General features: G+C 71.9%; 45 protein-coding genes (1 of these 45 running past the window's edge). 28 read left to right on the top strand and 17 right to left on the bottom strand.

The window, feature by feature from the left end:
* The 10 genes from AAH979_RS29275 to AAH979_RS29230 form a co-directional block, all read left to right on the top strand.
* Positions 1-130, top strand: partial view of an SIS domain-containing protein gene (locus AAH979_RS29275; RefSeq protein WP_346261353.1) — the 3' end only. 581 nt of this gene lie to the left of the window's left edge; the window shows 130 of its 711 coding nt (coding positions 582-711); its start codon lies off the left edge, out of view; its stop codon occupies positions 128-130.
* Positions 111-1,172, top strand: coding sequence for a putative sugar O-methyltransferase (locus AAH979_RS29270; protein WP_346261352.1), 1,062 nt, complete (start codon positions 111-113; stop codon positions 1,170-1,172). Before AAH979_RS29275 ends, AAH979_RS29270 begins: the two co-directional genes overlap by 20 nt.
* Positions 1,169-2,638: a condensation domain-containing protein gene (locus AAH979_RS29265; RefSeq protein ID WP_346261351.1), complete on the top strand. Its 1,470-nt coding sequence runs from the start codon at positions 1,169-1,171 to the stop codon at positions 2,636-2,638. The genes AAH979_RS29270 and AAH979_RS29265 overlap by 4 nt, the downstream gene beginning before the upstream one ends.
* A 10-nt stretch (positions 2,639-2,648) precedes the next feature.
* Positions 2,649-4,025, top strand: a complete 1,377-nt coding sequence (locus AAH979_RS29260; RefSeq protein WP_346261350.1) for a glycosyltransferase family 2 protein — start codon at positions 2,649-2,651, stop codon at positions 4,023-4,025.
* Entirely contained in the window at positions 4,022-4,768 is a 747-nt protein-coding gene (locus AAH979_RS29255; RefSeq protein ID WP_346261349.1) for an HAD family phosphatase, read from the top strand. Before AAH979_RS29260 ends, AAH979_RS29255 begins: the two co-directional genes overlap by 4 nt.
* An 84-nt stretch (positions 4,769-4,852) precedes the next feature.
* Positions 4,853-7,939 carry a condensation domain-containing protein gene (locus AAH979_RS29250; protein ID WP_346261348.1) on the top strand — a complete coding sequence of 1,029 codons (3,087 nt, stop codon included), beginning with the start codon at positions 4,853-4,855 and terminating at the stop codon, positions 7,937-7,939.
* A gap of 76 nt (positions 7,940-8,015) precedes the next feature.
* Entirely contained in the window at positions 8,016-13,673 is a 5,658-nt protein-coding gene (locus tag AAH979_RS29245; protein WP_346261347.1) for an amino acid adenylation domain-containing protein, read from the top strand.
* A complete protein-coding gene (locus AAH979_RS29240; RefSeq protein WP_346261346.1) occupies positions 13,670-15,367 on the top strand; it encodes a class I adenylate-forming enzyme family protein in 1,698 nt (565 codons plus the stop codon). Before AAH979_RS29245 ends, AAH979_RS29240 begins: the two co-directional genes overlap by 4 nt.
* Entirely contained in the window at positions 15,364-18,597 is a 3,234-nt protein-coding gene (locus AAH979_RS29235) for an amino acid adenylation domain-containing protein (RefSeq protein ID WP_346261345.1), read from the top strand. Before AAH979_RS29240 ends, AAH979_RS29235 begins: the two co-directional genes overlap by 4 nt.
* Complete coding sequence (locus AAH979_RS29230) at positions 18,594-18,845, top strand: acyl carrier protein (protein WP_346261344.1); 252 nt, start codon at positions 18,594-18,596, stop codon at positions 18,843-18,845. The genes AAH979_RS29235 and AAH979_RS29230 overlap by 4 nt, the downstream gene beginning before the upstream one ends.
* 42 nt (positions 18,846-18,887) lie before the next feature.
* On the opposite strand, the gene AAH979_RS29225 is transcribed toward AAH979_RS29230, so the two are convergent.
* On the bottom strand, positions 18,888-20,147 hold the full coding sequence (locus AAH979_RS29225) for an endonuclease/exonuclease/phosphatase family protein (RefSeq protein ID WP_346261343.1): 1,260 nt from the start codon (positions 20,145-20,147) through the stop codon (positions 18,888-18,890).
* A 243-nt stretch (positions 20,148-20,390) separates the two neighbouring features.
* Between AAH979_RS29225 and AAH979_RS29220 the strand changes: the two genes are divergently transcribed.
* Positions 20,391-21,506, top strand: coding sequence for an FAD-dependent oxidoreductase (locus AAH979_RS29220; RefSeq protein ID WP_346261342.1), 1,116 nt, complete (start codon positions 20,391-20,393; stop codon positions 21,504-21,506).
* A 38-nt stretch (positions 21,507-21,544) separates the two neighbouring features.
* On the opposite strand, the gene AAH979_RS29215 is transcribed toward AAH979_RS29220, so the two are convergent.
* The gene (locus AAH979_RS29215) at positions 21,545-22,972 is read right to left on the bottom strand and encodes an aldehyde dehydrogenase family protein (RefSeq protein ID WP_346261341.1); all 1,428 of its coding nucleotides are present in this window, start codon (positions 22,970-22,972) and stop codon (positions 21,545-21,547) included.
* Positions 22,973-23,239: 267 nt separating this feature from the next.
* Between AAH979_RS29215 and AAH979_RS29210 the strand changes: the two genes are divergently transcribed.
* The gene (locus tag AAH979_RS29210) at positions 23,240-24,073 is read left to right on the top strand and encodes a helix-turn-helix transcriptional regulator (RefSeq protein ID WP_346261340.1); all 834 of its coding nucleotides are present in this window, start codon (positions 23,240-23,242) and stop codon (positions 24,071-24,073) included.
* Positions 24,074-24,137: 64 nt separating this feature from the next.
* Here AAH979_RS29210 and AAH979_RS29205 read toward each other — a convergent pair whose 3' ends face one another.
* The 5 genes from AAH979_RS29205 to AAH979_RS29185 form a co-directional block, all read right to left on the bottom strand.
* Entirely contained in the window at positions 24,138-24,959 is an 822-nt protein-coding gene (locus AAH979_RS29205; RefSeq protein ID WP_346261339.1) for an alpha/beta hydrolase, read from the bottom strand.
* Positions 24,960-25,199: 240 nt separating this feature from the next.
* Entirely contained in the window at positions 25,200-26,096 is an 897-nt protein-coding gene (locus tag AAH979_RS29200; RefSeq protein ID WP_346261338.1) for an RNA polymerase sigma-70 factor, read from the bottom strand.
* Positions 26,097-26,242: 146 nt separating this feature from the next.
* Positions 26,243-26,998, bottom strand: a complete 756-nt coding sequence (locus AAH979_RS29195) for an SDR family oxidoreductase (RefSeq protein ID WP_346261337.1) — start codon at positions 26,996-26,998, stop codon at positions 26,243-26,245.
* A 456-nt stretch (positions 26,999-27,454) separates the two neighbouring features.
* Entirely contained in the window at positions 27,455-28,228 is a 774-nt protein-coding gene (locus tag AAH979_RS29190; RefSeq protein ID WP_346261336.1) for a hypothetical protein, read from the bottom strand.
* Positions 28,229-28,718: 490 nt separating this feature from the next.
* Positions 28,719-29,363 (bottom strand): response regulator transcription factor, encoded by a 645-nt coding sequence (locus tag AAH979_RS29185; protein WP_346261335.1) that lies wholly within the window; start codon positions 29,361-29,363, stop codon positions 28,719-28,721.
* Between the two features lie 144 nt (positions 29,364-29,507).
* Here AAH979_RS29185 and AAH979_RS29180 point away from each other — a divergent pair, with 144 nt between their 5' ends.
* The 4 genes from AAH979_RS29180 (at position 29,508) to AAH979_RS29165 (ending at position 33,270) form a co-directional block, all read left to right on the top strand.
* A complete protein-coding gene (locus tag AAH979_RS29180) occupies positions 29,508-30,287 on the top strand; it encodes a HAMP domain-containing sensor histidine kinase (RefSeq protein WP_346261334.1) in 780 nt (259 codons plus the stop codon).
* A gap of 85 nt (positions 30,288-30,372) precedes the next feature.
* The gene (locus tag AAH979_RS29175) at positions 30,373-31,206 is read left to right on the top strand and encodes a manganese catalase family protein (protein WP_346261333.1); all 834 of its coding nucleotides are present in this window, start codon (positions 30,373-30,375) and stop codon (positions 31,204-31,206) included.
* Positions 31,207-31,298: 92 nt separating this feature from the next.
* The gene (locus tag AAH979_RS29170; RefSeq protein ID WP_346261332.1) at positions 31,299-32,501 is read left to right on the top strand and encodes a putative manganese transporter; all 1,203 of its coding nucleotides are present in this window, start codon (positions 31,299-31,301) and stop codon (positions 32,499-32,501) included.
* A 193-nt stretch (positions 32,502-32,694) separates the two neighbouring features.
* Complete coding sequence (locus AAH979_RS29165; RefSeq protein ID WP_346261331.1) at positions 32,695-33,270, top strand: hemerythrin domain-containing protein; 576 nt, start codon at positions 32,695-32,697, stop codon at positions 33,268-33,270.
* Positions 33,271-33,341: 71 nt separating this feature from the next.
* Here AAH979_RS29165 and AAH979_RS29160 read toward each other — a convergent pair whose 3' ends face one another.
* Positions 33,342-33,506 (bottom strand): aldehyde dehydrogenase family protein, encoded by a 165-nt coding sequence (locus AAH979_RS29160; protein ID WP_346261392.1) that lies wholly within the window; start codon positions 33,504-33,506, stop codon positions 33,342-33,344.
* A gap of 67 nt (positions 33,507-33,573) precedes the next feature.
* Between AAH979_RS29160 and AAH979_RS29155 the strand changes: the two genes are divergently transcribed.
* The gene (locus AAH979_RS29155) at positions 33,574-36,801 is read left to right on the top strand and encodes a BTAD domain-containing putative transcriptional regulator (RefSeq protein ID WP_346261330.1); all 3,228 of its coding nucleotides are present in this window, start codon (positions 33,574-33,576) and stop codon (positions 36,799-36,801) included.
* A gap of 126 nt (positions 36,802-36,927) precedes the next feature.
* Here AAH979_RS29155 and AAH979_RS29150 read toward each other — a convergent pair whose 3' ends face one another.
* The 4 genes from AAH979_RS29150 to AAH979_RS29135 form a co-directional block, all read right to left on the bottom strand.
* The gene (locus AAH979_RS29150; protein ID WP_346261329.1) at positions 36,928-37,719 is read right to left on the bottom strand and encodes an ABC transporter permease; all 792 of its coding nucleotides are present in this window, start codon (positions 37,717-37,719) and stop codon (positions 36,928-36,930) included.
* On the bottom strand, positions 37,716-38,726 hold the full coding sequence (locus AAH979_RS29145; protein ID WP_346261328.1) for an ATP-binding cassette domain-containing protein: 1,011 nt from the start codon (positions 38,724-38,726) through the stop codon (positions 37,716-37,718). The genes AAH979_RS29150 and AAH979_RS29145 overlap by 4 nt, the downstream gene beginning before the upstream one ends.
* 263 nt (positions 38,727-38,989) lie before the next feature.
* Positions 38,990-39,220, bottom strand: a complete 231-nt coding sequence (locus AAH979_RS29140) for a WYL domain-containing protein (protein WP_346261327.1) — start codon at positions 39,218-39,220, stop codon at positions 38,990-38,992.
* Between the two features lie 363 nt (positions 39,221-39,583).
* Positions 39,584-41,164, bottom strand: coding sequence for a serine/threonine-protein kinase (locus AAH979_RS29135; RefSeq protein ID WP_346261326.1), 1,581 nt, complete (start codon positions 41,162-41,164; stop codon positions 39,584-39,586).
* A 457-nt stretch (positions 41,165-41,621) separates the two neighbouring features.
* Here AAH979_RS29135 and AAH979_RS29130 point away from each other — a divergent pair, with 457 nt between their 5' ends.
* The 7 genes from AAH979_RS29130 to AAH979_RS29100 all read left to right on the top strand — a co-directional run bounded on the left by AAH979_RS29130 (position 41,622) and on the right by AAH979_RS29100 (position 46,790).
* A complete protein-coding gene (locus AAH979_RS29130) occupies positions 41,622-42,155 on the top strand; it encodes a YlcI/YnfO family protein (protein ID WP_346261325.1) in 534 nt (177 codons plus the stop codon).
* A 74-nt stretch (positions 42,156-42,229) separates the two neighbouring features.
* Complete coding sequence (locus AAH979_RS29125; RefSeq protein ID WP_346261324.1) at positions 42,230-43,075, top strand: DUF4097 family beta strand repeat-containing protein; 846 nt, start codon at positions 42,230-42,232, stop codon at positions 43,073-43,075.
* Positions 43,076-43,260: 185 nt separating this feature from the next.
* Positions 43,261-44,052, top strand: coding sequence for an ATP-binding cassette domain-containing protein (locus AAH979_RS29120; RefSeq protein WP_346261323.1), 792 nt, complete (start codon positions 43,261-43,263; stop codon positions 44,050-44,052).
* Positions 44,049-44,810, top strand: coding sequence for an ABC transporter permease (locus AAH979_RS29115; RefSeq protein WP_346261322.1), 762 nt, complete (start codon positions 44,049-44,051; stop codon positions 44,808-44,810). The genes AAH979_RS29120 and AAH979_RS29115 overlap by 4 nt, the downstream gene beginning before the upstream one ends.
* Before the next feature lie 517 nt (positions 44,811-45,327).
* Positions 45,328-45,513 carry a hypothetical protein gene (locus tag AAH979_RS29110; protein WP_346261321.1) on the top strand — a complete coding sequence of 62 codons (186 nt, stop codon included), beginning with the start codon at positions 45,328-45,330 and terminating at the stop codon, positions 45,511-45,513.
* A gap of 187 nt (positions 45,514-45,700) precedes the next feature.
* On the top strand, positions 45,701-46,414 hold the full coding sequence (locus AAH979_RS29105; protein WP_346261320.1) for a TetR/AcrR family transcriptional regulator: 714 nt from the start codon (positions 45,701-45,703) through the stop codon (positions 46,412-46,414).
* A 43-nt stretch (positions 46,415-46,457) separates the two neighbouring features.
* Positions 46,458-46,790 (top strand): YciI family protein, encoded by a 333-nt coding sequence (locus AAH979_RS29100; protein ID WP_346261319.1) that lies wholly within the window; start codon positions 46,458-46,460, stop codon positions 46,788-46,790.
* A gap of 290 nt (positions 46,791-47,080) precedes the next feature.
* On the opposite strand, the gene AAH979_RS29095 is transcribed toward AAH979_RS29100, so the two are convergent.
* Positions 47,081-47,776, bottom strand: a complete 696-nt coding sequence (locus AAH979_RS29095; RefSeq protein ID WP_346261318.1) for a hypothetical protein — start codon at positions 47,774-47,776, stop codon at positions 47,081-47,083.
* A gap of 283 nt (positions 47,777-48,059) precedes the next feature.
* Here AAH979_RS29095 and AAH979_RS29090 point away from each other — a divergent pair, with 283 nt between their 5' ends.
* Complete coding sequence (locus AAH979_RS29090) at positions 48,060-48,887, top strand: SDR family oxidoreductase (RefSeq protein ID WP_346261317.1); 828 nt, start codon at positions 48,060-48,062, stop codon at positions 48,885-48,887.
* Positions 48,888-49,089: 202 nt separating this feature from the next.
* Here the strand turns inward: AAH979_RS29090 and AAH979_RS29085 are convergent, their stop codons facing one another.
* Both AAH979_RS29085 and AAH979_RS29080 read right to left on the bottom strand, forming a co-directional pair.
* On the bottom strand, positions 49,090-49,914 hold the full coding sequence (locus AAH979_RS29085; RefSeq protein ID WP_346261316.1) for an SAM-dependent methyltransferase: 825 nt from the start codon (positions 49,912-49,914) through the stop codon (positions 49,090-49,092).
* A gap of 158 nt (positions 49,915-50,072) precedes the next feature.
* Positions 50,073-50,840, bottom strand: a complete 768-nt coding sequence (locus AAH979_RS29080; RefSeq protein ID WP_346261315.1) for a MerR family transcriptional regulator — start codon at positions 50,838-50,840, stop codon at positions 50,073-50,075.
* A gap of 137 nt (positions 50,841-50,977) precedes the next feature.
* Between AAH979_RS29080 and AAH979_RS29075 the strand changes: the two genes are divergently transcribed.
* Positions 50,978-51,577: a hypothetical protein gene (locus AAH979_RS29075; protein WP_346261314.1), complete on the top strand. Its 600-nt coding sequence runs from the start codon at positions 50,978-50,980 to the stop codon at positions 51,575-51,577.
* Positions 51,578-51,667: 90 nt separating this feature from the next.
* On the opposite strand, the gene AAH979_RS29070 is transcribed toward AAH979_RS29075, so the two are convergent.
* Entirely contained in the window at positions 51,668-52,429 is a 762-nt protein-coding gene (locus tag AAH979_RS29070) for a hypothetical protein (protein ID WP_346261313.1), read from the bottom strand.
* 540 nt (positions 52,430-52,969) lie between these two features.
* Here AAH979_RS29070 and AAH979_RS29065 point away from each other — a divergent pair.
* On the top strand, positions 52,970-53,851 hold the full coding sequence (locus AAH979_RS29065; RefSeq protein WP_346261312.1) for an FkbM family methyltransferase: 882 nt from the start codon (positions 52,970-52,972) through the stop codon (positions 53,849-53,851).
* Between the two features lie 115 nt (positions 53,852-53,966).
* Here the strand turns inward: AAH979_RS29065 and AAH979_RS29060 are convergent, their stop codons facing one another.
* Entirely contained in the window at positions 53,967-55,205 is a 1,239-nt protein-coding gene (locus AAH979_RS29060; RefSeq protein ID WP_346261311.1) for a cytochrome P450, read from the bottom strand.
* A gap of 312 nt (positions 55,206-55,517) precedes the next feature.
* On the opposite strand from AAH979_RS29060, the gene AAH979_RS29055 reads away from it, so the two are divergent.
* A partial coding sequence (locus AAH979_RS29055; protein WP_346261310.1) for an AMP-binding protein occupies positions 55,518-57,671 on the top strand: 2,154 nt, incomplete at its 3' end.

Here is a 57,671-nt window from a genome sequence, read left to right as displayed (position 1 = left end):
CATGGCGGTACGGGTGCTGCGTGGCGGCGACCCCTGCCGGTACACCGGCTCCACCGGCGACGGCGGTCCGGCCGGTGCCACGGCGGAGCGTGCGGAGGTTGGCGAGCCCGGTGAATCACTACAGTTCTAGGGTCTTCCTCACCGTTCGCTACCTCGTCGGCCTCTTCGGGCTGACCCTGACCCGGACGTCGACCGAGCTGACCAGCTACCGGATCCACGCCGGCCACGGGCGGTACGACGACTCCCGCCCACTCCCCGCCGAGCTGGCCGCGGTGCTCGACGACCGCAATCCAGACCTCGTGCAGCTACGCGCCCGCTACCGCAGGCTGGCGTCGCCGTTCCGGCCCGGCCGGTTCTGGCGGCGCAGCCGCCGCCTGCGCGACCTGAACCTCAGATACTTCCGCGGCGACAACGCCTACGTCTGGCAGCTCCGCCAGCTCGGCGACAACGCCCGGCTGAAGTTCTTCCTCTTCGCGCGGTACGTCAGCTCGCTCGACACGCACAAGCTGCTCGACCGGACCAGCGAGGACGGCGCCTTCGGCTGCTGGACGTTCGACTTCGACACGCTGCCGACGTCGAGCCGGGACCTGCTCGACTCGATCAACGAAATCTACTTTCTCGACCGGCACTGGGGGCTGCTCTCCAGGGCGGACTACACCGTCGTCGACATCGGTGCCGGGTACGGCCGCCTCGCGCACCGCATGGTGGAGGCCGTTCCCGGGCTGAAGCGCTATCTCTGTGTCGACGCGATCCCGGAGTCGACGTTCCTCAGCGAGCACTACCTGATATATCGCGAGGTCGACCACAAGGCGACGGTGCTGCGGCTCGACGAGATGGCGGAGCGGCTGGCGGCGGAGCGGCCGGACCTGGCGGTCAACATCCACAGCTTCTCGGAGATGCCGATCTCGGTAATCGAGGCCTGGATCGACCTGCTCGCCCGGTGCGGCGTACCCACGCTCATGATCGTGCCGAACGAGGGCGACCGGCTGCTGAGCCTGGAGGACGACTACCTCCGGCGGGACTTCGCCCCGGTGCTCGAACGGTACGGCTACGTCCTCGCCGCACGCGAGCCCACCATCGCCGACCCGGACGTGCGGGACCTGGTCGGGGCCGGTGACTGGTTCCTGCTCTACCGCCGCACCGGCACGGACCCGACCCCCGACGCGCCATGACGGGCAGCGGAACACCCGACACGACGCTCCGCGACCGGTTGTCGCTGGAGTTCGCCGGGCTGGACGAGGGCAGCGGCGAGCTGACCTGGGGGCAGCGGTTCGTCTGGGACATCCTGGAGTCGCTGGCCCCGACCAACCACTACCTCAACATCCGGTTCCGGGTGCACCTGCCGGGCGACGTCACCCGGGAGCACGTGTTGACCGCCCTGCGCACCCTCGTCCGTCGCCACGAGGTGCTGCGGACCCGGTTCACCGTCGGCCCGGACGGCGAGCCCCGGCAGCACCGCGATCCGGCGGGCAACCTGTCGGTGGAGGTCTGCGAGACCGTCCCCGGCGGGGTACACGGGCTCGCCGAAGAGGCCGAGGAGCGGCTCTGGCGGGAACCGTTCCGGCACGGATACGAGTGGCCGCTGCGGGTGTGCCTCGTCGCCGCCGGTGGCCGTCCCCGGCAGGTCGTGTTCGTCTTCTCCCACCTCGCCGTCGACTCCTGGGGGTGCTTCGTGCTCCGCCGGGAGTTCCTCGACCTGCTCCGGAACGACCGCGCCGCGCCGGCGGTCGCCGGTTGGCAGCCCCTCGCCCGGGTCGCGTACGAGGCGTCGGAGCCGGGCCACAAGGCCAACGACCGCTCGCTGGCCTACTGGCGCCGGGTGCTGGAGGCCATGCCGCAGACCGCCTTCCCCACCCGGCGAGGGCCGGGCGAGACCCCGCTCTTCCCGGGCGTCGGCCTGCACTCGGTGGCGCTGGCGGCGGCCGCGCAGACCGTCGCGGCGCGGCACCGGGTCGGCCCGGCCGCCGTGCTGCTGGGCGTGCTCGCGACGATCATCGGCATCCGGGCCGGCACCGGGACGGTGCCGCTGTTCCTCGCCGGCGGCAACCGGTTCACCCCGGTGGACGCCGCCTCGGTGGGGACCTTCTACCAGGGCGCGCCGGCGCTGATCAAGCTGGACGGCGGGTCGCTGGCCGGCACCATCCGCACCGCGCACCGGGCGTCGACGCTGGCGTACCTGCGCGGGCAGAGCGACCCCCGGGACGTCGCGCGGCTGCTGGAGACCGTGCGGACCCGGCGTGGCGTCGACATCGACCTGTCGAGCACCGTCAACGTGGTGCCCGAACCCGGTGTCCCGGGGGCGCCGCCCACCAGCTATGACGTCGCCGAGCTGCGCGAGCTGACCGGATCCACCCGGGTGTCGGACCTGGAGGGCCGGGACAGCGAGCGGCTGACGTTGTACCTGCACGTCAAGTCGCTGCGCTCGCGCGCCGTGCTCGAACTCTTCTGCGACAGCCGCTGCCTGACCGCCGCCGACGCCCGGAAGCTCCTCGCCGGGCTGGAACTCGTCCTGATCGAGCTGCTCGACGTCGGCGACCTCGGTGCCGACCGGGTGGCCGAGCTGGTCGGGATCGCGCCGCCGGCCGGGGCGGGCAGCCGCGCCGTCGACGACAACTGCCACCCGTGGCCGGGGGCCTGACGTGCTCTCCGTGATCGTGCCGACCTACAACCAGGTCACCTGCCTGGAGCTGACCCTCGGGTCCCTGGTCGCCCAGACCGCCGACCGGGACCGGTTCGAGGTGATCGTGGTCGACGACGCCTCGGTGCAGGACGTCCGGGCGGTGGTCGGCCGCTACGAGACCGACCTGCACCTGCGGTACGTCCGGCACGGCACCAACCGGGGCCGGTCGGCGGCCCGGAACTCGGGGGTCGCCCGGTCCCGGGCCGACCTGCTGCTGCTGATGGACGCGGACTCCTACGCCGCCCCGGACCTCGTCGAACGGCACCTGCGCCGGCCCCGCGACCCGGATGCCGAGGTCGTCTACGGCCGGCGGATCGAGCCGAGCTGGGGGACGTTCGCCAGGTTGCGGCACGCGATGCCCGACGAGGCCGAGCTGCTGCCGATGGAGGGCGACCATCGCGACCTGCCGGGGCGGGGCGGCGGTGGCTTCGACGTCTACCGGCGTACCGGCTGGATGTTCGGGTTCACGCACAACCTCTCGCTCCCCCGGGAGCTGTACCTCCAGGTCGGGGGCTTCGACGAGGCGTTCGTCCAGTGGGGATACGAGGACACCGACTTCACCTACCGGATCTACCGGCACTTCGGCCGGGACAGCAGCCGGTTCCGCTACGACCCGGACGCCCTCTGCTACCACACGCCGCACTTCCGGGACTGGGCGACGGAGTGGGAGAACACCAAGCCGGTGCTGCCGTACCTGGTCCGCAAATACCGGCACTACGACATCGAGTTCTTCACCCACCCATCGGACAACCACCGCCGGGTCGCCCGGACCCTGCCGTTCTACGAGGACTGCCGGGAGTTCGTCCGCGACCACCCGGGCCGGGTCACCGGCGACGCCGTACGCAGGGCCGTCGACCTGCCGGACGCCGCGAGCAGTCTCTGGATCGGGTTCGACGTCGACCCGGCGGCGTCGGCGGGCCGGATCACCAGCATCGACCACGCGGTCCCGTACGGGCCGGACAATCCGCACCTGTTCGGCGTCCGGACGCCGTACCCGGACGGCTCCTTCGACTACGCGGTGCATCTCGACCTGTGGCGCATGCTCACCCCGATCGACCTCTCCGCGCTGATCCTGGACAGCCTCCGCATCGCCGACACGGCGCTGCTGGTGCAGTCGAAGGGACTGCGCCGCGACCCCACCGACGGGATCGGCATGATCGACGACCTGGACTACTTCCTCGCCATGCTCACCCCGCGCTACGACGCGACGATCTCGTACCAGGACGACGAGCTGGCCGTCGTCAGCGTGACCCGGCACGGGTCGGTGCCATCGCGTTCCGGACCGAGGGCGGCCTCGGCGGCACCACCCGGAGTCGGGCCCGCGCGAAGTGGTGGTCGGCGGTGACCGGCGGCCGGTTGTCAGCCGTCGCCTTCGATCTCGACGGCACCCTGGTGGATCTGGAACGGTTCCACCACGGCGCCCTGTTGCGGGCGGCCCGCGAGGTCGGGGTCGCGCTCACCTGGGACCAGGCCCTGCTCCGGCTCCCCCACTTCATCGGCGGCCCCGACCCACGGGTGGCGGCCGAGGTCGCGGCGCTGTCCGACACCGGGGTCTCGCCGGTCGAGGTGCTCGCGGCGAAGCGCCGGTACTTCTCGGCGCTGGTCGGTGCGGTCGAAGAGGTCGTGCCGCGTGCCGGGGTCGCCGAGGTCCTGGACCGGCTGGCCGGCCGGGGCGTCCTGCTGGCCGTGGGCACCGTCACCGAGCGCGGGACCGCGCTCGGCATCCTGCGCCGGGCGGGACTGCTCGAACTGATCGGCCCGGAGCGGGTGGTGGCGGCGCAGGACGTACCGGAGCTGAAGCCGGCGCCGCACGTCTACCGGGAGACCGCGAGACGGCTCGGCGTGCCGCCGGCGTACCAACTGGTCTTCGAGGACTCGGTCACCGGCGTCGCCGCGGCCCGGTCGGCCGGCAGTCCGGTGGTGGCGATGCCCACCGTGCCCGACCCGGGTTACCTGGCGTCGATCGGCGCGGCCGGAGCGACGGCGGTCTTCCCGGACTGGCGCCATCCGGGGCTGCCGGCACTGCTCGATCGGCTGCTGGCGCCCGGCGCCGCCGCGATCGCCGGCCCGGGAGGCAGCGGCCGATGACCTACCGCGTCGCGAACGTCGAGGCCGGCGGGAACGGCTGCCGCCCCGACGTCCCGGACCCATCCCACGAGGGGCGTGTCTGTCATGGCTGAGCACGATCGCGGCCCGCTGACCCCGGCACAGCGGCGGCTCTGGTTTCTCGACCGGCTCGACCCGGGCGACGCCGCGTACACCATCTCCACCACGGTCCTGCTCCGGGGCGACCTCGACGTCGACCGGCTGATCCGCGCCCTCGACACCGTGATCGCCCGGCACGAGAGCCTGCGGACCCGGTTCGTCGAATCCGGCGGCGTACCGGTGCAGGAGGTACTCGCCGCACGGACGACCCCGGTGTGCCGGGTCGACGTGTCGGGCGAGGAGGAGGCCCGGCGGGCCGTCGAGGAACTGATCGCCCGCCCGTTCGACCTCGCCGAGGGGCACCTGATCCGGGTCGGCCTACTCCGCCTCGACCCGCGTACCCACGTGCTCTGCACCGCCGTGCACCACATCGTCGGCGACGGCTGGTCGATGAACCTGCTCTACCGGCAGGTCGCCGAGGCGTACCGGGGAATCGAGCCCACCCCGCCCGGCCTGCGCTACCTCGACCACGCCCGCGCCCAGCAGACCGTCGACGACGCCGCGCAGGCGTACTGGCGGGCGGCGCTGGCCCGGCCTCCGGTACTCGAACTGCCGCCGGACCGGCCCCGCCCGGCGGTACGCGGCTCGGCGGGGGTCGCGGCGGTCCGCGAGTGCGACGGCGAACTGTGGGTCTCGGTGCAGCGCGCGGCGCGGGAGCTGCGCTGCACCCCGTTCATGCTGCTGATGACGGTCTACCAACTCACCCTGGCCCAGGCCAGCGGGGAGCACGACATCTGCGTCGGCACGCCGGTGGCCGGCCGCGACGACGTGGCGGTGGAGTCGGTCTTCGGCTACTTCACCCGGATGCTGGTGCTGCGCGCCGACCTCTCCGGTGACGTCACCGTCCGCGACCTGGTGCTGCGGACCCGGGCGAACTGCCTGGCCGCCTTCGCCCACCAGGAGATCCCGTTCGAGCAGCTCCTCGCCGACCTGGACCTGCACCGCGACCCGAGCCGCAACCCGCTCTTCCAGGCCACCTTCACCCTGCACTCCACGATGGACGTCTCGGCGACCGGCTTCGAGGGCTTCGAGGGCATCGCGGTCGAGGCGTTCGGGGAGGGATCGCGCCGCACCATCACCGACGTGGCCATGGACGTCTTCGTCAGCTCGACCGCGATCAACGTCCGCCCCGACGACGTCCGGATGGACATCCTGCTCACCTGTAGCGCCGACCTGTTCGACCCGGCCACCGCCGAGGGGCTGGCCGACCGGTTCACCACCGTGCTGCACGCCGTCCTGGCCGACCTGGACACCCCGGTGCGGGCGCTGCCGCTGGTCGACGACGCGGCCCGGGCCGAGCTGTTGCGGATCGGCACCGGGCCGGCCGTCGCCGACCCGCCGCCGCTGCTCACCCGCATCGCCCGGGCGGTCGAGACCGCGCCCGAGGCGGTCGCCCTGGTCAGCGGCGCCGACCAGGTCAGCTACCGGGAGCTGTGGGCGCGCGCCGGTGAGCTGGCCGATGCGCTGCGCGCCGCCGGAGTCGAGCCCGGGCAGCTCGTCGGGGTGAGCCTGCCGCGCGGCCCCGACCTGGTCGTCGCCCTGCTGGCGACCTGGCGGGCCGGCGCCGGCTACGTCCCGGTCGATCCGGGACTGCCGGCCCGGCGCCGCGCCGCGCTGGTCGCGCAGGCCGCCGTCGCCGCCGTGCTCACCGCCGAAGGAGTCGGGCCGGGCTCGACCGCGCCGGCCGCCGCGCCCGACCCCGGCTACGTGCTGTTCACCTCCGGCTCGACGGGTACCCCGAAACCGGTGCTCGTCGGCCGCGCCGCCCTCGACGCCCGCGCCGGGTGGATGGTCGACGCCTACCGGCTGGCCGGCACCGACCGGGTCGTGCAGTTCGCCGAACTCAGCTTCGACACCCACGCCGAGGAGATCTGGCCGACCCTGGCGGCCGGCGCCACCCTGGTGCTGCTGCCCGACGGGCCGCAGTCGCTGCCGGAATTGCTCGCCGCCGACCCGGCGATCACCGTACTCGACCTGCCGACCGCGTACTGGCAGGAACTGCTGGGTCTCGTGCCGGCCTGGCCGGCGGCGCTGCGGCTGCTGATCCTCGGCGGCGAGCAGGTCGACGCGGCCGCGGTCGCCCGCTGGCGGGACCGGCACGGCGACCGGATCCGGCTGATCAACACGTACGGGCCGACCGAGGCGACGATCATCGCCACCGCCGTGGAGCTCGGGGCCGCCGACACCGGTCGCCGGCCGCCGATCGGGCGCCCGATCGGCGGGGTCCGGGCGTACCTGCTCGACGAGGCCGGGCGGCTGGTGCCTCGCGGGGCGGTCGGCGAGCTGTGCCTGGCCGGTACCGGGCTCGCCGACGGCTACCTCGGCCGGCCGGACCTGACCGCCGAGCGGTTCCGCCCCGACCCGTACGGCGGCGGTCGGCTCTACCGGACCGGTGACCGGGCCCGGTGGCGCCGGGACGAGCCGGTACTGGAGTTCCTCGGCCGCCTCGACCGGCAGCTCAAGGTACGCGGCATGCGGATCGAGCCGGGCGAGGTCGAGGCGGTGCTGACCGGGCACCCCGAGGTGGGCCAGGCCGTGGTCACCGCCCTCGGCGACACCCTGGTCGGGTACGTGACCGGCACCGCCGCCGTGGACGAGCTCCGCGCCCACGCCGCCGACCGGCTGCCCGCGCCGCTGGTGCCGAGCGTGGTCGTGCCGCTGGCCGCGCTCCCGTTGACCCCGCACGGCAAGGTCGACACGGCCGCGCTGCCGGTGCCCTCGGTCGGCGACGAGGTCCGGGGTGGGTTCGAGGCGCCACGTACCGACGCGGAGGAACTGGTCGCCGGGATCTTCGCCGAGCTGCTGCCGGTCGACCGGGTGGGCGCGACCGACGACTTCTTCGCGCTCGGCGGACACTCGCTGCTCGCCATCCGGGTGATCGCCCGGCTGCGGGCGGCGGTCAGCCTCGACCTGCCGGTCCGGCTGCTGTTCCAGCACCCCACCGTCGCCGGCTTCGCCCGCGCGGTCGAGGCCGCGCTGATCGCCGAGATCGACCGGCTCACTGAGGACGAGGCGGCGGCGCAGCTCGCCGCCACCCGGACGGGAGGACCTTGATCGACCACACCAGGCGGCATCCGGCGCCGCACCCCGGCCCCGAAGACCGAGCCGGCACGGCCACGGAGGCACGGCAATGACCGCCGTTCCCGACCAGCTCTCCGCCACCAAGCGGTCGCTGCTCGCCGCCCGGCTCAAGCCGGCGGCCGCGCCGACCGAGGTCGTCCCGGCCCGGCCGGCGGGGGCGGCGGTGCCGCTCTCGCTCGCCCAGGAGCGGCTGTGGTTCATGGAGCAGTACGCGCCGGGCACCGCCGCGTACACGGTCCCGGTGGTACTGCGGCTGCGCGGGAGGCTGGACCCGACCGCGCTGCGCGCCGCCCTGGACACGGTTGCGGCGCGGCACGAGAGCCTGCGGATGCGCTTCGACGCCACAGTGGACGGCCAGCCGGTGCTGCACATCGACGACACGGTCTCGATCGGGCTCGACGTCGCCGAGCCGGCCGGTGCCGACCTGGCGGCCCGGGAAGCGTGGGTACGCGACGCCGTCCGGGCCCGGCTGGCCGAGCCGTTCGACCTGGCCCGGGGTCCGCTGCTGCGTGCCGCCCTGTACGCCGTCGGCCCGGATGACCACGTGCTCGCGCTCACCCTGCACCACATCGTCTGCGACGGCTGGTCGGCCGACCTGCTCGTCGGCGAACTACTCACCCTGCTCGCCGCTGCCGGCAACCCCGGGCGGACCGCTCCGGCCGATCCCCTGCCGCCGCTGCGGCGGCAGTACGGCGACTACGCGCTGTGGCAGCGGGAACGGCAGCGGCAACGGCTCGCCGACGGTACCGAGGACCGCGACGTCGCCTACTGGCGGGCCCGGCTGGCCGGGGTACCCCCGCTGGAGCTGCCCACCGACCGGCCGCGACCCGCCGAGCCGACCTTCCGGGGCGCGCCGGTCGGCGTGCGCCTGGACGGTGGGTCGACCGCCGCGCTGCGGCGGCTGGCGCTCGACCACGGCGCCACCCTCTACATGGTGGTGCTCGCCGCCTACGCGGCGGTGCTGGCCCGCTACGCCCGGCAGCACGACTTCGCCATCGGGTCGCCACAGGCGGGGCGCAGCCACGCCGAACTGGAGCCGATGATCGGCATGTTCGTCAACATGCTGATCACCCGGGTCGACGCCGACGGCGACCCGACCTTTCCCGAGCTGGTCACCCGGATCCGGGACACCGTGCTCGACGGGTACGCCCACCAGGAGCTGCCGTTCGAGCGGCTGGTCACCGAGCTGGACGTGCCGCGGGACGTGGGCCGTTCCCCGATTTTCCAGGTCGCGCTATCGATGCGGACCCCGGCGGCGCCCGGCACCGCCGCTGCGCCGTCGCCTCCGCTGCCGGCCGCGTCACCGCCCCCTGCTCCGGCCCCGGACAGCGCGGAGGTGGGGCTGACCGTGGCGCCCTTCGTCGTCGAAGCGGTGGCGACCCGGTTCGACCTGGAGCTGGACCTGGTGGCCGGGGAGACGCTCTCCGGGGCGTTCGTCTACAACCGCGACCTGTTCGGCGCCGAGACCGTCGAACGGATCGCCGACAGCTTCGTCGAGTTCGTGCACGCGGTCGCCCGGGACCCGGACCGGCCGCTCAGCCGGCTGCTCACCCTCAGCGGGCCGGCCCGCGAGCAGGTGTTGGTGGCCTGGAACGACACCGCCGCCGACTTCCCGGGGGACGTGACCCTGCACGAGTTGGTCATGGCGAGGGCCGCCGCCACCCCGGACGCACCGGCGGTCACCTTCGAGGGCACCACTTTCAGCTACCGGGAACTGGCCGCCCGGGCGAACCGGGTCGCGCACCGGCTGCGCGAGCACGGGGCCGGGCCCGGACGGCTCGTCGCGGTCTGCGCGCACCGGAGTCCGGACCTCGTCGTCGCGCTGCTCGGCGTCCTGGTCTCGGGTGCGGCGTACCTGCCACTGGATCCGGATCACCCGGCCGAGCGGCTCGGATTCATGCTCGCCGACGCCGACCCGGTGGCCGTACTGACCGCCGGAACGGCCCGCTCCGGGTTGCCGCCGACCGACCGTCCGGTGCTGGCCCTCGACGACCCGGCCACCTGGGCGACCGCCGCCGCCACCGCCCCCGAACCGCTGGCCGGGCCCGACGACCCCGCCTACGTGATCTACACCTCCGGCTCGACCGGGCAGCCCAAGGGGGTGATCAACGGCCATCGCGGCGTCGTCAACCGGCTGCACTGGATGCAGCGCCGCTACGGCCTGACCGGCACGGAGACCGTGCTGCAGAAGACCCCGGCCGGCTTCGACGTCTCGGTCTGGGAGTTCTTCTGGCCGCTGCTGTCCGGGGCCCGGCTGGTGCTGGCCCGGCCGGACGGGCACCGGGACGCCGGCTACCTGCGCGACCTGATCGTGGCCGAGGGCGTCAGCACCGTGCACTTCGTGCCGTCGATGCTGGCGGTGTTCCTCGCCGAGGAGGGGATCGCGCGGTGCCGCCCGCTGCGGCGGATCATCTGTAGCGGCGAGGAACTCCCGGTCGACCTGGCGCTGCGTACCCTCGCCGCACTGCCCGGCGTCGAACTGCACAACCTGTACGGGCCGACCGAGGCCGCCATCGACGTGACCGCGTACCACTGCACCGCCGAGAAGCTGACCGGCGCCGCCCGGGTGCCGATCGGCGCGCCGATCGACAACATCCGGGTGTACGTGCTGGACGAGCGGGGCGAGCCGCTGCCGGTGGGGGTACCGGGCGAGCTGCACCTGGCCGGGGTGGGACTGGCGCACGGCTACCTCAACCGCCCCGAGCTGACCGCCGAGAAGTTCGGCACCGGCCCGGACGGGGAGCGCCGCTACCGCACCGGCGACCTGGCCCGCTGGCGGCCGGACGGCACCCTCGACTTCCTCGGCCGGATCGACGGGCAGGTGAAGCTGCGCGGCCTGCGGATCGAGCTGGGCGAGATCGAGGTGGCGCTGCGCGCGCAACCCGGGGTACGGGACGCGGCCGTCGTCCTCCGCGAGGAGAGCCCGGGAGACCGGCGGCTGGCCGCGTACCTGGTCGGCACCGCCCCGGTGGATGTCGCCGCGCTCCGGCTCGCCCTCAAGCGGCGGCTGCCCGACTACATGGTGCCGGCGGCCTTCGTCGAACTGCCCGAGCTGCCGCTGAGCCCGAACGGCAAGCTGGACCGGCGCCGGCTGCCGGCCCCGCCCCGGGCCCGCGACGTCGGCGCCGCGTACGTGCCACCGGGCACGGAGACCGAAGTCCTGGTCGCCGGTGTCTGGGCCGAGGTGCTCGACGTGCCGCAGGTCGGCCTCGACGACGACTTCTTCGATCTCGGCGGGCACTCGCTGCTGGCCGTCCAGGTCGTCGCGCGGCTGCGCCGGGCCGCCGGGGCCGGCGTCTCCGTGCTGGACCTGTTCACGCACCGCACCGTACGCGAGCTGGCCCGGCTCGTCGCGGCGCCGCACGGGCAGCGCGGCCCCCGGGACCTGGTGCACGAGTTGACCCGTCCCGGGCCGGCGACGGCTCCGGGTCGCGGCGCGGCGCCAGACCCGCCGAGCCGGAGTCGTCGAAGCGAACGGGTGCGCACCCTGGTCTGCGTGCCGTACGGCGGCGGAAGCGCCGTGGTGTACCAGCCGCTCGCCGACGCGCTGCCGGCCGGGCACCGGCTCTTCTCCGTCGCCATCCCCGGCCACGACATCGGGCTGGACGAGGCCGCGCTGCCCTTCGACGAGCTGGCCGAGCGCTGCACCGTCGAGATCCTGGCGAAGGTCGACGGGCCACTGGCGCTCTACGGCCACTGCGGTGTCGGCTCCGCGCTCACCGTCGAGATCGCCCGCCGGCTGGAGCAGCGCGGGCGGGAACTCGACGCCGTCTACATCGGAGCGATCTTCCCGTTCGCCCGGCCGCGAAGCCGGGTCTGGACGGCACTGTCCCGGCTGACCCGGATGGAGGCGATCCGCTCCGACAAGGCGTACGCCAACTGGCTGACCTCGATGGGCGTCGACATGAGCGACATCGAGCCGGGCCAGGCCCGCCAGATCATCCGGAACATGCGCCGGGACTCCGACAGCGCCGAGGCGTACTTCACGAAACTGATGCACACCGGCACCGGACGGCTGCGCGCACCCGTCGTCACCGTGGCCGGCGAGCGGGACCCGGCGACCGAGTTCTACGCCGAGCGGTTCACCGAGTGGCACTTCCTCACCGACCGTACCGCCGTCGTCGTACTCGACGAGGCCGGACACTTCTTCCTCCGGTGGCGGGCCGAGGAGCTGGCCGAGATCGTCACCACCGTCGACCGCGCCGTGGTGTCGGAGCGGACCGAGCCGCTGACCCGGCCCGCGCGCGGCACGGAGCCGACCTGGTGGCTGCACGGCACCTCCCGGTCGGCCAGCCGGGTCGTCACCTCCGGGCCGCAGCCCAGCATGGGCCGCTTCCTGGTCGTCGCGCTCGCCCAGCTCGTCTCCATCCTCGGGTCGACCCTCACCGACGTGGCGCTGCCGCTCTGGGTGCTCAAGGAGACCGGGTCGCTGCTGAACTTCGCGCTGCTCGCCGTCGCCGGGCTCGTCCCCGGCCTGCTGGTGCTGCCGGTGGCCGGAGCGATCGTCGACCGGTACAGCAGACGCGCGGTGATCCTCTGCGGCGACGTCGGCGCGGGCGGCACCCAACTCCTGCTCGGCATCCTGCTCTGGACCGGGTCGCTCCAGGTGTGGCACATCTATCCGCTGATCGCGCTGCTGTCGGTGTCGCTCACCTTCCAGCGCCTCGCCTACAACTCGGCCATCCCGCAGTTGGTGCCGAAGCAGTACCTCGGGCACGCCAACGGCGTCGTACAGATGGTCACCGGCGTCGCCACCATCATGATGCCGCTGCTGTCGGTGGCGCTGCTCGCCGTGATCGACCTCGGCGGCATCCTCGTCATCGACGTGCTCAGCTACGCCGCCGCGATCGTCATCGTGCTGCTGGTGCGGTTTCCCCGGACGCTGGGCTGGCGGCGGCGGGAGAGCCTGACCGCCGAGATCCGCGAGGGTCTGCGCTTCTCCTGGGGACACCGGGGCTTCCGGTCGCTGCTGCTGTTCTTCATGAGCCTCAACGTGTTCCTGTCGCCGCTGTTCATCATGCTGACCCCGCTGGTGCTGGCGTTCGCCGGCATCGACCAGGTCGCCCAGGTCTCGGTCGCGGGCGGTGTCGGGGCGTTCCTCGGCGGCCTGGCGATGAGCATCTGGGGCGGGCCACGGCACCGGCGGCTGTTCACCGTGCTCTGCTGCACGCTGGTGCTGGCCGGCTTCTGCCTCGTCATCGGCCTGCGGCCGACGCTGTGGGTGATCGCGATCGGCTCGTTCGGCATCTCGATGTGGCTCGTCCTGCTCAACGGCGTCTACACCACGATCGTGCAGGTCAAGGTGCCGCAGCGATTCCACGGCCGGGTGTTCGCGATCAACACCGTCATCGCCTGGTCCACCCTGCCCCTCGGCTGGACCCTGGTCGGCCCGGTCGGCTCCCGCCTCCTCGAACCGTTGATGGCCCCGGCCGGGCCGCTCGCCGGCACGGTCGGCCGGGTCATCGGGGTCGGGCAGGGCCGTGGCATCGGCCTGCTCTACCTACTGCTCGCGGTCGCCATCGCGGCCGTGGCACTGGTGGCGATGCGGCTGCCCCGGATCGCCCGCTTCGACGACGAGGTCCCGGACGCCCAGCCGGACGACCAGGTCGGGGTGGAGGCGCTGCGCCGCCGCGCCGCGCCGGCCCAGTCCGCCGCCCCGCAGGCCGGCCCGGAGCGGCCGGCCACGGACCGGGTGGCGGCCCGATGAGCGCCCCTGCGCCCGGAGCCGCCGCCGCTGCCGGGGACGACGCCGCTACCGCTGGCGGTGGCCACGCGGTCGCCGGCCGCCGGCCGGGCAGGGCCGGCCGGGTCGCGCTGACCGTGCCGCAGATGCTCGCCGCCCGCGCCGGCACCGAACCGTCGCACGTCGCCGTCAGCCAGGGTGCGGGCACGCTCGACCTCGGCACCTGGCAGGCCCGGACCCAGGCGATCGCCGCCGGGCTGGAGGCGGCGGGCGTACGCCCCGGCGACCGGGTCGGGCTGCTGTACGGTGCCCAGGACTGGATCGGGTACGCCTGCTCGTACACCGGAGTGCTCGCCGCCGGTGCGGTCGCGGTGCCGCTCTCCACCCGCAGCGCCCCGGCGGAACTGGCGTACATGCTGCGGCACAGCGGCGCGACGGCCGTACTGCACGGACCGGCCGCGAAGCTGCCCGACGTGCCGGTCCGATTCCGCTGGGGTCCCGAGGACGTCGCGGACCTGCCCGAGGCAACGCCGACGGCCGGACCCCGGCCCGGTGACCCGGCGCAGATCCTCTACACCTCCGGCACGACCGGCCGGCCCAAGGGCGTCACCGCGACACACGCCAACCTGACCCACGGCTGCCGGCTCAACCCGCCGATGCGGGCACTGGCGCACTCCCGGCAGTTCCTGCACGCCTTCCCGATCGGCACGAACGCCGGGCAGACCATGCTGTTCAACGCGCTCGACGCGCACGCCGGGATGCTGGTCACGGCCCGGTTCGGCCCCGACCACTTCGCCCGGCTGATCGAGCGGAACGGTGTGGGCAGCGTCTTCGTGGTGCCGGCGATGGCGATCGAACTGCTCCGCTCGGGGGCGCTGGACCGGCACGACCTGACCAGCGTGGTGCTGCTCGGCTCGACCGCCGCCGTCCTGCCGCCCGCCGTGGCGACCGGGCTCGCGGCCGCGCTGCCGGGCGCCACGATCGTCAACTACTACACCTCGACGGAGGCGGCGCCGACGCAGACCAGCGTGGTCTTCGAGCCGGACCGGCCGGCCGCGCTGGGCAGGGTCGTCGCCGGTGGCGCGCTGCGGGTCTGCGACGACGCCGGACGGCCGTGTCCGGCCGGGGTGACCGGCGAGGTGTGGCTGCGCTGCGCGGGTACCGCCCGGTCCTATCACGACGATCCGGCGGCCACCCGGCAGGTGTTCCGGGACGGCTGGACCCGGATGGGCGACATCGGGTACCTCGACGCCGACGGCTACCTGTACCTGGTCGACCGGGAGAGCGATGTGATCAAAAGCGGGGCGGACAAGGTCTCCACGGTGGCTGTCGAGGCGGCCCTGCACGAGCACCCCGAGATCGTCGAGGCCGCCGTGTTCGGCCTGCCCGATCCGGTACTCGGCACGGCACCCGTCGCCGCGCTGGTGGCCACCCGCACGCTGCGGCTCGCCGAGGTACGCGGCTTCCTCGCCGGCCGGCTCGCCGGCCACGAGCAGCCCAGCCGGATCGTCCACGTCGACGCACTGCCCCGCAACGCGGGCGGCAAGGTCGTCAAACACCGCCTGCGGGCGCTCTTCGAGCAGCCCGACCGGACCGACGGCACCGGGAACGCCCGGGGTGCGGACGGTCCCGGCACACCGGTTGGCGCCAGACCCGACTCGGGCGCATCCGTGCACCCGCCTACCGGACGCAGCATGAGAGGACACGGCGAACCATGACGCAGGCAGTGCACCTCGTTCCACCCGAGCCGCCCGGCGCCCGCGCCCCGACCGTCACCGCCGGAGCCGACGGGCCGCACCGGGAGGTGGTCGCGGGATCGCCGGCCGGCGTCCCGTTGACCCTCGCCCAGCAGGGCGTCTGGTTCACCGAGCGGGCCGGCGGCGCCTCGACGGCGTACCTGCTGGCGGTGGCGCTGACCGTGCCGGAGCCGGTGGAGCCGGCGGTGCTGGACCAGGCGTGGACCGTGGTGACCGCCCGGCACCCGCTGCTCGCCACGAGCGTGCGCGAGGCCGACGGGGAACCGCTGCTGGCGCCCACCGACCCGATGCCGGTCACGTACCGGGCGGTCGGTCCGGCGGCACTCGGGCCCGCCGTCGCCGCCGAACTCACCGCCGGCTTCGACCTCACCGCCGGCCCGCTCGCCCGCTGCGTGGCGTTGCGGGTCGACGACGGCCGCACGGTCGTGCTGGTCGTCGCGCACCACCTGGTGCTCGACGGCGGCGGCAAGGACGTCCTCGCCGCCGACCTGGCCGGGGCGGTCGCCGGCCGGGCCCTCGGCGCCGGATCACTGGACCCTTTGCAACCTGGACCGCGCGGCGCTGACGCACCGCCTCCGGCCCTGCGGTCCGGCGGACCGCAACGGGAGGTGGAAAACGGTTCACTCGCCCGGCTGAGCGCCGCCGTGCGGGCCCAGACCGACCGGATCGCCGAGGCGCTCCCGGCAGCCCGCGACTTCTGGTCCGCGCGCCCGGCACCGGCCGGCGAGGTGGTCCTGCCCGGACTGACCGGTACGCCGACCGCCGCCGAGCCCGCCACGCACCTCGACCTCGACTGGGGTGCGGAGCTGGACGCCGCGCTGACCGCCGGGGCGGCGGCGCTCGGGGCGACCCGGTTCGAGGTGCTGCTCGCGGCCGTGCACGCGGTACTCGCCCGCTACGGCAACGGCATCGCCTCGGTCGCCATCGACCTCTCCACCCGGTCCCCGGAGACCGCCCACGAACTCGGGATGTGGGTCAACGAGCTGCCCGTCACCGTCGGCGTCGACCTGGAGACCTCCTTCGCCGAGCTGGTACGCGCGGTGCGGGCCGAGGCCCGAGCCGTCTACCGCCACCGCGAGGTACCGCTCGGGCGTGCCCTGCCCGGCCTGCCGCCCCGGCCCGCCATGGCGCCGGTCTCGGTCAGCTACCGACGGCCGGCGGAAGGCTCGTCCAATGTGGATCTGCTGCTCGCCCCGGCGACGGTACGCAGCGCCCTGCACCTGCATCTGGTCGACGCCCCGGCCGGGCTGGCCGGGCGGATGCACGTACCGGCCCGGCTGCTGCCGGTCGCCGACGCCGAGCGGATCGCCGGACACCTGCGTACCCTGCTCGCCGCGGCGCTGCACGAGCCCGACCGGCCGGTCGGCGACCTGGACCTGCTCGTCCCGGCGGAGCTGGCGCTGCTCGACCGGCTGAACGCCACCGCGCGGCCCCGCCCCGTCGGCACCGTGCTGGACCTGGTCCGGGCGGCCGCCCAGGCCGACCCGGACGCGGTCGCGGTCTGCGGCGACGACGGCACGCTGACCTACCGGGAGCTGGTCGCCGCCGCGCACCGGATCGGCCACCGGCTGCGCCGGCATGGCGTCGCCTCCGGCGACCTGGTGGGGCTCTGCGCCCGCCGGGGTGTCGAACTCGTCGCCGGTGTGCTGGGCATCCTCGCCGCCGGGGCGGCCTACCTGCCGCTGGATCCGAGCTATCCGGTAAACCGGCTGGAGTTCCTCGCCACCGATGCGGGAGCGAAGCTGGTCCTCGGCCACGTCGAGGCCACCGCCGCGCTCGGCGGGCTGCCAATCGAACTGCTGCCGCTCGACGGGCTGGCCGAGTTCGCCGGCGAGCTCGGAACAGCACCCACCGCCACCGACCCGGACGGGCTCGCCTACGTCATCTACACCTCCGGTTCGACCGGACGCCCCAAGGGCGTCGAGATCGGCCACCGGGCACTGCTCAACCTCGTCTCCGCGATGACCGAACTGCTCGGCGCCGACCCCGCCGACCGCTGGCTCCAGCAGACCACCGTCTCCTTCGACATCAGCGCGCTCGAACTCTTCGCGCCGCTGTGCACCGGTGGCCGGGTCGTGGTCGCCGCCGACGCGACCGTCCGGGAGGGCACCGCGCTGGGCCGGCTCATCCGGGACGCCGGGATCACCCACGTGCAGGCCACCCCGTCGAGCTGGCACCTGCTGCTCGACGCCGGCTGGGCCGGCGCCCCGGTCACCGCCCTCAGCGGCGGGGAAGCCCTTCCGCTCCCGGTCGCCCGGCGGCTGCGCCCGCTCGTCGACCGCCTGGTCAACGTCTACGGCCCGACGGAGACCACCATCTGGTCCACCGCCGCCGAGATACCGGCCGACCCGTCCCGGGTCACCATCGGCGGCCCGCTCGCCAACACCACGCTGCACGTCCTGGATGCCCGGCTGCGTCCGGTGCCGGTCGGGGTGCCCGGCGAGCTGTGCATCGGCGGTGCCGGGCTGGCCCGGGCCTATCGGGGGCGGCCGGAACTCACCGCCGAGCGGTTCGTGCCGGACGGGACCGGCCGGCGGTGTTACCGCACCGGTGACCGGGTGCGGCTCGGTCCGGACGGGGCGGTGGAGTTCCTCGGCCGGGCCGACAACCAGATCAAGCTACGCGGGTACCGGATCGAACTGGGCGAGATCGAGCAGGCGTTGCTCGGCGCGCCCGCTGTCGCCCAGGCCGCGGTGGCGGTCCGGGACGGGGAGCTGGTGGCCTATCTGGTCGGCGCGGGCGATCTCGCGCCGATCCGGGCGCACCTCGCCGGTACGCTGCCCCGCTACATGATCCCCAGGGACTTCGTCCGGTTGGACCGGTTGCCCCGGACGCCGGCAGGCAAGCTCGACCGCGCCGCCCTGCCGGCCCCGGCGCGCACCGAGCTCCCGTCGCCGGCCGCCGGAAGCGAGACTGCCGGCGTGCCGGACACCGGGGCGCTGACCCGGACCGTGGCCGGCATCTGGCGGGAGGTGCTGCGGATCGACGAGGTCGGCCCGGGCGACAGTCTCTTCGACCTGGGCGGCCACTCGTTGACGATCATGCAGATCACCGCCCGGATCCGGCGGGCTCTCGGTGTCGAGGTGCCGTTCGACGTCTTCTTCGACACCCCGACCATCGACGGGGTGGTCGGCTGCATCGAGGAGTTGCGACAGGAGGAGCAGGAGTTGCGACCGGAGGAGTCCGCGTGACCGTCCCCGACCTCCACCACGACCTCGCCACCCTGGTCGTCGAGGCCAGCGACGGCCAGATCAGCGCGGCGGACGCGCTGGCCGAACCCGAGTCGCTCGGGCTGCTCGGCCTCACCTCGATCGGGTACGTGCGGCTGATCCAGGCCGTCGAGCACCGGTACGGCGTGGTGGTGGAGCCGGACGACGACATCTCGGCGCTGGACACCGTACCCGCGCTGGCGGACTATCTCCGCGAACGGGGAATCTGACGGCGGGCCCGGGCCGGGCCACCGTGGACCCGGCCCGGGCGGTCACCGCCGGAGGCGCAGGTCCAGCCAGACCAGCCGGTGGTCGGAGCTGGGGAACGGGAACGTCCCGGTCAGCCGCGACAGTGGATCGCCCGCCGTCGGCCAGAACACGCCCCCGCCGCGCACGTCCAGCCCCCGCGACGGCAGTACGTAGTCGGCGCGCAGGTTGCCCGGCCCCGGCACGTCGGCGAAGTCGGCCGTGTCGTGCACCGGGTCGCTGCGGTGCGCGGTGTTGGCACCGCCCTGCACGGCGCCGGCCTCGGCCGCGCCCGCGCTCGACGGCACGAACCGGTCGTCGATCGCCCGGTGGTCCAGCAGTTGCTGCGCCGCGCCGGGAATGCTGTCCCCGTCGTAGGGGTCGGAGTTCAGGTCCCCGGCGATCACGAACTCCGCGCCGGGCCGCAGCCCGCCGCGCCGGCCCCGGTCGTCGTAGATGTAGCGGCCGCCGCCCGGCCGCACGTAGTCGGCCCAGAACCGGATCTCGTCGAAGTTGCGCCGCCCGTTGCGGTCCTCCGCACCGTCGAAGACCGGCGGCGTGGGGTGGCTGACCAGGAAGTGCACCGTACGGCGTCCGAGCTGGACCGGCAGGTCCCAGTGACTCTTCGAGGAGAGTCGAACCGCCGCCAACTCCTGCGGCGAGTACCAGTCGGCCGGTGCGGCGGTGGCCGGGTCGTCGGGCAGCAGCGCGCCGGGCATGTCCTTCCAGCGGAACGTCTGGAAGGTACGGGCCTGCCGGACGTCGATCGGGTAGCGGGAGTAGACCACCATGCCGTACTGCCCGGGGAAGGCGCCGAACCCGAGTGCGTCGTCGCCGTACCCGGCCGCGCCCGGCTCGTCGGCCACCACGCCGTCGTTGTTCAGGTCGAACCCGGAGGCGATGCCGGTGTTGCTCGGCGCGATGAACCGGTACGGATATCCGACCGGGCGGGCACCGTTCTGGCCGACCGACAGGTAGTTCTGCTGGAACAGCCGGGCGGCCACCGGGTCGACGTCGAACTCGTTGATCAGCAACACGTCCGGCCGGGTACGCTGCACGATCTCGGCGATCGTCCGGGCCTGGGCGTTGCCGGGGGTGGAGAGGTCGGACCGCAGCGCCCCCTCGGCGCCCCGGTTGAGGGATGCGTTGAAGGTGGCGAACCGCACCGCGCCGCCGTGCGCCACGGCCGGCGACGCGACGGCGGGCAGGCCGGCGACGGTGACCGCGACGGCGAGCAGGCCGGCGCGGACCGCCAGCCGGCCGGATCGGCTGGAACTCAGGGACATGCTTCCTCCACAGGGTTGTTGATGTCCGTCCGCGTGTCTATCGCCGGGCACCGACCGTCCGGTGGCGAGGACGTGAATATCAGACGTCCCGCCCGGGTCCGCGTTGTCGAATGTGGCATCCGGGTCGTCGAATGTGGCACTCGGGCCGGCCGGCTCCTGCGCGAGGATCGATGTCGAGGTCGGGTACCCCCGCACCGTCCAGCCGTACCGGAAGCGAATCCGTCGGAAAGGGGCACGATCAGCATGCTCACCCACGTGGTCGTCATCGGGGCCGGAGTTTACGGCGCGGCGGTCGCCGCCGGGCTGACCCGGCGGGGCGCCCGGGTCACTGTCGTCGACGCCGGAGCACCGGCCGGCGGCACCTCCGGCGCGACGTTCTCCTGGACCAACTCCTGCGGCAAGCAGCCCCGGGCCTACCACGATCTCAGTGTCGCGAGTATGGCGGCGCACCGCCGGCTGGCCGCCGAGGCGCCCCAGGGCGACTGGTACCACGAGGGCGGCAACCTGGAGTGGGCCGAGGGCGAGGCCGCACGCGCGGGGCTGCGCGCGAAGGTCGCGGGCGTGCTCGACTACGGGTACGAGGCACGGTGGCTCGACCGCGCCGACGTGCTTCGCCTCGAACCGGAGATGGCCCCGGCCGAGTTGCCACCGGACGGCGTCGCCTACTTCCCGCGCGAGGGCTGGATCGACCCGGCCGGGCTGATCGGATACCTGCTGGCGACCGCGGTCTCCGGCGGTGCCGAGGTCGTCCGCGACGACGCGGTCACCGGCCTGGAGGTCACCGCCGCCGAGGTACGCGCGGTCCGGCTCGCCTCGGGGCGGCGGCTCCCCGTGGCCGCCGTGGTGAACTGCGCGGGACCGCAGGCCGCCCAGGTCGCCGCACTCGCCGGGCTGGTGCTGCCGATGCGCAACACCCGGGGCGTACTCGTCTACACCTCGCCGGTCACCGTCGCGGTGTCCCGGGTCGTGCACGCCCCGCGTGTGCACCTGCGCCCGGACGGGGACGGACGGCTGCTGCTGCACAGCCCCGAGATCGACGGTGCGGCCCACCCGGCGGCCGGCGGCGGCTACCGGGTGGACCAGTCGGCGGTCGACCGGGTGGTCGAGGCGGCGGTCGCGCTCTACCCGGGGATCCGGGCCGCGACCGTGCGCGGCGTACGCGTCGGCGAGCGGCCCATCCCCGGCGACGGCCTACCCGTGCTGGGCCGGGCCGCCGAGCTGCCCAACTTCCACTTCGCCGTCTCGCACAGCGGCGCGACCCTGAGCGTGCACGCCGGTGACCTGGTCGCGGCCGAGGTACTCGGCGAGGACCGCAGCGCCGAACTGGCACCGTTCCGGTTCGACCGGTACCGGAGCTGAGCCGCCGGTCCGCGCACCGGTCCCGGTCGGCGCGCCGTTCAGCGCTGGATGGCCTTGATCTCCAGAAACTCCTCCAGGCCCGCCCGGCCGAACTCGCGGCCGTTCCCGGACTGCTTGTAGCCGCCGAACGGGGCGAGCGGGTTCCAGTGGCCGCCGTTGACGTCGACCTGGCCGGCGCGCAGCCGCCGGGCCACCGCGAGGGCGTGCTCGGGCTCGCCGAAGACCCCGCTGGTGAGGCCGTACATGGTGCCGTTGGCGATCGCGACGGCCTCGTCCTCGTCCGCGTACGGGATGATCGTCAGGACCGGGCCGAAGATCTCCTCCTGGGCGATCACCGACTGCGGGTCGACGTCGGCGAAGATCGTCGGTCGGAGGTAGGCCCCCTTCTCCAGCCCCTCCGGCCGGCCGGGACCGCCGAAGACCAGCGTCGCGCCGTCGGCGATGCCCCGCTCGATGTAGCCGTGCACCTTCTCCCGGTGCGCCTCGGAGGCCATCGGGCCGATCCGGGTCGCCTCGTCGGTCGGCTCGCCCACGACGTACTCCCGGGCGGCGGCGACCGCCAGCGCGACGACCTCGTCCTGCCGCGATGCCGGCACCAGCATCCGGGGCCAGGCGCCGCAGACCTGGCCGCCGTTGGCGAACGCCATCGTCACCCCGGTCCGTACCGCCGCGGGCAGGTCGGCGTCGTCGAGGATCACGTTCGCGCCCTTGCCGCCGAGTTCCAGCGCGACCCGCTTGACGGTTCCGGCGGCGACGGCGGAGATCCGCCGGCCGGCCCGGGTGGAGCCGGTGAACGAGATCATGTCGATGTCCGGGTGGGCGGAGATCGCCTCCCCGACGACCGGTCCGGTGCCGTAGACGACGTTGAAGACCCCGGCCGGCAGGCCCGCCTCGGCGGTCACCTCGGCGAGGATCCGCGCGGTCAGCGGCGCGATCTCGGAGGGCTTGAACACCATCGTGTTCCCGGCGACCAGGGCCGGTGCCAGCTTCGACACGATCTGCTGCAGCGGGAAGTTCCACGGGGTGATCGCGCCGACCACGCCGATCGGCTCGCGTACCACCAGCGAGTTCCCGACCTCCTCGGTCCAGGCGACGTCGGCGGCCAGGGTGGCGAAGGACTCCGCGACGGCGACCGGGAAGCCCACCTGGGCAGTCCGGGACATGCCGATCGGTGAGCCCATCTCGGCGGTGATCGCGGTGGCGATCTCCTCGGCACGGGTCCGCAGGCCCGCGCCGATCCGCCGTACGACGGCGGCCCGCTCGGCGGGCGCGGTGGCGGCCCAGCCGGGGAAGGCGGCCCGGGCGGCGGCAACCGCCCGGTCCAGGTCGGCGGCGGTACCGGCGGGTACCTCGGCGACGATTTCGCCGTTCGCCGGGTTCACCACGCTGATGGTTGCCGGCGATCCGGCCGGGTGCCACCCGCCGTTGATCCAGTGGCCGGTCGCGGTCTGTGTTGGTCCAGTCATGGATCCGAGTCTTGGCCGGTCGGGCGGGCGTAACCAGGTACAGCCGATCCGTGGACACCCGTCACCTGGTTGGCCGCTCGCCCCGGTGCGACGATCGGCACCACCCGGAATTCCCGGCGGTCCCGAGATTGTTGCCGAAGTCGTGTCGGTCGCGGACCGGCGGGTGTTCGCGAGCGGTCCTCGGTGCCGGTGCTCGCGAACAGGGTCGACGGGTGTTCGCGAACGGGTCGACAACCGACCGGACCGGCCGGAAGAGGAGGAGACGCCATGGACCGGGACCGGCTCGCCGAGTTCCTCCGGAGTCGGCGCGAGGCGCTGCAACCGGAGGACGTCGGGCTGCCCCGGGGGCAGCGGCGGCGTACCGGCGGGCTGCGCCGCGAGGAGGTCGCCGCGCTCAGCGACATGTCGACCGACTACTACAGCCGGATCGAGCAGCAGCGCGGCCCGCGCCCCTCCGAGCAGATGCTCGCCGCGATCGCCCGCGGCCTGCGGCTCTCCCTGGAGGAACGGGACCACCTGTTCCGGCTGGGCGGATATCCGACGCCGCGCCGGGTACGGCGCGCCGACCACATCAACCCGGGCATGATGCGCATCTTCGACGGGCTCGGGGACGCCGCCGCCCAGGTCGTCAGCGACCTCGGCGAGACGTTGCGGCAGACCCGGCTCGCCACCGCCCTGCTCGGCGACGAGACCCGGCACACCGGGCTGGCCCGCAGCCTGCACTACCGCTGGTTCACCGACCCGGACACCCGGCGCGTCCACCCCGAGGAGGACCATCCCGGGCACAGCCGGCTGCTCACCGCCGACCTGCACCGGGCGTACACCCGGGCCGGGCGGGACTCCCGGGCCGGTGAGATCGTCGACGTGCTCCTCGCCCGGAGCCCGGAGTTCGCCGAACTGTGGCAGGAACACCCGGTCACCGGCCCGTACTGCGCCCCGAAGCGGATCCGGCACCCTCGGCTCGGGCTGCTCGAACTGCACTGCCAGGTCCTGCTCGACCCGGACCAGTCCCAGTCGCTGCTGGTCTTCACCGCCACCCCCGGCACCGAGAGCGCCGAGAAGTTGCGACTCCTCTCGGTCGTCGCCGGCCAGGAGTTCTGAGGCACCCAGCGGGTCGGTGCACCCCGGGCGGCGGCCGGCGGCGAACGCGTGGAACCTGCGCCGGTCAGCTCTTCAGGAAGGCGAGCAGGTCCTTGTTGACCTGGTCCTGGAGGGTGGCGGTCAACCCGTGCGGCGCGCCCGGGTAGTAGATCTCCTGGGCGTTCGCGATCAACTGGGCGGTCTTCCGGGCCGAGTCCTTCACCGGGACGATCTGGTCGTCCTCGCCGTGCATCACCAGCGTCGGGACGTCGAACTTGGCGAGGTCGTCCCGGAAGTCGGTCTCGGAGAACGCCTTGATGCTCTCGTACGCGTTCTTCATCCCGGCCTGCATGCTCCAGAGCCAGAACTGGTCGAGGGTGCCCTTGGAGACCGTCGCCCCGGGCCGGTTCGCGCCGTAGAACATCTGGGCCAGATCCTGGTAGAACTGCGACCGGTCGGCGAAGAGCTTGGCGCGCAGCCCGTCGAAGACGTCGATCGGCAGCCCCTCGGGATTGTCCGGGGTCTGCACCATGAGCGGCGGTACGGCGGAGATGAGCACCGCCTTGCTCACCCGGCCGGTGCCGTACCGGCCGATGTAGCGGGCCACCTCACCGCCGCCGGTCGAGTGACCGACAAGCGTGACGTCGGTCAGGTCCAGCGAATCCAGCACCGCGGCGAGGTCGTCGGCGTACCCGTCCATGTCGTTGCGGGCCGAGGCCTGACCGGACCTGCCGTGCCCCCGGCGGTCGTGCGCGACGACCCGGAAGCCCTGCTGCGCCAGGAACAGCAACTGGCCGTCCCAGGCGTCCGCGCTCAGCGGCCAGCCGTGTGAGAAGGCCACGACCGGACCGGAACCCCAGTCCTTGTAGTAGATCTCCGTGCCGTCCATCGCGGTGACAAAGCCCATCACTACCCCCCGTGCGTCATGATCGCTGCCTGCCCTGGCCTGCCCGACCGGCCGGTCGGAATCACCGCCGGAAGGCCGGCGGTGATGCGCCGACGTACCCGATTTAGACACAGGCCGGGTGGGCCGCAGGGCGATTTGACGGAATCCAGCCGTACCGCGACCGTGACCACGAGCTGCCGGGCGGGCATCAACGCCCCGGGCGGTCCGGCACTTCGCAGCGCAGGCCGGCAGGGCGGGCGGTCAGACCCGGCCGGCGAACTGTTGCAGCTTGTCCGGGTTCACCACGATGAAGAGGCGCTCGATCCCCCGTTCGGTGGCCTCCAGGGCGAGCAGGGCCTCCGGGGTCCCGTCGGCGGCCGCCACCAGCAGACTCTCCGCGCCGTTGGCCCGGACGAGCCGGATCACCGAGTCGCGCCAGTACTTCCGCAGCACGTTGTCCAGCAGGGTCGTCACCCGGGCCGCGCCGTGCAGATCCCTCCGCGAGGCGTGCACCCGTCCTCCGCCGTCGGAACTGGCGACCACGTCGTCGGCGAGCAGCCGCTCCAACCCGGCCAGGTCCCCGCCCCGGGCCGCCGCCACGAAAGCTTCGACCAGCCGCCGGTGCTCGGCCCGGCCAACCGGTGCCGACCGGGCCGAGGCCAGGTGCCGGCGGGCCCTGCTCAGCAGTTGCCGGGCATTCGCCTCGGTGGTCCCCAGTACCTCGGCGACCTGCCGGTGGGCGTAGTCGAAGGCTTCCCGCAGCACGTACGCCGCCCGCTCCGCCGGGGCGAGCTTCTCCAGCAGCAGCAGGACCCCCAACTCCAGCCCCTCCGCCCGCTCCGCACCGAGTGCCGGATCGGCGGCGGTGTCCACCGGCTCCGGCAGCCACTGCCCCACGTACGTCTCCCGGCGCGCCCGGGCCGCCGTCACCGCGTTGATCGCCAACCGGGTCGTCGTGGTGCTGAGGAACGCCGCCGGGTTCCGGACGTTCCGCCGGTCCGTCCGCTGCCAGCGGAGCCAGGCATCCTGCACGACGTCCTCGGCGTCGCCGACACTGCCGAGCATCCGGTAGGCGATCCCGAACAGTCGTCCCCGGATCGCCTCGAAGTCGACCACGTCGTCGGTCTGGCCGGTTTGTCCGTCGGTCGCAGGCTGCACGACGCCATCGTCCACAGGTCCGGGGGCAGATGGCAAAGTCCGGCCCGAGCCCGACCGACGATCCGGGTCCGGTGGCGGGCCCGACCTCCGGCCGGCGCCACGGGCCGGCCGCAGGTCGAGCAGACAACGACGAGGCGCCTCGGCGACTACCGCCCGCCCCCGTCCACCGGGCGCACGTCCGACAGCCGGATGCGACCGGTACGGGCCTCACCGAGGGGGACCAGCGCGTCGTCGGGCACCACGGCGCCGAAGTACCCGGCGGCGGGGTCGGTCACCACCTTCCGGGGGTCCTGCTCCGCGCGCAGCACCGACCGGATCACCTCGTCGAGGCGGGACCGCTCGGGGCCGGCCACCTCGACGATGCCGCCGACCGGGGCACCGAGCGCGACGTCCGCCACGGTGGCCGCCACGTCGTCGGCGGCCATCGGCTGGAAGAGCACCGGTCCGAGGCGTACGGTGTCGCCGTCGGTCCCGGTGGCGGCGATGGCGTCGAGGAACTCGAAGAACTGCGTGGCGCGCACGATCGAGTACGGGATCGGCGACGCCGCGATCAGCCGCTCCTGCGCCACCTTCGCCCCCATGTACCCGATGTTCGGCATCCGGTCCGCGCCCACGACCGAGAGCGCCACGTGGTGGCCCACCCCGGCGGCCGCCTCGGCCGGGAACAGGTTGCGGGCGGAGTTCTCGAAGAACTCCCGCGCGGCGTCCGGGTCGAAGGACGGCGAGTTCGACACGTCCACCACGACCTCGGCGCCGTCGAGCGCCTCGGCCAGCCCTTCGCCGGTGACCGCGTTCACCCCGGTCTTCGGAGACGCCGCCACCACCTGGTGGCCCTGCGCGGCGAGCAGCTCCACGACCTTGCTGCCGATGAGTCCGCTGCCGCCGATAACGACGATCTTCATCTTGGTCCTCTGGTTGTCTTCCGTGGCGCCGGACGGCGCCCTGTCGCCCACAACGACCAGGCAGGGCGGTGATCTGTGACAGCGGCCGGCTGGCCGCCACCGGTTTCTGTCTCCCCCGGCGGAGAGCCTCGACACATCCGTGGACCATGTGCCACATCCCGCTGCCCCGGTAGCGACCCCGATCGGCCTGTTCGTGCCGGCATATCCGGTCCTCGGCAGCGCCGGTCGCCGGGGCGCCAGCCCGTGCGGCAGGGGCCGTGGCGTGGGGAGCGTCACTACCACGTTCCGGTGGCCGTGCCGACGTCCAGCACCCGGCGCGGGTGATGCCCCCATCGCTGGCGAAGGCGACCATGGGAGCGTGCCCGATCGCCGTCGGGCGGTGGGGCCGGATCGATGCCTACGGTCGCGGATCGGTCGGCATCGACGCCGTGCGATAGCGTAACGCCGCCGCCCCCGTCACCGTCCCGGGCCGGCGGCCCGCCGAGGTGACAGCCGGAGGGTGCCTTCCGCGACGTCGCTGAAGCACGACAGGGCATCGGGGCAACCCTCCGCGTCCACCCGTGCGGTGGCCCGGCCCCCCGCGAAAATGCCGTTCTCCCCCGTGACGTCGGCCGCCCAGCGCCTCGGCGTCCCGTCGCAGACCGGCACCTCCGATGCGAAGCCACCAGAGATGATCAAGCGCCCGACCCGCTGGCGCAGCACGCCGCGGATCATGGTCCACCCGGTGACCCGGCACGTCACGGTGCCGGAGACTTGCGCGACGCCGGTACGCGGGTCGACCCGCCCCTGCGGGTCGAGCGTGACGTCGATCGCCGACGGACCGTCCAGTGTGAACACGAAGTCACCCGGGGGCGACCACTGGAAGGCACTGACCATGAGGTAGTACGTGGTACCGGCCTCGGCGGGCCAGACGGTGGTGCCGGAGCTGCACACGACCGGTGTCAGGGCGCCCCGGGTGCCGGTGAAGATGGACAGGTAGGCGCCGTACGGCTCCGCCGTGCCGGTCGCCACGTAACTGCCGGTACGGGTCGGGGTGAACCGGTACCAGACGGTGGAGATGGCGCCGTCGCACGCCGTCGGGTCGTCCGTCGCCGTCGTCGCGTCCGCGCCGGGCACCACGTCGGTGAACGGTAGCCCGCTCACCGTGGTCGCGTCGTCGAAGTCGTCGTTGGCCGGCGGCGCGGCCGCGGCTGCGACGCCGGGCCAGGTCAGCACCGCCACGGCTACCACGGCGGCGCATATCCTCGTTCGTCTCACGGATGGCCCTCTTCCTAGGATGGTGCCGCCGACGAACACACCCGGACGCGGAGCGCACCGAAGTCATTGCCGTCCGTCACCCGGCAGGCCCCAGAGTGCACCACCCGGTCAACCCACGGCAGCCACCGCCGCACACCGACCTCGTTCAGCGGGTCCAGACGGTTCCGCTGGCCTGCCCGGGCACAAGCCCGGCCAACCCGAGCACCAACCAACTCCTGGTGACCCAGGTCGAGGGCGGCGGTCGGCTCGTCGAGCAGGATCACCGCGACGCGCTGGGCGAGGACCCGGCGGCCGGTCGTCGAACTCGATCGTCCGGCGGCAGGTCACCCGCAGACGGCCAGGGCGCTGGAGACGTCGATCGCGAGGGCATCCGGTCGCCCTCGACGGCGCCACGCTCGCCCTGCGGGGCGCTCGGCGCTTCGGAGAGCCGCCCCCGCCCGGCGCGGCTGGCACCGGAGACGGCTCACAGCAGGCCCGCGTTGCCGGCCACGGCGGCGGCCTCGGTCCGGTTCGACACGCGCAGCTTGCGCAGCAACGATGCCGTCAGCCGCTTCACCGTGCGCTCGGAGAAGTTCAGCTCTTCAGCGATTTCCACCGTGCGACATCCCTTCGCAATAAGCTGCAGGAGACGGCGTTCCTCGTCGTCGAGGGCGGCCGTCGCCGGCAGGCCGTTGTACGCCGGGCGGAGCAGGGCTGTGAGCAGGCCGGCAGGTAGCACTGCCCACCCGTCCAGGATCGCCAGTAGCGGCGGCAGCAGTTCCTCGGGCTCGCTGCTCTTCGGCAGGTAGCCCTCCGCGCCGGCGCGCAGGGCCTGCACCATGAGGTCGATCTCGTCGAGCCCGGAGATCGCGACGATCCGTACCCGTGGTGTGGTTCGGCGGATGGCGGCGATGGCCCGGATCCCGCCCGGTCGCGGCATGTGCAGGTCGACCAGGGCCAGGTCGGGTACGCAGCGGCGGACCGTCGCGGCGGCGGCGGAGGCGTCACCGGTCGATCCGACGACCCGCGCCCGTCCCTGGGTACTGGCCGGAAGCAGGAGTTCGAGGCCACGGACGAAAAGAGGATGGTCATCGACCAGTACCAGCCGGAGGGTCGCGGATTCGGACACGCGGCGGCGTTTCCCGCTCTGCGCCCGATCATGCCCGTCCAGCCGGAGACCGCTCATCGCGCCGGTATCCGGGCTCGGCGGCCCCGGCGACCTCGGGGCGGCACCCCCGGCCGGCCGTTGTTCCGCAACCTCGGCAGGGCGATCATGGGTCGCCTGTCGTTGCTGACCGAAGGCCGGACCAGCGGCCAGGAACGGGAACAGGAATGGGAATCGGCCAGCCCGGGAGGCGGAACGCCGGAGGTTTCCCGGCCACCCGCACCGGGCGGTCACGCGCTGCTGCTGCGGATGTTCTGTCACGAACTGCGGTCACCGATCGAGTCGCTGCGCTCGCTGACCCGGGCCCTCGCCGAGGAGTCGGGAGCACTTAGCCCCGATGAACGACGTGGCATGGCCACGCTGGCGCGGGAACAGGCGGCACACCTGGCCGACCTGTGGCGGCAGGCGGTGTCGACGACGCAGAGCCTGGCGGAGCCGGTCGACCGGCTGGTCCCGCTGAGCCAGGTCCTGCCGATCGCGGTCCCGGCCGCGGCGCCGCACCGGTTGACGGTCCGGCTCTCCCATGGCGCCGGTGGCCGGCTGGTACCCGCCCACCGGGTCCGTCAGATCCTGCTGAACCTGGTGGACAACGCGCTGCGGCACGGCCCCGCCGAGGGCCGCGTCCGGGTGTCCGCCTCGGTGCGGGCGGGATTCCTGGTGCTGGTCGTCGCCGACGAGGGCCGGTCCTGCCGTCCCCTGCGGGCCGCGCTGCGCCGGGCCGCGCCGCCGCCCGGGATCTCCGGACTGGGGCTGTGGATCGTGCGACACCTGGTCGCCGCCGAGGGCGGCACGATCGCGGTGTGCCGCGCCGCGCAGGGAATCGCGGTACGGGTGAGTCTGCCCGCGCGGGGCTGCCGCTCCGGTGCCGGAGGTGCCGGCGCCCGCTGACCCTTCGGGGCCGCCGGTTGACCCCACCGGGCCACCGCGACGGGTACCCGGGCACGGTCTGCCACTTCTCTCAGGAGGACACACCGTGTTCAGCCACGTCAAGGACCTGCAGTTCGAGGCCAAGCCCGATGCGCCCGACGCCGCCTTCGCCCGGCGCCTGCAGGAGGTGCTCGGCGGCAAGTGGGGGGAGATGACGGTCGCCAACCAGTACCTCTTCCAGGGCTGGAGTTGCCGGCTGCCCGGCAAGTACAAGGATCTGCTGCTCGACGTCGGCACCGAGGAGATGGGGCACGTCGAGATGATCTGCACGATGATCGCCCGCCTGCTGGACAGCGCTCCGCTGTCCTTGCAGGAGGCAGCCGCCGAGGACAACCCGATGCTGACCGCGATCTACTCGGGGTCGAATCCAGCGCACTTCATCCATTCCGGCGGTGGTCCGTTGCCGGTGGACAGCAACGGCGTGCCGTGGAACGGAGCCTTCATCACCGCCAGCGGTAACCTGCTCGCCGACTTCCATCTCAACGTCACCGCCGAGGCGCAGGGCCGGCTTCAGGTCGCCCGGTTGTTCCACATGACCGACGATCCGGGCGTCAAGCAGATGCTGCGGTTCCTGCTGGCCCGCGACACGATGCACCAGAACATGTGGCTCGCCGCGATCGAGCAGCTCAAGGACGACGGCCTTGAGGAGATGCCGGTCCCGGAGGCGTTCCCCGATGCCGAGCAGGAGAACCAGTTCGCCTACCAGTACCTCAACTTCTCCGCCGGGGAGGAGGCGGCCGCGGGACGGTGGGCCGCCGGCCCGAGCCCCGACGGTAAGGGGCAGTTCAGCTACCAGGCGAGCCCGGCCGCGCACGCGGAGGCGCCGGTACTTCCTCCGGGCGACCCGCGCCTGCACAGCACGCCACCGTCCGGCACCTGACGGGCGGGCGCGCCGCCGCCCTGTCCCGTTCCGCCGCGCCGGTCCGTCACCACGAGGGCGGATCGGCGCGGCCCCAGCCGGAAGACACGATCATGATCGAATTACTCGCCCGCCCGTTGGCGGATGCGTTCATGCAGGTCGGGGTCTACGTCGCGGTGATGGTCGCGCTGTTCGGCTGGCTGCGCTGGCAGTACGGCGACCGGGTCACCGACCATCTGACCCGGCGCCCCCGGCTCGGCCCCCTGGTTGGCGCGCTGCTCGGAGTCAGCCCGGGCTGCGGCGGCGCCATCATCCTGATGCCCCTGTACGCGCGCGGCAAGGTCTCCTTCGGGACGGTCGTGGCCGCCCTGGCGGCAACCATGGGCGACTCGTCCTGGGTGGTCATCGCCGCGGATCCGGGGATCGCGCTCAAGATCCATGCACTGCTCTTCGCCGTGGGCCTGGCCACCGGGTACACCGTGGACCTGCTCGGCGTCGACCCGGCCAACGCCCTCCGGACCCGCGCCCGTTGGTTGACCCGGCGGGTGACCGCCGCGCGGGCATCCGAAGCGAGCCTGCCGGCGAGCACCGTGCGGCCGTACCCCGCGGCTCGGGCCGGCACCGACGACCGAGCGGGACCGGCCGGTACCCGTCCGGTGTCGGCGACCCTTGCCGTGGCCCTGGCGCCGGGCGCGGTGCCGGGGCGCCCCGTCCGGATGTCCCTGGTGTTCTGGGGGCTCACCATGCCGGCCTTCCTGGTGTCGGTACCGGTGGTGTTCCACGCCGTCGACCCGCAACGCCTCACCGGCGCGCTCGGCGGAATCGACCCTTATCTCGCGCTCGGCTGCTGCGGAACGCTGGTCGCGCTGCTCATCTTCGCCGCCGGGCGAGGCCGCTTCGCCGACGACACGGTCGCCACCGCCACCCCCTCGAGCAGGCGGGACGCCATGCGACACAGCGCCCACGAGGCCTCGTTCATCACCGTCTGGGTCGCGGTGGCCTACCTCGGCTGGCAGGTTCTCAGCACCACCACCGGTTTCGACGGCTCCCAACTGGCGTTCGCCGGAATGGTCGGGGTACTCGTCGGCGCGTTGATCGGGCTCATCCCCGGCTGCGCCGTCCAGATCGTCTTCACCGGCATCTTCGTCAGCGGCGGCCTGCCCGTGACGACACTGGTGGCCAACGCGATCAGCCAGGACGGGGATGCCCTGATCCCACTGGCGGCACTGCGCCGCCGCGCCGCGGTGACCGCGACCGTGATCACCACCATCCCGGCCATCCTGGTCGGACTGGCGCTGCTCGCACTGCTCGGCTGAACACGACAGAAATGCACCCGTCGGCGCCCGTACCATCCGATCCCGCCGAACGACAGCTCCGGCACCGGCGGGGAATCCGCGCCCGGCGCCGCTGCGGCAGCTCCGGAGCCCGCGCGCCGAGCCGGGACACATGGAAGCCTCCGCGCCGGGAAACAGCAGCGCAGCCGAGGTCGACCGGAGGAGGGTGACGAACGTGACGGCAGGTGTGAAGCAGGACGTCCTGGACCTGCTGATCGAGCAGCACAAGCAGATCAAGACGCTGTTCGGTCAGCTCGGCCGTGCCGAGGGAACTCAGAAGCGGGAGCTGTTCGAGGATCTGGTCCGGCTGCTCGCCGTGCACGAGAGCGCGGAGGAGATCGTCGTGCACCCGACCGCCCAACGCAAGATCGACCGAGGTGACACCGTCACCGGGCAACTCCGGCACGAGGAGGACGAGGCCAAGCACGAACTGGCCGCCCTCTACGACCTCGGCGTCGACCATCCCGACTTCGACCGGCGGCTGTCGAGATTCGCCGACGCGGTCGTCGCGCACGCGACCCGGGAGGAGACGGAGGAGTTCCCGTCACTGCGTCGCAACCTCTCCGCGGCCCAGCTCGGTCGGATGGCCGGCGCACTGCGCGCGGCCGAGGCGATGGCTCCGACCCGCCCTCACCCGCGTAGCGGCGAGTCCGCATCGGCGAATCTGATGGCCGGTCCGCCCATGGCCGTCTTCGACCGGGTCCGCGACACCGTACGCGACTGGCGCGAATCGCAGCGCGATCAGGACTGACCTCTTTCCACCTCACCTACCGTCCGCGACCGTACGCCCGCCGGGGCTCCGTCCTGAGCGGGGCGGCACGGTCACGCGGTCAAGGCGAGGTACTTCTCCTCAAGGAACTCCAGGATGCCCTCGGAGCCACCTTCCCGGCCGAGGCCGCTCTGCTTCACCCCTCCGTACGGGGTGTCGGAAGACCCGCGAAGGCGGGGACCAGACCGCGTACCGCTCCCGGACGGCCGGCGCGACAGCCACGACGTGCGGACCTGCGGCGCTTCCGCTGATCACGATGCCGTCCGGGATCGATACCCTGGTGCCGTGCCCCCCGATCTCGTCCTGCTGTCCCGGGTGTCCTTCCGTGGCCGGGACATCGCGGGTGCACGGCTGCAGGGTCTCATCGCCCTGCTCGCCGCGGACCTGCGCACCGGCTGCGGCACCGGACGGCTCGTCGACGGGCTCTGGCCGGACGAGCAGCCGGAGAACCCGCCCAAGGCGCTGCAGATCCTCGTCTCCCGGGCGCGGTCCCAGCTCGGCGCTGATGTCGTCGTCCGGACCCCGACCGGCTACCGGCTGACGCTCAGCGAGGACCAGGTCGACAGCTCGGCGGTGCTGATCCGAGCCGCGGCGACCGCCCGGTGCTCTGGTGCCGGCGACCACGCCGCCGCGCTCTCGCACGCCGAGGCCGGCCTGGCCCTGTGGGGCGGCGCCGGACCCGGCCCGGCCGACAACGCGGACAGCCCGGTCAGCGCGCTGCGGGCGGAGCGGCGAGCCACCTACCGCACTCTGGTGCGGGCCCGCGCGCTCGCCCTCGCCCGTCTCGACCGGGCGGCCGAGGCGGTGGACCGGCTGGCCGAACTGGCCGGCGATCGACCGCGCGACGAGGAGGTGCTGATCGAGCTGCTGCGGTGCGAGGCGGCGACGGCCGGCCCGGCCACGGCGCTGGCCCGCTACGACGCCTACCGGCGGGCGCTGCGCGACGAACTCGGCACCGATCCGGGCGCCGCGCTGCAGGCCGAGCACCGGCGGCTGCTCCAGGGCGTGGTACCCACGGTGCGGCGCGGCATCGTGCACGAGCCCAACCCGCTGCTCGGCCGGGACGACGACGTCGCCGCGGTGGAGGCGCTGCTGCGTACCTCCCGGGTGACCTCGATCGTCGGGCCGGGCGGCCTCGGCAAGACCCGGCTCGCCAACGTCATCGCCCGCCGCGCCGAGGTGCTGACGGTCACGGTCGTGCCGCTCGCCGGCATCGTCGCCGACGACGACGTGGCCCGCGAGGTGGCGACGGCCCTCCGGGTGGGCGAGCACCGGTCGCCGGGCGCGGCCGGGCGCACCGCAGGCGACGGCGCCGTCGCCATCGCGGCCGCGCTCGCCACCGGCCCGGCCCTGCTGGTGCTCGACAACTGCGAGCACGTCGTCGCCGGTGCTGCCGAGCTGGTCCGCACCCTGGTGTCGACGACCGCCGAGCTGCGGATCCTCACCACCAGCCGAATGCCGCTGGGACTGTCGTCGGAGTCGGTCTACCCGCTACCGGAGCTGAGCCTGTCGACGAGCGTCGAGCTGTTCGGGCAGCGGGCGCGGGCGGCGCGACCGGGCGTGGACCTGCCTACGGCGGCCGTGGCGGAGCTGTGCCGTCACCTCGACGGGCTACCGCTCGCGGTCGAGCTGGCCGCTGCGCGGGTGCGGATCATGTCGGTGGCGGAGCTCGCGCAGCGGCTCGACGACCGCTTCGGCCTGCTGCGGGGCGGTGCCCGGGACGCGCCGCAGCGCCACCACACGCTGCACGCTGTCGTCGACTGGAGCTGGAACCTGCTGGATCCGGCCGGCCAGGCGGCGATGCGCGCACTGTCGGTGTTCACCGACGGATTCACCACCGACGCCGCGCGCCTGCTGCTTGAGGCGCTGCCCGCGACCACGCACGAGCGGGACGTGCTCAGCCTCCTCGAGCACCTGGTCGACCACTCGCTGATCAAGGTGCTCGACACCCCGTCGGGCACCCGACTGCGGATGCTCGAGACGGTCCGGGAGTTCAGCGCCGTACGCCTGGCGGCCGCGGGCGAGACCGACGACGTGACGACCGCGTTCCTCGGGTGGGCCCGGGCGTTCGGCATGGCCCACCACGCCAACCTGCTCGGCTCCGACCCCTACGACATGGCCACCACGGTCCAGGCGGAGCAGGAGAACCTGCTCCAGGCGCTCCGGCGGGCCCTCGGCCGGGACGACCGGCCCACCGTCGCGGCGATCACCGCGGTCCTCGGCGGCATGTGGACCCTCAGGTCCAACCGCCTGCGGCTTTCGACCCTGGTCCAGCAGACCTCCTGGCCACTGTCGCACTACCGGCCGGAGCCGCCCTTCGTCGAGGCGACCCGGACCGCCCTGACCATGGCCGTGGCGCACACGTTCGGCTCCGAGGGGCCTCGGCCGGTGCGGGCAGTCGTCGCGCTGCGCCGGCTCGGCCTGGCGCAGCCGGACACCGTGACCCGGGCGATCGGCTGGGTGATCGGCGCGCTGGACGATCCGGTGGAGCTGCACCGGATGTGTGACAGCACCGAGCCGCTGCTGGCCGCCGGCGCGAACGCGCTCACCAGCTACTACTGGGAGACCGCCGGCGACGTCGACGCGGCGCTGAAGAGGGCTCGGCAGGCGCTCGACCTCTTCACCGATCGGGACCTGCCGTGGCTGCGCTCGGTCGGCCACTGCCGGGTCGCCGAGCTCTGCCTGCGGCTGGGGCAGGGCGCGGAGGCCCGGGACCACCTGGTCGCGGCGCTGCCGATTCTCGAGCGACTCGGCGCCCAGGCCGACGCGGCCGGTGTCCGGACCTGGCTCGTACTGGCCAACCTGCAGATCGGCGACACCGTCGAGGCCGAGCGGTGGCTGGAAGGACTCACGCGGATCGCGCTCGACGCAGAGGAAGCCAAGACGGTCGGCTACGACCTCGGCGTCCGGGGCGAGGTGCTGTTCGCCCGCGGCGAGGTGGCGGCCGGACTGCGGCTGTGGCGCCGCGCCGTCGACCAGATCCGCGACGCCGGCACCATGGCCTCCACCGGGATCCCGTTCGACCTGGACCCGTGGGTGGTGGAGGCGCGATCGGTGGCCGTCGTCGCGCACGCCCGGCACGGCCGGCTCGATCTCGTCGCCGGCATCGCCGACGCGCTGCCCGGACGCCTGACGCATCTGTTGAGCCATCCGCTGGTCAGTCCGCCGCCGTACATGATCGAGCAGGCGATCCACGGCACCCTGCTGCTGGCCATCGCCATGGCGGACCTCGCCCGCGGCCAACGGACCGGTGACCCGGCCCTGGTCCGGCTGGCGGCCCGGATGATCGCGCTGGCCGAGCGGTTCGGGTTCCTGCGCAACTTCCAGCCCACGATGTCCGCCGCGTCGGCCCGGGCGGACGCCGGGCGGGCCGACCGGGCGGCGTACGACGAGGCGGTGTCGTCCTACGCCGGCCTGGACCGGGCCGGGGTCCGCGCGGCGGCGTTGGACCTGCTGCGCGAGCGGCCGACCGATGAGCAGACCGCCACGGACCGTCCCCCGCCCGATCGGTGAGGCCCGACCGGGCGAGGCCGAGCCCGCCTGGCCGAGGCCGAGCCCGCCGCCGGCGCCGGCCCGGCGGTGCGGAAGCGGCAACCCCGGGCCCGGCTACCAGAGCCGGGCCCGGGAGGTGGGGACCGATCAGCGGGTACGGTCCCGGTTGTAGAGCCGCTTCGCCCACACGTACCCGACCAGCGCGATCACGGCGCACCAGCCGAGCGCGACCAGGCCGCTGTCCCCGATCGGCGTGCCGAGGAACAGGCCCCGCAGCGTCTCCATGATCGGGGTGAACGGCTGGTACTCGGCGAACCACCGCAGCCCGACCGGCAGCGAGTCGGTGGGCACGAACCCACTGCCGAAGAGGGGCAGCACCATCAGGGGCATGGGCAGGTTGCTCGCCGCCTCCACGGTCTTCGTCGCCAGGCCCATCGCGACGGCCAACCACACGAGGGCGAACGTCGTCGCGGCGAGGATCCCGGCGGCCGCCAGCCACTCGATCGCGCTCGCGTTCGGCCGGAAGCCGACGAGCACGGCCACGCCCAGCACGACGGCGAGCTGCAACAGGGTCTGCAGGACGCTGCCCAGCACGTGCCCGGTCAGGACCGACACCCGCGCGATCGCCATGGTGCGGAACCGGGCGATGATGCCCTCCGTCATGTCCATCGCCACCGAGATCGCGGTGCCCTGTACGGCGCCCGCGATGGTGATGAGCAGGATGCCGGGCACGACATAGTTGACGTAGGCGCCGCGACCGCCCGACCCGCCGCCGAGGCCGTCACCGAGCGTGCCGCCGAGCACGTAGACGAAGAGCAGCAGGAAGATGATCGGCACGGCGAGCAGCGTCAGTGTGACGGACAGGTTGCGCGACATGTGCCGCAGTTGCCGACGCAGCATCGTGGTCGAGTCGCGGACGGCCAGCCTCATCGTGGTCATCGTGCGGTCACCTTCTCGGAGCCGGATGCGGAAACGGTCGCCGGGGCGGCAGCCGGAACGTCCGCCGAGGCGGGCTGGCCGGTCACGGCGAAGAACACGTCGTCGAGGTCGGGGGTGTGCACGGTCAGCCCGTCCACCTCGACCGCCGCGTCGTCGAGGCGGTCGAGCAGTGCCTTGAGCGAGCGGACACCGCCGTCGCCGGGCACCCGCAGGACCAGTGGGTCGTCCGTGCTGTGCGGCGCGACGTCCAGGATCGCGGCGGCTGCGGTCCGGGCGGTGTCGTCGGCGAACCGCAGCTCGACGTGCCCGCCCGGCACCCGCCGCTTGAGCTCGGCCGGGGTGCCCTCGGCGACGAGCCGACCGTGGTCGAGCAGGGCGATCCGGTCGGCGAGCTGGTCCGCCTCCTCCAGGTACTGCGTGGTGAGGAAGATCGTCACGCCCCGGCTGACCAGGTCCCGGACGATCTGCCACATGTCGCGCCGGCTGCGCGGGTCCAGCCCGGTGGTGGGCTCGTCGAGGAAGATCACCCGAGGGTTGCCGATCAGGCCCATCGCGAGGTCGAGCCGGCGCCGCATGCCGCCCGAGTACGCCGCGCCGGGCTTCCTCGCCGCCTCCCCGAGGTCGAACCGCTCGAGCAGCTCCGCCGTCCGTCGCCGCCCCTCGGCCCGGCCCAGATGGTGCAGGTCGGCCATGAGCAGCAGGTTCTCCTCGCCGGTAAGGAAGTTGTCCAGCGCGGAGAACTGCCCGGTGACAGCGATCGCCGCCCGCACCCGGTCCGGATCACGGACCACGTCGTGACCGCAGACGCGGACCTCACCCGCGTCGGCACGGATGAGGGTCGACAGGATCTGGACCATCGTGGTCTTGCCGGCCCCGTTGGGTCCGAGCAACGAGAAGATGCTGCCCTCGCGGACGTGCAGGTCGATGCCGTCGAGCACCACCTGGCTGCCGTACGACCTGCGTAGGCCGGTCACCGCGATCGCCGGCTCGGTCGGGATGTTCGTCATGCACCCGACGGTGCCGCCGCACCGGATCGCCGCGGTTTCACCGTGGTTTCACCGCCCCCGGGCCGGCCGGAACCGGACCGAACCGTCAGATCGACAGCCGGGCCGGGCACCGAACCCGCCGTACCCAGACCCGCGCTCCGACCAGTCGCTCGGAACCGGTCGTGCGCGGCGTCGACGGCGGTCCTTGTCAGCAGCGACCGGATTCCCGGAACACAGCGACTTCCGCTACGTCGCCACGGAGGAAGACGTCGCCGTCGGCTCGCTCAACCGGTCGCGGTTCTGGCGAACCGGCGCGCGAGGTCCGCGAAGGCGTTCCTGAGTTCCGCCGGTTCGACGACCTTGATGTCGGCGTCGAATCTGCCGAGCGTGCCGGCGAGGCTGGCCCATGACCAGGATCCGAGGGTAAGCCGGCAACGGTCGGGGCGGAGTTCCTCGACGATGCCGTCCCGGGTGTAGCGGGCCACGGTGGCGGCGGGCAGGTCGAGGAGCACCACACCCCGGCAGGGCCAGCCGCCGGACCCGTCGTCGGAGCCCTGGAACTTTCCGCTGACGTATAAGGACCGGTTCGGCGTGATCTGGGTGCTGGACGTCGCCGTCGATCACCGCGGCGCCTGACAACGCCAGCCGGCTGCACGGCACGGTCCCGACGTACCGTGCATCCCGCCGCCCACCGCCGTCCGGACGCCTTCGCGCGCAGAGCTCGGCCGACGCACGGCCGCCCTGATGCCCCTACCCGGCCGGAGCGAAGGCACGGACGGGTGCCGCCGGCTCGACCCGGACATGCGTCTCAGGTGAACCTTGCGGCGGTCCCGCCCTTCTCCGCGACCTTGCCACCCGGGGTAGCCGAACTCGGGGGCTCAGAGCGCGCCCCGGTCGACGAGGCTGAAGCTCGCGGTGGGGGTGGCGTCGCCGACCTCCTCGACGAAGACCGCCTTGCGTTCCGCGCTCCACTGGACGAAGCCGTAGGCCTCGTTGTAGATGTGATAGGTCCGTCTGTTCTTGTCATCCGTGGCGCCGGTGGGCGTGAGGGAGAAGAGCGTCGCCTGCGTCGGAACGCACTCGGCGGCGACCAGCGACGACGGCTTGTCCGGCGTGATCTTGACGCCCAGGCAGGTCTCCGAGTTGTCGCCGCGATCCGCACCGCGCAGCGACCTGATCAGATAGTCCACGCCCATCGGCACCAGGACGAACTGCGACTTCATGCCGGTGCCGTCGGAAGCCTCCACCTCGTACCAGTGGTAGTCCAGTGCCAGGTCACGGTCGATCTCGGCGAGATGGATCAGTGTGCGCCGGTTCCCCTGCAGGATCGGAGCGTCCGGGTCCGGGGCCGCCGGGGCAGGCCGCGCACTTGTCGGACTCGGGTCGGCCGGCGCGGACGCTTCCCCGGAGCCATCCCGGTCACCGCCGTCCGGACGGAACGCGTTCAGAGCGGCGAGGCCCGTCCCAAGCAGCACGATGAGGGTCGCGGCGGCGGCCCCGGCTCCCAGGAGCCGTCTACGGCGGGTGGCCTCGGGCCGGGCTGCGGTCTGCGCCTTCCCGGGACTACTGCCAGCCATCCGGAACCCGTCACGGGCGGTCAGTGCCGCTGCGGCAACCGCAGTGGTGATCCCTGGCTGCGGGGTGTCGCCGGCGAGCAGCACGTCGAGCAGTTCCCGCGCTGTCGGGCGTTCCTCGGGATTCTTGACGAGTGCCCGATCCACGAGATCGCGGAGCGGCCCGGACAGCCCGGAAAGGTCGGGCGGCTGGGTGAGAATGCGCATGGCGGTGGCTGGTGCGGAGTCGGCGGCGAACGGGGTACGCGCGGTCGCGGCGTACGCCACCACCACACCCCAGGCGAAGATGTCCGCGGCGGAGGTCACCTGCCGACCGTTCTCCGGGTCGAAGCGCTCCGGCGCCATGTAGGCGACCGTGCCGACTATCTGGTCAGTACGAGTGTGCTGGCTGGTCGCCTCGAAGGGGCGGGCGATGCCGAAGTCGATAACCTTGAGGCCGCCCATGGCGAACAGTACGTTGCCCGGCTTGAGGTCGCGGTGGATCACCCCGGCACCGTGGATGGCGGTCAGCGCGGTGGCGATGCCGACGGCCACGCCGTGCAGCGCGGAAGCGGACAGTGGTCCCTGCTCCCTGACGACGGTGGCAAGGCTCGGGCCGTCGACGTACTCGACGACGAGGTAGGGCGGGTCGTGGTCCGGGTCGGCATCGAGTACCTCAGCGGTCGAGAACGGCGGCACCTGGCGCGCCCGGCTGACCTCGCTGCGGAAGCGGCCCCGGAACTCGGCGTCGTTCGAGAACTCGGGCCGGACCATCTTGATGGCTACCTTGCGCCCGTCTTGATCTCGTCCGAGGTAGACGGTGCCCATGCCGCCCTCGCCCAGGCGGCCCAGCAGCTCATACCTACCGAGCCGGGTCCGTTCCCCCGGCAGCAGCGGCATGCTCATCTCGAGTTCTCCCCTCGCCGCGCGGCGCCCCACCTGCGGTAGAGAGAGACCCTAGCCGGACGGGGCTCCCGGGGACGAACACCCCGCGTTTCCGGCGCCTCCGCAGTGGACCTGCCGGATAGGACGTGTCCTGCGCGGAGGAGGGCGGAGCCTCGTCTATCGCGAGGTTCGAGACGCCGTTGCGCGATCGGGGGCGGAGTGCGGGAGCACACGGGGCAGGTCGGTCCGGTGGCCCCGGGGCTCGGGCCGAGCAGGACTCCGGTGGGTTGGCGGGGCCCACCAGGCACGGACGAATCGTGACTCACGTGCCGCCCGGGGCCGGCCTAGCCGGCCATGACCGTTTGTTACGGGTTCGGGCGGATCCTATTGATCTCCCCGATGAACCAGCACCGACCATGGCACCACTTCTGAGCCAGGTTGGCTTGTTGGTGTGCCACGAGTGTGCCATGATGGCACCATGGACTTGACCTCATATGTGGGCAACCTCGGACGTGAGTTCGCCACCCTTGCCGAGGCCGGCGGTGAGGAGGCGCGTGCCCTGGTCGAGCGCCTGACCGGGTCGCTCGAGTCGGCGATCCGGATGACGCTGCTGGACGCGCTGTCGGCCGCCGCCGACGAGATCACCCGAGACCTGGCTCCGGGTTCGGTGGAACTGCGGCTACGCGGACGCGACCCGAGCTTCGTCGTGACCCCGCCGCCCGCCGAGCCGCTCGAACTCACGGCCGAGCACGCTACGGCGACGCTCGACAACCCCCCGGACAACGATCTGCTGATCGCCGAGGACGGCCCCGCCGCACGGATCAACGTACGTCTACCCGAGCAGCTCAAGGCCGCCATCGAGGAGGCCGCGGCCAAGGAGGGCCGCTCAGTCAACGCCTGGCTCGTCCGGGCGGCCGCCACCACCTTGCAGCGCCCGGATCAGCACCAGCGACCCGAGCCATCCGGCAGCCTCAAACGGACCAAGCAGCGCTTCACCGGCTGGGTGCGCTAACCACCCCACGCTTACCTCATCCCACGTCCCCGACCTGCGGGGACGACTCACCTACCCATGATGCGGGGACAACCATGCCAAAATTCGAGACCCCCGAGCCGATCTCCGTCACGCTCGAAGCCGGCGTCGGCGACGTGCGGATCACCGCGAGCGACCGGACCGACACCCTCGTCGAGGTCCGCCCGAGCGACAAAGCCGACGAGTCCGACGTGAAAGCCGCCCAGCAGGTCCGGGTCGACTACACCAACGGCACGCTCCGGATCACCGGCCCGAAGGCACGCGCCCTCGACTTCTCCCGCAAGACCAGGTCGGTCGACGTGACCATCCAACTGCCCAGCGATTCCCAGCTCTCCGCCCAACTGCAGGTGGGCGACATCCGCTGCGCCGGCCGGCTCGGGCAGTGCAGGCTCAAGACCTCCGCCGGGAACGTCTGGCTCGAACGAACCGGCCCGCTGCGCGCGGACACGTCGGCCGGTCACGTGACCGCCGACGGCATCGACGGCAACGCCGAGATCTCCACGGGCTCCGGCAAGATCCAGATCGGCGAGATCGACGGCACCGCGGTAGTCAAGAACTCCAACGGCGACACCACGATCGACGTGGTCACCGGCGACGTACGGGTACGCGCCGCCAACGGCCACATCCACATCGAGCGGGCCGGCGCCGGCGTCGACGCGAAGACCTCCAACGGCAACATCCACCTCGGCGAGGTGGCCCGCGGCTCGGTCACGCTCGGGACCGCCATGGGCGACCTGGACATCGGCGTCGCCGACGGCACCGCCGCCTGGCTCGAGGTCAACACCGGATTCGGACACGTACGCAACCAGCTGGAGAACGCCACCCGACCCGAGGAGGCCGACGAGACCGTCGAGGTACGCGGCCGCACCTCCTACGGCGACATCACCATCCACCGCTCCTGATCCATCCGCCCCAGAAAGGGACACCATGACCGTCAAGCGATCCGCCCGGACCGGCACGGTGCCAGTCCACGGACAAGGTCACATCCGACCTGTTCCGTACGGACACGACCGACTGACCTGGGTCGAGTTCAAGAGTCTCGGGGCAGACCTGTCCAACCTGACTGCCGCATAGGGAGACGCGAAGCATGGAAGCACAGAACCTGGCTATCCAGGTCAACGGATTGCGCAAGTCCTATCAGAAGCTTCAGGTGCTCAAGGGCGTGAACTTCCATGTGGCCAGCGGGAGCATTTTCGCGTTACTCGGCTCCAACGGTGCCGGCAAGACCACGACCGTGCGGATCCTCGCCACCCTGCTCAAACCGGATGACGGTACGGCAAGCGTTAACGGATTCGACGTCCTGTCCCAGCCGGCGCGGGTGCGGGAGTCGATCAGCCTGACCGGACAGTTCGCAGCGGTCGACGAGATCCTCACCGGCCGGGAGAACCTGGTCATGATCGCCAAGTTGCGGCAGGTGGAGAACCCCCGCCGGGTCGCGGACGACCTGCTCGGACGATTCGGCCTTGCCGATGCGGCCGGACGCCGGGTGTCGGCCTACTCGGGCGGCATGCGCCGCCGCCTCGACATCGCCATGAGCCTCATCGGCGACCCACCGATCATCTTCCTCGACGAGCCGACCACCGGACTGGACCCGGAGGCCCGCATCGAAGTGTGGCAGGTGATCCAGAATCTCGCCGACAGCGGCACGACGGTCCTTCTCACGACCCAGTACCTGGAGGAGGCTGAGAAACTCGCCGACCGGATCGCGATCCTGCACGAGGGCACGATCATCGTGTCCGGCACGTTGGCAGAGCTGAGGAAGCTACTCCCGTCCGCGAAAGTCGAATACGTGGAACGGCAACCCACCCTGGAGGAAATCTTCCTGGCGATCGTCGGAAGCGACAGGACCCACGAGAACGAGAAGCAGGTGCAGCGATGACCGCGCATTCCTTCAGCAACACCAGCGTGATGCTCGGGCGCTCCGTGCGCCACGTCACGCGCAGCCTGGACACCATCATCACGGTCACGATCATGCCGATCGCGTTCATGCTGCTGTTCGTCTACGTGTTCGGCGGCGCCATCCAGGCGGGCACCGACAACTATGTCAACTTTCTGATGCCCGGCATCCTGCTCATGGCGATCGCCAGCGGCATCTCCTACACCGCCTACCGACTGTTCAACGACCTGCGGGGCGGCATCTTCGAGCGGTTCCACTCCATGCCGATCGCACGTTCGTCCGTGCTGTGGGGACACGTGCTGACCTCGCTGGTGTCCAACGCCATCTCCGTGGTGGTCATCGTCCTGGTAGGGCTTCTCATGGGCTTCCGCTCGTCGGCGGGAGTACTGGCATGGCTCGCCGTAGCCGGGATCCTCGTGCTGTTCACGCTCGCGTTGACGTGGGTCGCGGTGATCGCCGGACTCTCGGCCTCCTCCACTGATGGCGCGACCGCCTTCTCGTATCCGATCATCTTCCTGCCTTTCGTGAGCTCGGCGTTCGTTCCCACCGACACGATGCCCGGGCCAGTGCGCGCCTTCGCGGAGAACCAACCGGTCACCTCCATCGTCAACACGATCAGGGCGCTACTCGAGCGGCAGCCGGCCGGCGGTGACATCTGGATCGCCCTCTCCTGGTGCGTCGGAATTCTTGTCGTCGCCTATGCGTTCGCCATGCTCGCCTACCGACGCAGAATCGCCTGAAACGCCGGGGAGCCGGCCGTCCATCACCTCTCGGGCGGCCGGTCGCCCCGGCGTAGCGCACCGGGGGGATGCCGGACCGGCCAGACCGGCCGGTCTACGCGCTGACCCCGGCGCGGCAGCAGTGGGGCGTCGCCGCACCGCTGTGCAGAAGGTGGAACTGGCCGCGGCGTCCTCCAGCTCCGCCGTCGTACCGCACCGTGGCGCCGACCGGGCCCGGGCCTGAGGCTGCGACGAGCCTAGGCTGCGCGTTGTGGAAGGAATGGCGTGGATCCTGCTGTGCCCGTGTGTCTTCTTCGTGCTGCTGTTCTTCGCCGCAACCGTGGTCCTGTGGTTCCAGACCAAGCTGGGCGGCCGGTAGCTGAATCGGCAGCCGGAAACCGGCGCAGGCGCGGGACCCCGGCGGCTTCGGCCGGGTAGGGCCGCCGGCCCTACCACCCGGAGAGCGGTTCGGGTGGCGCCGGAACTGCCCGACGGCAAGCTGATCCATGCCCAGCTACGACTCGGTAGCGTCGATCTGATGATCGCTGATCGGCTCGACGGCTGGCCGCTGCGGCCTGGTCTGCTCCAGTTATGGGTTCGGGACGTGGCGACGGTGCTGCACCGCGCCAACGCTCACGGCGCCACCACCGTCACCGAACGGACCCCGTTCTACGGTGAATCGACCCTCGGCAGGATGCTCGACCCCTGGCAGAACATCTGGTGACTCTGGGCACCGGCACCGGGCCAGCCCGATCCGACGCCCCACTGGGACGGCGGCCCGGACGTCATATTCACCACGCTGGACAACGCCCTCAAGTCGTTGACGACCTGAGCCGGGCCCACCGCCTCGATCTGCTGTCCCGTCCCGTGAGTTGTTGACAGCCGCACCACACGGCGTCATGCTCCTGTGCATGGAAGGTAAACCGATCGGCGACAGGCGTGCCGAACGGCATCAGGAAACCAAGGCCGAGATCATCCAGGCCGCCTGGGACCTGACCCAGTCGCAGGGCCTTGCCGGGCTGTCCCTGCGGGACCTCGCCGCCAGGGTGCGGATGCGCCCACAGTCCCTGTACTCGTACTTCCCCTCCAAGCACGCGATCTACGACGCCATGTTCGCCAACGGATACCGCCAGTTCCTGGAGGCGATGGCACAGGTGGCACCTTCCGTCGACCCGCGTGCCGGCCTGAAGACGACCGCCCGCGCCTACCTCGCCTTCTGCGTCGCCGACAACGCCCGCTATCAGCTCCTCTTCCAGCGCCCGATCCCCGGGTTCGAACCGTCGGCGGAGTCATACGCGCTGGCTCCGGAGGCGCTCGCCGGTGGCCGTCTGCCGTCGCAATGGACGGAGAACCTCGCCCGACTCGGCGTCAGCGACCCGGCGGACATCGACATCTCCACCGCACTCGTCACCGGCCTGGTCGACCAGCAAATCGCGAACGACCCGGGCGGCGACCGCTGGGCCCGCCATCTGGACGACGTGGTCGACATGTTCGTCGATCACGCAACCCGTCGACCCGCTCCAGCTGCACCCCGCAAGAAGCGAGGAGCGGGCCCCACTCCGCGCGGCCAGGCCGCCCCCGCACAGACCGAACGCCCGACCGCCACGAAAGGAGACGACCGATGAACACCGTTCAGGCAGTCCGTACGAACCAGCGGAGGGAGCCGTCATGGCCAGGTTTGTGACTATCGGATACGGCGAGCAGGACGGCTACGACCGCACCGACGCGGCGGTACGCGATGAGGCCCACGCGCACGACGCGCGCTTGCGTGCGGCGGGAGCCGACATGGGCATTGCCGGCTCGCCCGTACAGGTGCGCAACCACGACGACGCCGGCATGACCGTGGCGAGCGGCCCCTACATGTCCTCCGCTCTTCCGGTGGCCGGATTCGCGATCATCGAAGCCGCAACGATGGAGGAAGCCGTCCAACTCGTGTCGAAAACGCCATGCGCGGTCGCGCAGGGTGTCGTCGAGGTGTGGCCATTGCAGGAGTCGCCGTAGGCCGCCGGCCAACGCAGACATCTCGGCCCGACCGGCCGTCGGCGACGCGCTATCGGCTGCCGAACAACGCCAGATCAAGGAGCGGGCTGGATCAGATCGCGGGCACGCCGCCCACCACCGAGCGGCCGGACGGCAAGCCGGGATTCTGGGGCACCAGCCGGGCCCGGCGGGAAGGGGGATGGTCGTTGCCGGCATCCTCCCGATCATCGCCCTGGTCCTGCTCGCCATCCGCGACATCAACCGGCACGGTCGGGCCGAGCGGCGCCGGTTACCGGCGACTCCCGGGTAGTTCACCCGAAGCGGAACTCGCCGTCATCCCGCACGAAGATCTCCTCGTCCACCCAGCGCCGTTCGGTGTCCGACAGCGTGCGGAGGTACTGGCACGAGTATCCGGTGCTCTTCCCCTTGTCGGCCAGCCAGATCTCCGGGAGTTTGTCGCACCGCACCTCGTCCGACATCTCGCGGTAGTAGAGCCAGGCGTGGTTGTACAGCAGCTTTGCGGTCAGGATGCGCTTACGGGGATGCACCGTGTAGTGGACCACCCGATCCCCCGACTCGTAGTCGGACCCGATGACCACGTTCCAATCCACCCGGAGGCCGCGGAAGACGACGGTGCACCAGGTGCCCGCCATGGGCGCCAGCTTGATCTTGCCGCCGGCACAGGTGGCGGTGCTGATCTTCCCCGGGACTCCTCCCATGTCGAGCGTCTTCTCCTGCAGTTCGGGCAGCACCTGTTCGGTGAACGAGACGCCCGGGCCCGACGTGCCCGGTACGGCCGCCTCGATCTGCTCCTGGGTCAGCAGACCGGCCTGCGGTCCGGTGATCTTTACCGGACGCTCCCGCCCGAACACGGCCGGAGAGGGCGGGCCGGCGGTGGCGGGACTCGTCGTCGCGCCCGCCTCCGGGGTGCCGGGGTCGCAGCCGCCGCCGGCGGCTACGACCACCACGCCGACCAGCACGCGTAAGAACGCGGATGGGCTCGCCATGGCACCGATCGTATCCACCCTTTCGATGCATGAATTCCCACAGCCGCGGGCACGGCGGCGCCGACCTCGACCTTTCCAACCTCGCTCGCCCTCGTTCCATCAGCGCGACATGCGCCAGCAGGACTACCAGCACAGCGTCGTAGCGGCGCCTCCTCGAAGCGGTGCCGGCGGCGGCCGGTGCGCCGGTCTATCCGATAGACGACAGGAAATGCCTCTTCACCCGGACCGGAGACCCTGACAGGCTGCGGTCGGCGGGTAACTATCTGGATGGGACTGTCGGCCGATGGCAAAGCGCTGGTTGATCACGGGTTGTTCGAGCGGACTCGGGCGCGCCCTCGCCGCCCGGCTCGCCGCCGAGGGAGAACGGGTGCTCGCCACCGCACGGCGCCCGGAGACCCTGGCCGAGCTGATCGCCCAGTACCCCGACAATCTGCTGTCCACCACGTTGGACGTACGCGACCGGGCGCAGTGTCAGGCGGCGGTCGACTTGGCGCTGGACAGCTTCGGCGGGATCGACATCCTGGTCAACAACGCCGCCTACGGACAGTTCGGCACTCTGGAGGAGGTGTCGGACGACCAGCTCGCCGCGCAGTTCGACACCAATCTCTTCGGGCCGTGGCGGCTCACCCGGGCGGTCCTGCCGCTCTGGCGGGCGCAGCGGTCCGGGCACGCCGTCTTCGTCAGCTCGATCGCCGGCATGGTGCCGTTCCCGGGCCTCACTGCCTACAACGCGAGCAAGGCGGCGCTGGAGGGCATGGCCGAGTCGCTCGCCGCCGAGGCCGGCCACCTCGGCGTGAAGGTGACCATCCTGCAGCCAGGGGGCTTCGCCACCGGGTACGCCACCGCGCTGAGACTGCCGGTGCAGCGGATCGAGGACTACGCGCCGATCAGCGACGGCACCCTCGGCGCGCTACGCGGCATGAACGACAACCAGGACATCAACCCGCCCGAGGTCTTCGCCGACGTCGTGTGGCGCCTCAGCGGGATGCAGTCGCCACCGCTGCGGCTGCCGGTCGGTCGCGACTCGGAGGCGTTCCTGGAGTCCGCCTACGACACCCGACGCCGCGAGTACGACGACGTCGTCAAGGCCGGCCACCACACCGTCGCCTGACGCTGTTCGACTCCGCTTCGCCGGTACGCCGCCCGGTCGCCCCGCCACGACCTCCGCTGGCCAGCTCATCGACGATCGGTCGTGGCGTACCCGGTGAGCCGCAGCAGGTCATCACCGCAGCGGCAGGGAACCGCAGCCGCCCCTCGTTCGACGACTCAGGCTCGACGTAACCGCCGTCGCGGCCACCATGCCAGGCCGCGGCCTATGGTTTGCGCACGATCCCGCACCACTGGTCGACCTCGACCGGCAGGCTGCCGTCGTCCTGCGGCTCGGGGCGCCACCGTGAGCACGAGACCCAGCCCGGCTCCACGACCTCAAGGCCGGCGAAGAACTCGGCGATTCGCTCGGGGGTCCTCAGTTTCAGTTTCGGCTGGGCATCGAGGTTCCACACGCGGACCGCTTCGGCGGTGGCCTCACCGTTGACCGCCGTGGTGGTGTTGGCCACGGCCACGTAGCTTCCGGACGGTACCGCGGCCAGCAGCCGGTCGATGATCTGCTGTAGCTCGTCATCGTCGTTGATGAAGTGCATGATGCCGAGCAGCATGATCGCCACCGGCTCGGCGAAGTCCAGCGTGTCGGCCGCCCGCCGCAAGATGGTCTCCGGATCGTGCAGGTCGGCGTCGATGTAGTCGGTGGCGCCCTCTGCGGAACTGGTCAGCAAGGCGCGCGCGTGTACCAGCACCAGTGGATCGTTGTCGACGTAGACGATCCGCGCTTCGGGGGCCACCCGCTGCGCGACCTGATGGGTGTTGTCCTGGGTGGGCAGCCCGGTACCGATGTCGAGGAACTGGCGGATCCCCGCCTCGGCGACCAGGTAGTGGACAGCCCGTCCCAAGAACAGCCGGTCAGCACGTGCCAGCTCGATCACGACGGGAAAGATGTCCTTGACCCTTTCTCCGACCTCCCGATCGACCGCAAAATTGTCCTTACCGCCGAGCCAGTAGTTCCAGACCCGTGCCGTGTGCGGCACGTTGGTGTCGAGCCTCGAGTTCACCGGATCCTGATCGCTCGAGCGCAAATCGGACATCTATGCTCCATCGGACCTAGCCGGGCACGGTTACGGACAAATGAATGATCAGCATAGTAGAACCACGCCTCTCCGCCCGGCCCAGCCCGGTGCGGTCCGGCGGTCAACCGCCGGTCTGCGCCTGCGTCTTGAGGCCGGTCAACACCGATTCGCCAACCTCAGCGCCGACGCCCAAGAGCACCCGTCGTCGTCTCGTCGGCCGCGAGGTGTGCCGGGAGCGTCGCGGGTCGCACCGGTACCTCAAGCACAGTGGCGCTGGCGGCGTCGGCGTCGACCAGGTGCTCCTCCAGGGTGGGTCCGGAGACGGTCAGGCCACGCCGATACAACCAGTCGAACAGGTCGAGGCCGGCACGGACCACGCCGGTTGCCGGTGGGACGATGGCTCGCACCACCGTGCGGGCGGGCAGATCGAGCCGTTCGCCGCTGTGCTCGGCGGTGACGGCCGCCAGGAAATTCCCGGTGGGTTGCCCGCTGAGCCAGGTCAGCAGGGCCGCCGCGGGTGGCGGGCACCGGACGGCCAACTCGGACGGGTGGCCGATTCGCAGGTAGCGCACGTTCAGGCGGCGCCCACCGACCGTAGCCTGCTGGGGCAGGACCGACATCGGCCTGGCGAGCCGGTCCTCAGCCGCGGCGACGGCTGCGGCCTTCACTGCGATGTCGCGACGTAGGGCGGCCACGGTTTCGGCCAGGGCCTGCCGGAGGTGCGCGTCGGGGGCGTCCAGGATGTCGGCAATCTGGCGGAGTGACAGGCCGAGGTGCTGTAGTCCTCGGATGCGCTCCAGCCGGCTCAGTTCGGTCACGCCGTACCACCGGTAGCCGGTGGTCCGGTCCACTGTGGCGGGTACCAGCAACCCGATCTTGTCGTAGTGCCGCAGGGTGCGTTCGGATACTCCCACCATCCCCGCCAGCTCTCCGATGCGCCACACGGCTTCCTCCTCCTGCCTTGACCTTCTCCCTGCGTCAGGGTTCTAGCGTGCCGGCCATGAGTCCCACTGACCGTAGTGGCGCAGCCCGACTGACGGGCCTGCTGCTGTTAAGTTCGTTGACGGCCATGCTTGCCGGTGTGGCGGTCGTCGTGCCATCGGGGCTAACCCTGAATCCGGCCGACCCCGCCGCCGTGTTGGCGGCGGTGCATGCACGGGTCGAGTTGCACCTGCTCGAGTTGGGGCTCGACGTAACCGGCTGGCTCGCCCTGCTCGCGGCCGCGCTCATCATGGTCAGCCGCCGCACGGCGCCCAGGCCACACCTGGTGACACTGGCCGCCGGGCTGCTGGCCTGCGCCGGCGTGGCGGGCCTGCTCCACGACGCCGGAAACCTGGCGTTGACCCAATTGGCCGCCGATCCCACGGACCCGACCGCCACCGCGGTGGCCTGGGCGGTCCTCCTCACCGCCAAGTGGACCGTCAACCTGGCCGGGCTGCTCTGGGCCGCCGCGACCCTGGCGACCGCGCTCGGCACCCCGCTGCCCACCGGACTTCGCCGCGCCGGCGTGGTCGCCGCGATGTCGGGCCTCGCCGCCGTTCTGCTGCCCTGGACAACCGGGACCGACGGCCTCCCGGCAACGCTGGAACAGCTCGGCTACGCCCTCCACCTGCCGGTCATGGTCTGGTACGGCGTACTGGGCTGGCGATTGGTCCACGACGACCCCGCTGCCCCAGCCTGACCAACGTGGCGCGCCAGAGCCACGCCCGGCGGCGCCGCCCGCACCGCTCTCGACTTCCCGTCAAGGAGGCCCGGCCAACGTTTTTGTGACTCAGAGCGCGTCGAAGCTGACTTCCTGCATCGTCCCGTCCGGTCCCATCCGGAACAGCCGGGGCGGGCCCATCATTTGCCGCACTCGCCGGTGGTCGGCCTCGCGCTCGGCCTGTTCCCTCCCGGTCGGGTCGGTCACCCGAAAGCCGTGCAGGGGAACGGCTTCCGCATCAATGTCGTCCGGGTCAGGTCGGCCTTCGACCACGAAGCCGAACAGCGCCCGCAGCGCCTCCTCACCCAGTTGCAGCGGATGGAACGGCAACGGATACGGACCCTGGTCCGGCCATCCGGGCATCGGCTCGACCGGATGCTCACCGGCCCAGAACGGCAGTTCGAAGTCGTACGGCTCGCCGACGTTCTCCTCGATGCCGCCGTCCGGCGACAGGCTCAGCGAGCGGACCAGTTTCCCGTCCTCCCAGACGGCGAAGCACAGCCAGTCCACCACGGAATGCATCCCGTGCATGATGATCCGCCGACCGGCACCGGCCGCGCGCAGGTGTTCGGGGAGTTCGGACGGGCGGTCGAGCACCAGCCTGCGGTCGCACAGCAGCTCGGCTCCGGCCAGCACGGTCGCGTAGGTGATGTCATCCGGCGGGTAGAGCCGATCGAACAGCGTGCCGTCGCCGACGCGGGTCACCTCGTACCCCGGGTGGGCCCGCCGCACGACTTCCTCAGCCTCGGCCGGATCGCAGGACGTCGCGCCGAGCACCGCCGGGAGCAGGTCCCCATCGGTGAAGGCAAGCATCGCCGTCTTCGCACCCATGTCCGCTCCCCCAACTGTCCACCGCGCGATGGCTGTTGGCACGGTACCGGCAGTTGACCATCAAAGCGACCACCGTCTGCAGGAGGCCTCACGGCGCCCGCGGTCCTCGACGGCCGTCGGCGACCAGCCTTCGCGCACGCATGGCAGCAAGACAGGACGTACCGAGGCGGATCCACGTCCGGCGGTCAGCGATGCAGGTCGCTCGGTCAGGATGGCGGCGAGACGTTCCTGTTTGACATCGGGACCGTTTACATCCATTCGGCAAATCCTTCCGGGGTGACCAGGATCGGGCAGGCTCTGCAGCACCGGGGCTACCACGTCCGCTTAGTCCCTCATGGGTTGTTGCTGGCGACTTCGTGGGCCGTGGTCGTCGACCGGGCCCGTGGTGGGAGTCGAACGTGTTCGTGCCGGCGGCGGTCGGGCCGGGCTCGAACCGACGACGGTTCATTTCCAGCCGCGTCCATACCTTCGGCCGCGACTTGATGACGAGCACGGCGGGGTGCGAAGCTGTTGGCACTAAAGGCTCCAGTCCACGTCTGGATGTGGTCGGTCATGGCCGGTAATATTGACGCGAAGCGATCGGCGGCTCTGGTTGAGCTCGTGAAGCCCGAGCGGTTGCCCCGAATCCTGGACGTCGGCGCCAATCCGCTGGGGTGGGACCGGCCCCCCTACCAGACTCTTGTTGAACAGGGCTTGTGCGAGTTGTGGGGCGTCGAGCCGCAGGAGGACGCGTACCAGAAGCTGCTGAAGACCAAGCGGGACAACGAGCACTACCTCCCCAACGCCATCGGCCAGGGTGGCGCGGCGACCCTGCACATCTTTGGGAATGACGCGTTCAGCAGCATGTACCCGATCCATAGGCCGTCAATTGACTTCATCGACCGGTGGCGCGACGAAACCACGCTGGTGAGGACGATCGACATGGAGACCCACCGGATCGATGACCTGCCCGAGATGGAAAATGTCGACCTGCTCAAGATCGACTGCCAGGGCTACGAGGTTGAGGCGATGCGAGGCGGGCAGAAGCGACTCGCGGACGCTGTGGTGATCATCCCCGAGGTCCGGTTCATGCAGTTGTACGACAACGAGCCAAACATCGGCGGCCTGGACAGCTACCTGCGCTCACGGGGGTTCTTCTTCCACAAGCTCCTTTTCGTCAAGTCCACCGGCATCAACCACTCCCGTTTCGGCAAGCTGCCGAAGGATATGACGTGGAACCAGGCTGTCGACGGCGATGCTGTCTACATCAAAAACCCGGTGTCCCCGGAGATGGCCACGGAGCAGGTGAAATACCTCGCCATCTTCGCCGACGCGGTCTTTTTCTCCTTCGAACTCGTCATCCGGTGCCTCGACATTCTCGCCGCCCGCGGCGTGGTCACCGACGCCGACATCCAGGACTATTTCGACCTGCTGGTCGGCTGAGCCGCTTCTCGCACACCTGCCCATCTCGACCTGGACTGCGCCGCCGCGCGGGGTCCGGCCGTGCGCCGCCCCACGTCGACCGCTCCGACGACAGCCCAGCGGGAGAGCAGGAAGGTCAGCGACCGATCCGGATAGGCAGCTCGGTCAGGCCGCGGATGAGGGTGCCCGAGCGCCAGGAGAGCTCGCCGGGCGCGCGGGCCAGTTCCAGGTGCGAAAACCGGGCCAGCAGCGCGTTGAAGGCGATCTCGCCCTCCAATCGGGCCAGCGGGGCGCCGAGGCAGTAGTGGAGGCCGTGGCCGAATGCGAGGTTTCCCGCTTCCCGCCGGATGTCGAGCCGGTCGGCGTCCGGGTACTGCTCGACATCGCGGTTTGCCGAGGCCAGCGCGACGAAGACGACCTCACCCGCGGGAATCGTCGTGCCGCTGAACACGACGGGTTCGGTGGTGTAGCGGAGGGTGGCCATGTTGATCGGGCCGTCGTAGCGCAGGAACTCCTCCACCGCCTGCGGGGTGAGTGAGGGATCGGCGCGCAGCGCGGCCAGCTGCTCGGGGTGGCGCAGCAGCGCGAGGACGCCGTTGCCGATCAGGTTGACCGTGGTCTCGTGGCCGGCGATCAGGAGCAGAAACACCATCGCGACCGCCTCCCGATCGGAGAGCCGGTCGGCGTCCTCGCCCGCGGCGACGAACGTCGAGAGCATGTCCGGACCGGGATGGCGCCGCTTCTCGTCGATAAGGTCCTGTAGGTATGCGGCCATCGCCTCGTACCGGCGCGGTGCTGCGGCGGCGCTGGACAGGCTCGCGTTCGACCACTCGCGGAATTCGTCACGTCGGTCGAGCGGTACACCCAGCAGTTCGGTGATCACGGTTATCGGCAGCGGAAAGGCGAAACTGTCCAGCAGATCGACCGTACCGCCGGTGCTGGCCGCCTCGGCCGCCACCGCGTCCAGCAGCTCACCCGCGATCTGCGCGATGCGCGGCCGGTACTGCGCGATGCCGCGCGGGGTGAACGCCCTGCCGACCAGGCGCCGCAGCCTGGTGTGGTCGGGCGGGTCGGCGTTGAGCATGTGCTCGGCGTACGAGTTGGCCACCGCGGGGTACCGACTCGGGTCCGTGTGATGCTCCAGCCGGCGGATGATCGACGCGCTGTCCTTGGCCAGCCGCGGGTCGGCGAGCGCGGCCCGCACATCCTGATGGCGGGTGACCAACCAGGCCCGGATCCCGGACGGCACGGTGACGCGCACGACCGGTCGCTGCGCACGCAGCACTCGGTAGAGCTCGTGCGGGTTGCTCAGCCGAGCGTTGTCCAGGATCAAGTGATCTTCCACAATGCCGTCGGTGCTGGTGGCCCCGGTCACGAGTCCTCCTCACACTGGCCGACGAGCGCCGCCAACCCTGCGGTGCAACGCCAGTCAGCATACGCACGTCGATGACCGACAGTAAGGCATCCACAGTGGACGGTAGGACTGCCGTCCGGCCGCGCCGATGTCTCGACCCGGCGAGAGCTGGCACTGCGGGGTGCGGCCGCGCGCTGGTAATCCGGCAAGAATTGGAAGATCTTCTAGTCCCCCGCGCCGCACACTCGTACCCGACGCCAATACCCAAGTGCCGTCAGACATCTCGCGTCGTCAAGCGCGGGGTGCGAATGTACGAGGACGGGGGATGCAGCCGTGACCGCACGCTCAGCTCCAGGCCCGCGGACAGTCACAGAGCTGCTCCGGCAACGCGCCGAGCAGGAACCCGACCGGCTCGCGTTCCGGTTCCTCGAATATGCGGGCTCCGCCCAGCCCGTGGTGTCCGAGTTGACCTACGGCCGGCTCGAAGCTCGCGCCAGAGATGTCGCTGCCATGCTCAGCCAGGTGGCCAAGCCCGGCGACCGGGTGCTCATGCTGTGCCCGCCGGGCCTGGACTACATCACCTATTTCTTCGCCAGCATCCACGCCGGACTCGTGGCGGTACCCGCATACCCACCGGCCGCCTCGGGCCGCTACGACCGCATCGAGGCGATTGCGCGCGACTGCGACGCCGCCGTCGTGCTGTCGGACGAGGCGGAGTCGAACCAGGTGCCGGCCGACCTGACCGAGCAGTCCGGATCATCGCTGTGGCACGCACGCTGGGTGTCCGTCCGCCAGGAGGTCGCCGAGGGCTCCGGGCTGGACTGGAATCCGCCCGGCGCGGCCGGCGACGCACTGGCGTTCCTCCAGTACACCTCGGGCTCGACCGGTTCGCCCAAGGGTGTGATGGTCTCCCACGGCAACCTGCTCGCCCACGCCCGGTCGGCGCAGAGTTGTTACTCCTTCGACCCGGAGGTGCGGGGCGTCAACTGGCTCCCGCTCTACCACGACATGGGTTTGATCTCGGGCTTGATCTACCCGTTGTACTCGATGTTCCCGTCGACCCACCTGGCGTCCGCGGCCTTCATCCGCTCACCGCTGCGCTGGTTGGAGGCCATCACGCGGTACGGCGGGGTGGTCAGTTTCGCCCCGAACTTCGCGTATCAGATGTGCGTCGACCGGATCGACGAACAGACCAGGCAGCACCTCGACCTCTCCACCTGGACCCGGGCGATCAACGGCGCCGAGCCGGTACGGCTGAGCACGCTCGAAGCCTTCACGCGTGCCTTCACCGGCTGCGGATTCCGCAGGTCGAGCTTTGTTCCCGCCTACGGCCTGGCGGAGAACACCCTGACGGTGTCGGCCAGCACGATCGGTGCCGATCCGGTCGTGCGCTACGTCTCAAGGTCCGGGCTGGCAGCGGGCCGGCTGTTGCCGCCGACCGATCTGGCGCAGGCACAGCCATTGGTCAGCTCGGGGCGCCCGATGCCCGGCGTCGTGGTGGAGATCGTCGATCCATCGACCGGCGGTCGTACCGGCGCCGACCGGGTTGGTGAGATATGGCTCGGCGGCCAGAGCGTGGCCGGCGGATACCTCGACAACCCCGAGGCCACCGAGCGGACGTTCCACAACACCATCGGCCCCGGTAAGGAGCGGTACCTGCGCACCGGCGACCTCGGGGCGATGATCGACGGCGAGCTGTACATCGCGGGCCGCGTGGACGACATGATGATCTTCCGGGGACGCAACGTCCACCCGCAGGACGTCGAGGCCACGAGCATGGACAGCGATCCCGCGCTCGGCTCGACGCGCTGCGCCGCGTTCGCCGTCCCGGTGGCGGGCGAGCCCTCGCTCGTGATCGTCCAGGAACTGCCGCGACGCCGGACCGGGGCCGCCGATCGCGCCCGGATGGCCGCGACCATCCGCCGTCGGATCGTCGAAGAACATCAGTTGGCCGCCGACACGATCGTGCTTGTCCGGCCGGGCGCCCTTCCCACGACGTCGAGTGGCAAGATCCAGCGCAAGGCTGCTCGGGCCAGATACCTCGAAGGCGGCTATCCGCCGCCGGTACCCATCGGCGCCGACGAAGTCGGCGATGACATCGCACCACCCACGGCGGAGCAGACTCCGGCTCCGCCGCCGGAGCACGCCACCGTCTCCTACTCCTCCGCCGATACCGCCTCGCCGACCCGCACTCCGGCGGAGATCGAGAACCAGCTACGACTGCTGATAGCGGAGTCGGCACGCTGCGCCGTACGGGACGTCTCGCCGAACCAGTCATTCAGCTACTTCGGCCTGGACTCGATGCGGGCGGTCAGCGTCGCGGAGCGGCTGTCGAGGTGGCTCGGCCGCGACGTATCCACCGCCCTCGCCTGGGAGCATCCGACCATCGCCGCCGCCGCCCGCGCACTGGCGCTCCCGGCGGACGGACGGGACCGGAACAGGTCGACACCGGCGGCGTCCGAGCCGATCGCGGTGGTGGGGATCGGG

Source organism: Plantactinospora sp. ZYX-F-223 (assembly GCF_039649625.1).
Lineage (GTDB): Bacteria > Actinomycetota > Actinomycetes > Mycobacteriales > Micromonosporaceae > Plantactinospora.
This window is presented reverse-complemented; position numbering and strand designations above follow the sequence as displayed.

Coding starts and splice junctions, on each gene's coding strand:
- AAH979_RS29225 (WP_346261343.1), bottom strand. CDS start 20,147: ATGTCCCTGAGTTCCAGCCGATCCGGCCGGCTGGCGGTCCGCGCCGGC.
- AAH979_RS29105 (WP_346261320.1), top strand. CDS start 45,701: ATGGAAGGTAAACCGATCGGCGACAGGCGTGCCGAACGGCATCAGGAA.
- AAH979_RS29210 (WP_346261340.1), top strand. CDS start 23,240: ATGGACCGGGACCGGCTCGCCGAGTTCCTCCGGAGTCGGCGCGAGGCG.
- AAH979_RS29215 (WP_346261341.1), bottom strand. CDS start 22,972: ATGACTGGACCAACACAGACCGCGACCGGCCACTGGATCAACGGCGGG.
- AAH979_RS29205 (WP_346261339.1), bottom strand. CDS start 24,959: ATGGGCTTTGTCACCGCGATGGACGGCACGGAGATCTACTACAAGGAC.
- AAH979_RS29070 (WP_346261313.1), bottom strand. CDS start 52,429: ATGGGTGCGAAGACGGCGATGCTTGCCTTCACCGATGGGGACCTGCTC.
- AAH979_RS29100 (WP_346261319.1), top strand. CDS start 46,458: ATGGCCAGGTTTGTGACTATCGGATACGGCGAGCAGGACGGCTACGAC.
- AAH979_RS29265 (WP_346261351.1), top strand. CDS start 1,169: ATGACGGGCAGCGGAACACCCGACACGACGCTCCGCGACCGGTTGTCG.
- AAH979_RS29240 (WP_346261346.1), top strand. CDS start 13,670: ATGAGCGCCCCTGCGCCCGGAGCCGCCGCCGCTGCCGGGGACGACGCC.
- AAH979_RS29115 (WP_346261322.1), top strand. CDS start 44,049: ATGACCGCGCATTCCTTCAGCAACACCAGCGTGATGCTCGGGCGCTCC.
- AAH979_RS29110 (WP_346261321.1), top strand. CDS start 45,328: ATGATCGCTGATCGGCTCGACGGCTGGCCGCTGCGGCCTGGTCTGCTC.
- AAH979_RS29145 (WP_346261328.1), bottom strand. CDS start 38,726: ATGACGAACATCCCGACCGAGCCGGCGATCGCGGTGACCGGCCTACGC.
- AAH979_RS29170 (WP_346261332.1), top strand. CDS start 31,299: ATGATCGAATTACTCGCCCGCCCGTTGGCGGATGCGTTCATGCAGGTC.
- AAH979_RS29120 (WP_346261323.1), top strand. CDS start 43,261: ATGGAAGCACAGAACCTGGCTATCCAGGTCAACGGATTGCGCAAGTCC.
- AAH979_RS29130 (WP_346261325.1), top strand. CDS start 41,622: ATGGACTTGACCTCATATGTGGGCAACCTCGGACGTGAGTTCGCCACC.
- AAH979_RS29125 (WP_346261324.1), top strand. CDS start 42,230: ATGCCAAAATTCGAGACCCCCGAGCCGATCTCCGTCACGCTCGAAGCC.
- AAH979_RS29195 (WP_346261337.1), bottom strand. CDS start 26,998: ATGAAGATCGTCGTTATCGGCGGCAGCGGACTCATCGGCAGCAAGGTC.
- AAH979_RS29095 (WP_346261318.1), bottom strand. CDS start 47,776: ATGGCGAGCCCATCCGCGTTCTTACGCGTGCTGGTCGGCGTGGTGGTC.
- AAH979_RS29220 (WP_346261342.1), top strand. CDS start 20,391: ATGCTCACCCACGTGGTCGTCATCGGGGCCGGAGTTTACGGCGCGGCG.
- AAH979_RS29085 (WP_346261316.1), bottom strand. CDS start 49,914: ATGTCCGATTTGCGCTCGAGCGATCAGGATCCGGTGAACTCGAGGCTC.
- AAH979_RS29135 (WP_346261326.1), bottom strand. CDS start 41,164: ATGAGCATGCCGCTGCTGCCGGGGGAACGGACCCGGCTCGGTAGGTAT.
- AAH979_RS29180 (WP_346261334.1), top strand. CDS start 29,508: ATGGGTCGCCTGTCGTTGCTGACCGAAGGCCGGACCAGCGGCCAGGAA.
- AAH979_RS29065 (WP_346261312.1), top strand. CDS start 52,970: ATGTGGTCGGTCATGGCCGGTAATATTGACGCGAAGCGATCGGCGGCT.
- AAH979_RS29090 (WP_346261317.1), top strand. CDS start 48,060: ATGGCAAAGCGCTGGTTGATCACGGGTTGTTCGAGCGGACTCGGGCGC.
- AAH979_RS29235 (WP_346261345.1), top strand. CDS start 15,364: ATGACGCAGGCAGTGCACCTCGTTCCACCCGAGCCGCCCGGCGCCCGC.
- AAH979_RS29150 (WP_346261329.1), bottom strand. CDS start 37,719: ATGACCACGATGAGGCTGGCCGTCCGCGACTCGACCACGATGCTGCGT.
- AAH979_RS29245 (WP_346261347.1), top strand. CDS start 8,016: ATGACCGCCGTTCCCGACCAGCTCTCCGCCACCAAGCGGTCGCTGCTC.
- AAH979_RS29250 (WP_346261348.1), top strand. CDS start 4,853: ATGGCTGAGCACGATCGCGGCCCGCTGACCCCGGCACAGCGGCGGCTC.